The sequence below is a fragment of the Candidatus Omnitrophota bacterium genome, assembly GCA_028715415.1.
Classification (GTDB): Bacteria; Omnitrophota; Gorgyraeia; order Gygaellales; family Profunditerraquicolaceae; genus JAQURX01.
Map to the genome: position 1 here is coordinate 105,333 of JAQURX010000003.1, position 57,671 is coordinate 163,003.

At 37.1% G+C, this 57,671-nt stretch carries 60 protein-coding genes (2 of these 60 cut by a window edge); 57 read left to right on the forward strand and 3 right to left on the reverse strand.

Annotation, left to right across the window (positions count from 1 at the left end):
* The 33 genes from PHO70_01695 to PHO70_01855 form a co-directional block, all read left to right on the forward strand.
* Nucleotides 1–76: the end of a HypC/HybG/HupF family hydrogenase formation chaperone gene (locus tag PHO70_01695; protein ID MDD5431686.1), read on the forward strand. It extends 134 nt beyond the left edge of the window; only the last 76 of its 210 coding nucleotides appear in the window; its start codon lies beyond the left edge, outside the window; it ends in the stop codon at nt 74–76.
* Nucleotides 63–1,154 (forward strand): hydrogenase formation protein HypD, encoded by a 1,092-nt coding sequence (gene hypD / locus PHO70_01700; protein ID MDD5431687.1) that lies wholly within the window; start codon nt 63–65, stop codon nt 1,152–1,154. The genes PHO70_01695 and hypD overlap by 14 nt, the downstream gene beginning before the upstream one ends.
* A complete protein-coding gene (locus PHO70_01705; GenBank protein ID MDD5431688.1) occupies nt 1,132–3,510 on the forward strand; it encodes a DUF3857 domain-containing protein in 2,379 nt (792 codons plus the stop codon). The genes hypD and PHO70_01705 overlap by 23 nt, the downstream gene beginning before the upstream one ends.
* A gap of 2 nt (nt 3,511–3,512) precedes the next feature.
* Nucleotides 3,513–5,471, forward strand: a complete 1,959-nt coding sequence (locus PHO70_01710; GenBank protein MDD5431689.1) for a PilZ domain-containing protein — start codon at nt 3,513–3,515, stop codon at nt 5,469–5,471.
* A 49-nt stretch (nt 5,472–5,520) separates the two neighbouring features.
* Nucleotides 5,521–6,162 carry an endonuclease III domain-containing protein gene (locus tag PHO70_01715; protein ID MDD5431690.1) on the forward strand — a complete coding sequence of 214 codons (642 nt, stop codon included), beginning with the start codon at nt 5,521–5,523 and terminating at the stop codon, nt 6,160–6,162.
* Nucleotides 6,138–6,845 (forward strand): hypothetical protein, encoded by a 708-nt coding sequence (locus PHO70_01720; GenBank protein MDD5431691.1) that lies wholly within the window; start codon nt 6,138–6,140, stop codon nt 6,843–6,845. Before PHO70_01715 ends, PHO70_01720 begins: the two co-directional genes overlap by 25 nt.
* Nucleotides 6,846–6,848: 3 nt before the next feature.
* The gene (locus PHO70_01725) at nt 6,849–7,991 is read left to right on the forward strand and encodes a M20 family metallopeptidase (protein MDD5431692.1); all 1,143 of its coding nucleotides are present in this window, start codon (nt 6,849–6,851) and stop codon (nt 7,989–7,991) included.
* Nucleotides 7,992–8,008: 17 nt separating this feature from the next.
* Nucleotides 8,009–8,980 (forward strand): PAC2 family protein, encoded by a 972-nt coding sequence (locus tag PHO70_01730; GenBank protein ID MDD5431693.1) that lies wholly within the window; start codon nt 8,009–8,011, stop codon nt 8,978–8,980.
* On the forward strand, nt 8,980–9,606 hold the full coding sequence (locus PHO70_01735; GenBank protein MDD5431694.1) for an HAD family phosphatase: 627 nt from the start codon (nt 8,980–8,982) through the stop codon (nt 9,604–9,606). Before PHO70_01730 ends, PHO70_01735 begins: the two co-directional genes overlap by 1 nt.
* A complete protein-coding gene (hypE, locus tag PHO70_01740) occupies nt 9,603–10,613 on the forward strand; it encodes a hydrogenase expression/formation protein HypE (GenBank protein ID MDD5431695.1) in 1,011 nt (336 codons plus the stop codon). The genes PHO70_01735 and hypE overlap by 4 nt, the downstream gene beginning before the upstream one ends.
* 1 nt (nt 10,614) lies before the next feature.
* Nucleotides 10,615–11,352, forward strand: coding sequence for a UPF0280 family protein (locus PHO70_01745; GenBank protein MDD5431696.1), 738 nt, complete (start codon nt 10,615–10,617; stop codon nt 11,350–11,352).
* A gap of 205 nt (nt 11,353–11,557) precedes the next feature.
* Nucleotides 11,558–12,556: an ATP-grasp domain-containing protein gene (locus PHO70_01750; protein ID MDD5431697.1), complete on the forward strand. Its 999-nt coding sequence runs from the start codon at nt 11,558–11,560 to the stop codon at nt 12,554–12,556.
* Nucleotides 12,557–12,575: 19 nt separating this feature from the next.
* A complete protein-coding gene (locus PHO70_01755; GenBank protein ID MDD5431698.1) occupies nt 12,576–13,577 on the forward strand; it encodes an ATP-grasp domain-containing protein in 1,002 nt (333 codons plus the stop codon).
* Nucleotides 13,574–14,761 (forward strand): lysine 2,3-aminomutase, encoded by a 1,188-nt coding sequence (ablA, locus tag PHO70_01760; protein ID MDD5431699.1) that lies wholly within the window; start codon nt 13,574–13,576, stop codon nt 14,759–14,761. The genes PHO70_01755 and ablA overlap by 4 nt, the downstream gene beginning before the upstream one ends.
* 659 nt (nt 14,762–15,420) lie before the next feature.
* On the forward strand, nt 15,421–15,816 hold the full coding sequence (locus PHO70_01765) for a response regulator (protein MDD5431700.1): 396 nt from the start codon (nt 15,421–15,423) through the stop codon (nt 15,814–15,816).
* Between the two features lie 142 nt (nt 15,817–15,958).
* The gene (locus PHO70_01770) at nt 15,959–17,914 is read left to right on the forward strand and encodes an elongation factor G (GenBank protein MDD5431701.1); all 1,956 of its coding nucleotides are present in this window, start codon (nt 15,959–15,961) and stop codon (nt 17,912–17,914) included.
* A gap of 41 nt (nt 17,915–17,955) precedes the next feature.
* Complete coding sequence (locus PHO70_01775; GenBank protein MDD5431702.1) at nt 17,956–18,657, forward strand: DUF933 domain-containing protein; 702 nt, start codon at nt 17,956–17,958, stop codon at nt 18,655–18,657.
* A gap of 193 nt (nt 18,658–18,850) precedes the next feature.
* Nucleotides 18,851–20,407, forward strand: a complete 1,557-nt coding sequence (gene purH / locus PHO70_01780) for a bifunctional phosphoribosylaminoimidazolecarboxamide formyltransferase/IMP cyclohydrolase (GenBank protein ID MDD5431703.1) — start codon at nt 18,851–18,853, stop codon at nt 20,405–20,407.
* A gap of 14 nt (nt 20,408–20,421) precedes the next feature.
* Nucleotides 20,422–21,732 carry a bifunctional folylpolyglutamate synthase/dihydrofolate synthase gene (locus PHO70_01785; protein MDD5431704.1) on the forward strand — a complete coding sequence of 437 codons (1,311 nt, stop codon included), beginning with the start codon at nt 20,422–20,424 and terminating at the stop codon, nt 21,730–21,732.
* On the forward strand, nt 21,725–23,113 hold the full coding sequence (gene mnmE, locus PHO70_01790) for a tRNA uridine-5-carboxymethylaminomethyl(34) synthesis GTPase MnmE (protein ID MDD5431705.1): 1,389 nt from the start codon (nt 21,725–21,727) through the stop codon (nt 23,111–23,113). Before PHO70_01785 ends, mnmE begins: the two co-directional genes overlap by 8 nt.
* Before the next feature lie 95 nt (nt 23,114–23,208).
* Nucleotides 23,209–23,766, forward strand: a complete 558-nt coding sequence (gene folE / locus PHO70_01795) for a GTP cyclohydrolase I FolE (protein MDD5431706.1) — start codon at nt 23,209–23,211, stop codon at nt 23,764–23,766.
* The gene (locus tag PHO70_01800; GenBank protein ID MDD5431707.1) at nt 23,766–24,758 is read left to right on the forward strand and encodes an SGNH/GDSL hydrolase family protein; all 993 of its coding nucleotides are present in this window, start codon (nt 23,766–23,768) and stop codon (nt 24,756–24,758) included. The genes folE and PHO70_01800 overlap by 1 nt, the downstream gene beginning before the upstream one ends.
* Nucleotides 24,759–24,956: 198 nt before the next feature.
* Nucleotides 24,957–26,084: a PKD domain-containing protein gene (locus tag PHO70_01805; protein MDD5431708.1), complete on the forward strand. Its 1,128-nt coding sequence runs from the start codon at nt 24,957–24,959 to the stop codon at nt 26,082–26,084.
* 104 nt (nt 26,085–26,188) lie between these two features.
* Nucleotides 26,189–26,686 carry a PilZ domain-containing protein gene (locus PHO70_01810; GenBank protein ID MDD5431709.1) on the forward strand — a complete coding sequence of 166 codons (498 nt, stop codon included), beginning with the start codon at nt 26,189–26,191 and terminating at the stop codon, nt 26,684–26,686.
* Between the two features lie 59 nt (nt 26,687–26,745).
* Entirely contained in the window at nt 26,746–27,951 is a 1,206-nt protein-coding gene (locus PHO70_01815; protein MDD5431710.1) for a glycosyltransferase family 39 protein, read from the forward strand.
* On the forward strand, nt 27,948–28,820 hold the full coding sequence (locus PHO70_01820; GenBank protein MDD5431711.1) for a hypothetical protein: 873 nt from the start codon (nt 27,948–27,950) through the stop codon (nt 28,818–28,820). The genes PHO70_01815 and PHO70_01820 overlap by 4 nt, the downstream gene beginning before the upstream one ends.
* A 5-nt stretch (nt 28,821–28,825) precedes the next feature.
* Complete coding sequence (gene cbiM / locus PHO70_01825; protein ID MDD5431712.1) at nt 28,826–29,509, forward strand: cobalt transporter CbiM; 684 nt, start codon at nt 28,826–28,828, stop codon at nt 29,507–29,509.
* Nucleotides 29,509–29,841, forward strand: a complete 333-nt coding sequence (locus PHO70_01830; GenBank protein MDD5431713.1) for a PDGLE domain-containing protein — start codon at nt 29,509–29,511, stop codon at nt 29,839–29,841. Before cbiM ends, PHO70_01830 begins: the two co-directional genes overlap by 1 nt.
* A gap of 3 nt (nt 29,842–29,844) precedes the next feature.
* Nucleotides 29,845–30,684 carry a cobalt ECF transporter T component CbiQ gene (cbiQ, locus tag PHO70_01835; protein ID MDD5431714.1) on the forward strand — a complete coding sequence of 280 codons (840 nt, stop codon included), beginning with the start codon at nt 29,845–29,847 and terminating at the stop codon, nt 30,682–30,684.
* Nucleotides 30,660–31,472, forward strand: coding sequence for an ABC transporter ATP-binding protein (locus PHO70_01840; GenBank protein MDD5431715.1), 813 nt, complete (start codon nt 30,660–30,662; stop codon nt 31,470–31,472). The genes cbiQ and PHO70_01840 overlap by 25 nt, the downstream gene beginning before the upstream one ends.
* Nucleotides 31,473–31,652: 180 nt before the next feature.
* On the forward strand, nt 31,653–32,447 hold the full coding sequence (locus PHO70_01845; protein ID MDD5431716.1) for a hypothetical protein: 795 nt from the start codon (nt 31,653–31,655) through the stop codon (nt 32,445–32,447).
* Nucleotides 32,437–32,838: a prepilin-type N-terminal cleavage/methylation domain-containing protein gene (locus PHO70_01850; protein ID MDD5431717.1), complete on the forward strand. Its 402-nt coding sequence runs from the start codon at nt 32,437–32,439 to the stop codon at nt 32,836–32,838. The genes PHO70_01845 and PHO70_01850 overlap by 11 nt, the downstream gene beginning before the upstream one ends.
* The gene (locus tag PHO70_01855; protein ID MDD5431718.1) at nt 32,835–33,392 is read left to right on the forward strand and encodes a hypothetical protein; all 558 of its coding nucleotides are present in this window, start codon (nt 32,835–32,837) and stop codon (nt 33,390–33,392) included. The genes PHO70_01850 and PHO70_01855 overlap by 4 nt, the downstream gene beginning before the upstream one ends.
* On the opposite strand, the gene PHO70_01860 is transcribed toward PHO70_01855, so the two are convergent.
* On the reverse strand, nt 33,385–34,917 hold the full coding sequence (locus PHO70_01860) for a YifB family Mg chelatase-like AAA ATPase (GenBank protein ID MDD5431719.1): 1,533 nt from the start codon (nt 34,915–34,917) through the stop codon (nt 33,385–33,387). The two genes, PHO70_01855 and PHO70_01860, sit on opposite strands and share 8 nt — an antisense overlap.
* A gap of 255 nt (nt 34,918–35,172) precedes the next feature.
* Here PHO70_01860 and PHO70_01865 point away from each other — a divergent pair, with 255 nt between their 5' ends.
* The 23 genes from PHO70_01865 (at nt 35,173) to PHO70_01975 (ending at nt 55,809) form a co-directional block, all read left to right on the forward strand.
* Complete coding sequence (locus PHO70_01865; protein ID MDD5431720.1) at nt 35,173–35,766, forward strand: hypothetical protein; 594 nt, start codon at nt 35,173–35,175, stop codon at nt 35,764–35,766.
* Between the two features lie 2 nt (nt 35,767–35,768).
* Nucleotides 35,769–36,230: a divergent PAP2 family protein gene (locus PHO70_01870; GenBank protein MDD5431721.1), complete on the forward strand. Its 462-nt coding sequence runs from the start codon at nt 35,769–35,771 to the stop codon at nt 36,228–36,230.
* Between the two features lie 17 nt (nt 36,231–36,247).
* The gene (locus PHO70_01875) at nt 36,248–37,075 is read left to right on the forward strand and encodes a L,D-transpeptidase family protein (protein MDD5431722.1); all 828 of its coding nucleotides are present in this window, start codon (nt 36,248–36,250) and stop codon (nt 37,073–37,075) included.
* A gap of 14 nt (nt 37,076–37,089) precedes the next feature.
* Nucleotides 37,090–38,037, forward strand: a complete 948-nt coding sequence (locus tag PHO70_01880; protein ID MDD5431723.1) for an acetyl-CoA carboxylase carboxyltransferase subunit alpha — start codon at nt 37,090–37,092, stop codon at nt 38,035–38,037.
* Nucleotides 38,034–38,549: a PadR family transcriptional regulator gene (locus tag PHO70_01885; GenBank protein ID MDD5431724.1), complete on the forward strand. Its 516-nt coding sequence runs from the start codon at nt 38,034–38,036 to the stop codon at nt 38,547–38,549. The genes PHO70_01880 and PHO70_01885 overlap by 4 nt, the downstream gene beginning before the upstream one ends.
* Nucleotides 38,550–38,578: 29 nt before the next feature.
* Nucleotides 38,579–38,815, forward strand: a complete 237-nt coding sequence (locus PHO70_01890; GenBank protein MDD5431725.1) for a hypothetical protein — start codon at nt 38,579–38,581, stop codon at nt 38,813–38,815.
* A gap of 70 nt (nt 38,816–38,885) precedes the next feature.
* The gene (locus PHO70_01895; protein MDD5431726.1) at nt 38,886–40,577 is read left to right on the forward strand and encodes a glycosyltransferase family 39 protein; all 1,692 of its coding nucleotides are present in this window, start codon (nt 38,886–38,888) and stop codon (nt 40,575–40,577) included.
* The gene (locus tag PHO70_01900) at nt 40,567–41,781 is read left to right on the forward strand and encodes a beta-ketoacyl-[acyl-carrier-protein] synthase family protein (protein MDD5431727.1); all 1,215 of its coding nucleotides are present in this window, start codon (nt 40,567–40,569) and stop codon (nt 41,779–41,781) included. Before PHO70_01895 ends, PHO70_01900 begins: the two co-directional genes overlap by 11 nt.
* An 11-nt stretch (nt 41,782–41,792) precedes the next feature.
* Nucleotides 41,793–43,007, forward strand: coding sequence for a beta-ketoacyl-[acyl-carrier-protein] synthase family protein (locus tag PHO70_01905; GenBank protein MDD5431728.1), 1,215 nt, complete (start codon nt 41,793–41,795; stop codon nt 43,005–43,007).
* A gap of 56 nt (nt 43,008–43,063) precedes the next feature.
* Nucleotides 43,064–44,401, forward strand: a complete 1,338-nt coding sequence (locus tag PHO70_01910; protein MDD5431729.1) for a radical SAM protein — start codon at nt 43,064–43,066, stop codon at nt 44,399–44,401.
* Between the two features lie 42 nt (nt 44,402–44,443).
* The gene (locus PHO70_01915) at nt 44,444–44,746 is read left to right on the forward strand and encodes an acyl carrier protein (protein ID MDD5431730.1); all 303 of its coding nucleotides are present in this window, start codon (nt 44,444–44,446) and stop codon (nt 44,744–44,746) included.
* 8 nt (nt 44,747–44,754) lie between these two features.
* Nucleotides 44,755–46,182: an NAD(P)/FAD-dependent oxidoreductase gene (locus tag PHO70_01920; protein MDD5431731.1), complete on the forward strand. Its 1,428-nt coding sequence runs from the start codon at nt 44,755–44,757 to the stop codon at nt 46,180–46,182.
* Nucleotides 46,182–47,177 (forward strand): GNAT family N-acetyltransferase, encoded by a 996-nt coding sequence (locus tag PHO70_01925; GenBank protein ID MDD5431732.1) that lies wholly within the window; start codon nt 46,182–46,184, stop codon nt 47,175–47,177. The genes PHO70_01920 and PHO70_01925 overlap by 1 nt, the downstream gene beginning before the upstream one ends.
* Before the next feature lie 13 nt (nt 47,178–47,190).
* Nucleotides 47,191–47,367, forward strand: a complete 177-nt coding sequence (locus PHO70_01930; GenBank protein ID MDD5431733.1) for a hypothetical protein — start codon at nt 47,191–47,193, stop codon at nt 47,365–47,367.
* 190 nt (nt 47,368–47,557) lie between these two features.
* On the forward strand, nt 47,558–47,866 hold the full coding sequence (locus tag PHO70_01935) for a PqqD family protein (GenBank protein ID MDD5431734.1): 309 nt from the start codon (nt 47,558–47,560) through the stop codon (nt 47,864–47,866).
* A 2-nt stretch (nt 47,867–47,868) separates the two neighbouring features.
* On the forward strand, nt 47,869–48,138 hold the full coding sequence (locus tag PHO70_01940) for a PqqD family protein (GenBank protein ID MDD5431735.1): 270 nt from the start codon (nt 47,869–47,871) through the stop codon (nt 48,136–48,138).
* A gap of 40 nt (nt 48,139–48,178) precedes the next feature.
* Nucleotides 48,179–49,246: a radical SAM protein gene (locus PHO70_01945; GenBank protein ID MDD5431736.1), complete on the forward strand. Its 1,068-nt coding sequence runs from the start codon at nt 48,179–48,181 to the stop codon at nt 49,244–49,246.
* Nucleotides 49,247–49,249: 3 nt separating this feature from the next.
* The gene (locus PHO70_01950; GenBank protein MDD5431737.1) at nt 49,250–50,344 is read left to right on the forward strand and encodes a radical SAM protein; all 1,095 of its coding nucleotides are present in this window, start codon (nt 49,250–49,252) and stop codon (nt 50,342–50,344) included.
* Complete coding sequence (locus PHO70_01955; GenBank protein ID MDD5431738.1) at nt 50,341–51,186, forward strand: ChbG/HpnK family deacetylase; 846 nt, start codon at nt 50,341–50,343, stop codon at nt 51,184–51,186. The genes PHO70_01950 and PHO70_01955 overlap by 4 nt, the downstream gene beginning before the upstream one ends.
* Nucleotides 51,187–51,204: 18 nt before the next feature.
* Nucleotides 51,205–52,320, forward strand: a complete 1,116-nt coding sequence (locus tag PHO70_01960; GenBank protein ID MDD5431739.1) for a radical SAM protein — start codon at nt 51,205–51,207, stop codon at nt 52,318–52,320.
* Between the two features lie 2 nt (nt 52,321–52,322).
* Nucleotides 52,323–53,456 (forward strand): glycosyltransferase, encoded by a 1,134-nt coding sequence (locus tag PHO70_01965; GenBank protein ID MDD5431740.1) that lies wholly within the window; start codon nt 52,323–52,325, stop codon nt 53,454–53,456.
* Nucleotides 53,457–53,460: 4 nt separating this feature from the next.
* Complete coding sequence (locus PHO70_01970; protein ID MDD5431741.1) at nt 53,461–54,591, forward strand: glycosyltransferase family 2 protein; 1,131 nt, start codon at nt 53,461–53,463, stop codon at nt 54,589–54,591.
* Nucleotides 54,592–54,621: 30 nt separating this feature from the next.
* Entirely contained in the window at nt 54,622–55,809 is a 1,188-nt protein-coding gene (locus PHO70_01975; protein ID MDD5431742.1) for a glycosyltransferase family 4 protein, read from the forward strand.
* 2 nt (nt 55,810–55,811) lie between these two features.
* Here PHO70_01975 and PHO70_01980 read toward each other — a convergent pair whose 3' ends face one another.
* A complete protein-coding gene (locus tag PHO70_01980) occupies nt 55,812–56,750 on the reverse strand; it encodes a hypothetical protein (GenBank protein ID MDD5431743.1) in 939 nt (312 codons plus the stop codon).
* A complete protein-coding gene (locus tag PHO70_01985) occupies nt 56,737–57,015 on the reverse strand; it encodes a hypothetical protein (GenBank protein MDD5431744.1) in 279 nt (92 codons plus the stop codon). The genes PHO70_01980 and PHO70_01985 overlap by 14 nt, the downstream gene beginning before the upstream one ends.
* A 103-nt stretch (nt 57,016–57,118) precedes the next feature.
* Here PHO70_01985 and PHO70_01990 point away from each other — a divergent pair, with 103 nt between their 5' ends.
* Nucleotides 57,119–57,671: the beginning of an ABC transporter ATP-binding protein gene (locus PHO70_01990; protein ID MDD5431745.1), read on the forward strand. The gene runs 1,226 nt beyond the window's last position; the window shows 553 of its 1,779 coding nt (coding positions 1–553); the start codon lies at nt 57,119–57,121; its stop codon lies off the right edge, out of view.

The window sequence follows — 57,671 nt, forward strand, 5'->3', positions numbered from 1 at the left end:
TGCCGGTTTTGCAATTCAAAAAATTGATAAGGCTCGGGCAAAAGAAACGTTAAGGATTTTGTATGAAATACATTGATGAATACCGTAACAAAAAATTAGCAGGCGTTCTTTCCAAAAAGATAAAAGAGATAATGCCTCTTTCAGGGATAAGGTTGATGGAGGTTTGCGGCACGCATACTCATAATTTCTTCAGGTTCGGCCTGGATAAGATTTTGCCTCAGAGTTTAAAATTAATCTCCGGCCCCGGTTGCCCTGTTTGCGTCAGCCCGCAGGAATATATTGATAAAGCGCTGTCCCTGGTAAAGAATAAAGATGTAATCATTGCTACCTTTGGAGATATGATACGCATCCCCGGGACAAGCTCAACCCTTGAAAAAGAAAGGGCACGTTTCGGCAATGTCAGGGCAGTTTATTCTCCTTTAGACAGCCTGCAATTAGCCAAAAACAATCCGGATAAAAAAATAGTTTTCTTAGGCGTTGGTTTTGAAACTACTATCCCAACAATAGCTATCAGTATACTTTTGGCTAAAAAAGAAAAGTTAAAGAATATTTATTTTCTAAATTCATTAAAGCTTATCCCGCCCGCTTTGGATTTTCTTATGAAAGATAAATCGGTTGAGATTGATGGTTTCTTGTGCCCGGGGCATGTTTCTGCTATAATCGGAACTAACGCTTATGAGTTTATCCCCAGAAAGTATAAAATTGGCTGTTGTATTGCCGGTTTTGAGCCTTTGGATATTTTAGAAGGAATTTATCTTCTTGTGCAGCAGAAAGTAAGAAAAAAAGCAAAAGTTTTAAACCAATATTCCCGGGTAGTAACTTCCCTGGGTAATAAGCGCGCTCTCGGTATAATAAAAAGAGTTTTTACAATAAAAGATTCTTCCTGGCGCGGCTTAGGAATAATCCCCGGAAGCGGTTTAGAAGTCAGAAAAGAATTATCTTGTTTTGATGCGGATAAGCATTTTTCATTAAAGACTTGCATAGAGAAATCAGGGCATAAAAAAACAAGATGCAGATGCGGTGATGTACTTAAAGGGAAGATCCAGCCCGATGAGTGTAGATTGTTTAGAAGGCTTTGCACTCCGGAAAATCCTTATGGGCCATGCATGGTTAGTAACGAAGGAGCGTGTAATGCGTATTATAAATACCATTAGGCAGAGTTTGATTTTACTTATTGTATTTTTGTTTGTTTCCGGATGCGCTCAGAAGGCAGATGATTTAGAAAAAGCACAAGATGATATTCGTAAATCAGAGGCATATTATAACTCGGCGCTGGAACAGTATAAGAAGAAAATAAACTCTAACAAGGCGCCTGATAGCCTTTATCTTGAGTTAGGAAGGGTCTATTATTCTCATGGAGATTTTGAATCAGCACTTGCCCAACTAAAAAATTCCAAAGCCCAGGAAGCAAAAAAACTTATTGCTATTTCTTATTTCAGGCTGGGGAATTTCGTGGATGCGTTGGATGTTTTTAATCGTGAGGCTATAAGTGATAACGAATATATTTATTATCAAGGTTTAACATGTGAAAAATTAAACCTTTTTGAGCAGGCTGTTAATGTTTATCGCAAGATAAACGATGGGCCGTTCGCCTCTTTGGCAAAGAAGAGGATTGATCTAATTGAAAAGCAAGCCAATCTTACCAATATTAAGGAAGTAAGCCAAAGGATTTTTAATTTAATTAAAGAAAGCCCCGGCTTAAATGAATACCCTCAGGCAGGAGCCTTGGTTTTATTGGCAGATGAGTCAATTGAAGTGACACAGCAGAACACACAGGTTTCCCAGATGCATTACGCAGTAAAGATTCTAAATGAACGGGGAAAAGAGGATTATTCCGAGACCCAGATTGAGTATGATTCTACTTTTGAGAAAGTTGAATTAGAATACGCCAGGACTATTAAACCCGACGGGGTAATTACGGAAGTTGGCTCCCGCCATATCCGCGATGTGTCAAAATACCTGAACTTTCCGCTTTATAGCAATGCGCGAGTATACATTATTTCTTTTCCGGAAGTTGTTGAGGGAGCTGTCATTGAATATAAAGTAAAGATTTATCGCAACCAGTTGGTGAATAAAAAAGATTTTGTCCTCGCCTATTCTTTAAAAGCAAAAGACCCGATTATTAACGCAGCCTTTAATTTACGCATACCAAAAGAAAGAAAACTCAATATCAAGATTCTTAATGAAAAATACAATGATTCAGGAGCTAATTTAAACCCTTTAGTAACTGAAAAGGAAGGATTTAAGATATACGACTGGAATTTTAAGAGCCTTCCGCAGATTGTTCCGGAGTCAAATATGCCGCCAGCTGTGGAGATTAATCCTGCGTTACTTTTGTCTACGTTTGAAAGCTGGGATGAATTATATAAATGGTGGTGGTCTTTAGCAAAAGATAAGATTGTAGCCAACGATGAGATCAAATCAAAGGTTGCGGAGTTAATTAAAAACAAAACAACTCCTGAGGAAAAAATCCGAGCAATTTATAACTACTGCGCTCAAAAGGTCCGTTATGTGGCGGTTGAATATGGGCAGGCAGGTTTCGAACCGCATAAAGCCGAGGTTTGTTTCAGGAATAAGTATGGGGATTGCAAAGATAAAGCAATACTGCTTACCACGATGTTAAAACTTGCTGATATTTCCGCAAGCCCAGTTTTAATCGCTACCAAAGAGGATTATAATTTAAATGAAGATTTTCCTTCTATGTTATTTAACCATGCCATTGCTTGCGTTTTCTTAAATGATAAAATAATTTTTATGGATCCCACTGCTGAGACCTGCGCCTTCGGCGATTTGCCGCCATCGGACCAGGAGAGAAGAGTTATAATCTTTAAGGAAGATGGTTATAAGATAATTGAAACTCCTCTTTATTCCGGTGGGCATAACCTAAATAAACAGACTCTGAATATTAAGGTTAATGTTGATGAGTCAATTTCTGCGCAAAAAGAAATATTAGCCGAAGGGGTTTACGATCAATCCCAGCGCTACTGGTTATTGTATACCCAGCCGGAATTGATAGAGGCGACTTTAAAAGAAAAAATCCAGTCGGTTTCAATTGGTTCTAAATTATCCGGATATCAGATTAAGAATTTGGATGATTTGAATAAGCCCGTAGTATTAACTTATTCATTTTCCGGTCCGGAGTATTTTACTGAAGCAGGGCCTTTGAGGATTATGCCCCAATTGGCAAATTTAGACACGAGCTTGGTAGCAAAAGACAGCCGTAAATATGCGATTGACTTTGATTTTCTTGATACTAAAGAAACCTATTTGGAAGTTGCATTTCCTGCCAATTATGTGATAAAATATATGCCTGAGGGAGTTGTTGAAGATAGCCCCTGGCTAAGCTTAAATGTGAGCTATAGCCAAAAGGATAACAAGCTTTATTTTAAGCAAGTTGTTGAGTTGAAAAGAACCAAAATCTCTGTAGATGAATATCCGGATTTTAAGAAATTTTTTCAGAAGCTTGCGCTCCAAGTCAAACAGAGAATAGTGCTGGAGAGAAAGAAATAATAATGCCAGAAAAACCCAATGCTGCTTCCGGAATCGAACGCCGCCAATATATTCGTCTTGATACGGTTTTCCCTGTGCAATTCCGTCTTGAAAGCGCAGATAGAAGTAAGTTTATCTCCGGTTGGCTCCAGGGTTACACTAATAACATAAGCAAGGGCGGGATCTGTTTATCCGTAAACAATTTTGATCCCCAATGGGTTAAGCTTTTAAGGAATCGCGAAGCAAAATTATCGTTAGAAATTGAATTACCCGTTATAAAAAGGCCGGTGAATGCTCTGGCTAAAGTTGCATGGATGAGCGATGTCCCCGGAAGCCCTAATAAATATCAAATCGGCTTAAGTTATGAAGAGATAAACGCCAAGCAAAATAATAAGATTTTGCGTTATGCCCGGCTTAAGCAATTTTTTGTCCCTGTGTCATTGTCCTTGATTATTCTTTTAGGCCTCGGCTTGGCACTAAATAGCTATGTAAGCGCGAAATTAATTAACGGCAATAAAAGCTTAGTAGAACAATTGGTAAAGATCGTCCAGGAATCCAGCGTAGCCAAACAAAAAGTAAAAATCTTTAGCAAAGAGAGAGAAGATTTACAGACTAAGATTCAAGCCTTGGAATTACAGATTAAATCAGTTGAAGAAAAGGGTAAGCCTTCCGTCAATAGCCTTAAATTAGAAGACCTGATAAAAGTAAGAGAGACGCAGGATTTAAGCGAGCAAGTAGATAAATTGACCAAAGAAAAGAATGCATTGCTTGAACAATTGGTTTCTGTACAACATAAAGAAAATGATATTACAGAAGATCTTTTGCATCTTGATAAAAGAAAGGCAATCTTAGTGAAAGAGAACTTTGATAAAATGTATCAGTGGCTTAAAATCCATCAGAGCCTGCGCACGGGTTTAGTAGCGAGTTTTGAAGGAAGCAAAGATATCGCTAAATGGGCTTTTATTTATGACCAGTCGCTTGCCTCCCAGGCATTTACTTATTTTTCTGATTTTGCAAGGTGTAGGAAAAACCTTGACTTCTTTGCTAAGAAAGCCCAAAGAGAAAACGGATTATTCTACAATGCTTATTATGTAAATGACGGGCTACCTGCAGAATTCACGATTCATTGCGGGCCGAATATCTGGCTGGGAGTAGCCTTTCTTCAATATACGAAAAAATCAAATGATACAAGATACCTTTCTTTGGCAGAAGAAATTGCCTCAAAGATAATTGCCCTGCAAGCGCTTGATCCGGATGGTGGTATTCGCGGAGGGCCGAACACCCAGTGGTATTCTACGGAACATAACCTTGATGCATATGCTTTCTTTAATATGCTTTACAAGGTCACCAGTAAAGACATTTATCTTAAGGCAAGGGATAAGACGTTAAATTGGTTGGTAAAGAATACATATGATAAAGAGGATCTTCCTGTAAAACGCGGAAAAGGCGATTCTACTATCGCTACCGATACTTATGCCTGGTCTATTGCTGCAATCGGCCCTGATAAATTAATGGAAGCTGGAATGAACCCGGACAGGATTCTTGAATTTGCCGAGAAGAGTTGTTTGGTTACTGCGGATTATACCCGTCCGAATGGGCAAAAAGTACAGATAAAAGGATTTGATTTTGCGCCTGAAAAACATTTGGCCAGAGGAGGGGTTATTTCTTCGGAATGGACAGCACAGATGGTAATTTCTTTTAAAATAATGTCGGAATATTATTATAAAAAGTCTATGATTGCTAAGTCCCGGGCTTACGGATTAAAAGCAGACGAGTATTTGGTCGGCCTGACCAATATGATTATATCAAGCCCTTCTCCATCGGGGCAGGGGGAAGGCTGTTTGCCTTATGCAACAGAAGAATTTATTGATACCGGGCATGGTTGGATGACTCCGAGCGGGAAATATACAGGATCCGTTTCAGGGACTGCTTATACGCTTTTTGCCTATTATAATTATAATCCTCTGGAATTAAGGGAATAAGTTTTATCTCTTCGATTAATCTTAGGTTTAATACAATTTGGTTTTTAAATTGAAACAGAAGCTAAATTTAATATATAAGAAATTATACTCTTGTTTTGGCGCTCAGAATTGGTGGCCTGCTGAAAGCCCGTTTGAAGTAATTATCGGGGCCATCCTTACGCAAAATACTTCTTGGCAGAATGTCTCACGGGCTATAGAAAACCTTAAAAAAGAAAAAGTTTTGACTCCGCAGGGGATTAAAAAGATCTCCGAGAAGAAATTAGCCGCCTTAATCAGGCCGTCAGGCTATTACAATATTAAGTCAAAGCGGTTAAAAAATTTCTTGATATTTTTGTTTAAAAATTATAATGGAAGCATTGAAAGAATGTCTTTGGGCAAACCTAAGGATTTGCGTAAAGCGCTGCTTGGTGTAAATGGGATCGGCCCGGAAACAGCAGATTCAATCCTTCTTTATGCTTTGGGAAAACCAGTCTTTGTTGTTGATGCCTACACAAAGAGAATTCTCTCAAGGCATAAAATTATAGAAGAAAATGCTCCTTACCATCAGGTCCAGGATTTATTAATGAATAATTTGCACTGCGAGAAGAAGCTTTTTAATGAGTTTCACGCTTTATTAGTCAGGCTTGCAAAAGAGTATTGTCTTAAATCTAAGAGGAGGTGCAACGAATGCCCGTTGAAAGGATTAAATTAAATACAATTTTCTTCTTAAGCGCGTTGTTTGTGCTGACAATGCTTTGTTCTTCAGCCTATGCAGCTCCTTGTTACGGGACTAAGCTACCCGGGCGGAATAAATTCTTTGCTGAATTTGAGTCATACAGCCTTTTTAAAAGATATCAGGAGAATAATTTAGGAAAGCTTCGTTCTCAGCAGCAGTTTTACGGAATGTCTTATGGAGTTTTTAACTGGCTTTCTATAGATTTAAAAGCGGGCGCCGGGAATATTAAGCAACATCCCGTAGGAAGCGATGAAATAGATTACACAACCAGCTTTGCCGGAGGCTATGGTTTACGGGTTAAATTTTTAGACAAAAACAACTTTAGGTCTGTCTTAGGTTTTCAACATATAAGCGTTCATCCTAAAAGCACGCATATCGGAGATACAAAGCATCAGGCGATTTTAGATGATTGGCAATGGTCGTTATTGGGAAGTTATAGTTTTAAAAGGATCACTCCTTACTTGGGGACAAGATGGTCTAGGGTTGATTATATCCATAAAGTTAATGGTGACAGGAAACGTGTAATGTCGGATATGACAAAGGATATTGGGTTTATTTATGGTTTTGACCTTCCGCTTACTAATAAGATTTGGTTAAATATGGAAGGTTCAAGTTTTGATAGTGATGCACTGGCGGTAAGCATAAATTATAGTTTTTAACAAATGATAAATAAAACAGGCCTTATACAACTTACTCAGCGATTAATCAGGATAAAATCCGAGAATCCCAATGGAAATGAAGTTGAGATTGCCGGGTTTGTTGAAGAATACCTTAATAACTTAGGGTTGAAAACAAATATCTGTGAGTTTGAAAGAAACCGCCCGAATATTATTTCGGTTTTAGAAAACAAAAACTCTGAACATTCTTTGCTTATCACTCCGCATTTAGATACTGTCCCAGCGGGAAAAAATTGGACGCTTGACCCGTTTAAAGCCAAGATAAAAGATGGCCGGCTTTATGGCTTGGGGGCTACTGATTGTAAATGTAATTTGGCGATTAGCCTTGAGGTGATAAGGAGTATTATTGAAGACAAGAGAGCCTTAAATTATAATCTGATTTTTGCCGCAACTGCGGATGAAGAAAGCGGGTCTGTTTTGGGCTTGGAGCCTCTTTTAAAGAAAAAAATCCTTAGGGCTGATGCGGCTGTTGTCCTTGATGCTGATGATTTCCATATTGTCGTTGCACAAAAGGGCCTCATGCATCTTAAAATAAAGCTAAAAGGGAAAAAAGCCCACGGCGCTTATCCATGGTTAGGCGTAAATGCAATTGAGAAGATTGTTGATATAGCAGATAAATTGAGAGAATACAAATTTTGTGTTACCAAAAATAAATATTTACGCGCTCCCACAATAAATTTTGGGACAATAAAAGGTGGAGATAAAGTTAATGTGGTGGCTGATTCTTGTGAATTTGAATTAGACATACGTTTCTTGCCGGGAGAGTCTTCCTCAAGGGTGCTGCGCGATATAAAGGCACTTGTAAAGAAATACAATCCGAATTTTGAGATTGAAGTTGAAGGAATCCAGGAGCCATTTATAATAAATGAAAAACATTATCTTGTTTCGCAACTCTGTTCGGCGATGCGTAGTGCCGGAATCCGGCCTGCTCTTAAAGGTTCGGAGGGAGCGACAACCATTTCTTTTTTTGATGCACAGGATATCCCTTCAATAGCTACAGGTTTTGGTTCTTTGGGTTGTGCCCATATCGCCGATGAATACGTTAAGGTTGAGAATTTATACAAAGGTGCTTTAGTTTTAAAAGAGTTTTTGCTTAATTTCAAGTTTAACAAATCTAGTGCAACTTAAGAGAAAGTAGAGGATTTATGGAAGAGATTAAATTTAAAAAGAAGCCACGCCTTAAAAAGCCCTATATTATTACTGCCTGGCCCGGGATGGGAGAAGTTGCTTTTAAGGCAGCAAGTTATTTAATTGAAAAGTTAAAAGCAGAGGAGTTTGCATCAATTCCTTCCGAAAACTTTTTTTATCTAACGGGCAGTGTGATTCAAAACGGAGTTTTGGATATTCCGGAGCTTCCTCAAAGCAAGTTTTATTTTTGGAAGAATAAGGCAGGGAAGAATGACCTGATAATTTTCCTAAGCAATGCTCAGCCGGATTTGGTTAATGCCAAGGAGTATTCTAAGAAAATAGTCCAAGTTGCCAAAAGCTTTCATGCCGAAATGGTGGTTGGTTTTGCATCTATGCCTCAGGCAATTGATCACACACAGGAACCTACGGTTTGGTTTGCAGCAACGGACCCCGAATTAAGAGAGGCTTTGAAAAAATTTAACTTAAGCCTTCTTACTGAAGGCCAGATCAGCGGTATGAATGGTTTATTTTTAGGCCTTGCTAAAAAAGAAGGCTTAAAAGGCTTTTGCCTTTTAGGAGAAATACCTCTTTATACTATCCAGATCGAAAACCCTAAAGCTTCTCACGCTGTATTAAGTTCGCTTATTAAAATTTTAAATATAGAAATTGATGTAAGCGAGTTAGCTCAACAGGGCCACAATATGGAAGCGGAAATTAACAAGCTTTTGGATTATCTTAAACTTGGGACCGGAAACCAAATTGCCCCTATCGGAGAAGAGGAGATTGAGAAGATTAAGAAAACCTTAAGCCAGCTTACTAAGTTGCCTGTCTCGGTTAAAGATAGGATAGATAAGATGTTTGAAGAAGCTAAAAACGATATTTCCAGAGCCAATGAATTAAAGCTGGAATTAGACAAATGGAATGTTTATAAAGAATATGAGGATAAATTTCTTGATCTATTCAGGAAAAAGAAAGATAAAGATAATTAATGCGTAAGCCTTCCCAAGTAAAAGCAGTCCTTTTTGACTTAGGCAATGTTCTGGTTGATTTTGACCATACGATAGCCGCTAAAAGGATTTCCTGTTTTTGCGATAAGACGCCAAAAGAGATTTTTGACCTCTTTTTTGCCTCTCAAATTACGACTAAGTTTGAGGCTGGAAAGATTTCCTCTCTTGATTTTTTTAAGGAAGTAAAGAAAAGCCTTAATGCAAACATAAGCTACGAATCATTTGTGCCTATATGGAATGAGATTTTCTTCCTTAGTTTAAAAAACAGGCAGGTCTACTCTTTGGCAAATAAGTTAAGGGATAATTATTTGGTTGCGCTTTTATCCAATATCAACGTTTTGCACTACGAGTATTTAAAAAGCAAATTCCCGGTATTTAATGTTTTCCATAACGTATTTACTTCTTGTGAGCTAGGTTTTGTCAAGCCGGATGAAGAAATTTACAGGAAAGTTATTAAAGAATTAGGAGTAGGCGCGGAAGATATCTTTTATACGGATGATAGGATTGAATTAATTGAAAGTGCAAAGAAGATAGGTTTAAGAAGCTTTGTTTTTAAAGATGTTTTTCAGCTTAGGGCCGATCTTGAGAGCCAGGGTGTAAGTATATGATCAAGGAGAATAAAATTCTGCTTTCCCATGGTGCAGGCGGTAAATTAATGCACGGGCTTGTTAAAGATTTACTGCTTAAAAAATTGGGAAATCCGATTTTAAACGAGTTGACAGATAGCGCTTTGATAAAGTTTAAAGAAACAATTGCTTTTACTACTGATTCTTTTGTGGTTTATCCTTTAGAATTCTCCGGCGCAGATATAGGGAAGCTTTCGGTTTGCGGCACAATCAATGACCTGGTAATGCAGGGGGCTGAGCCAAAATATATCTCTTTAGCCCTGATTATTGAAGAAGGTTTTGATAAAGGTTTATTGGAAAAAATAATTAATTCTGTTTCTTTGGCTTGCCGTTTGTCAAAAGTAAGTGTTGCAGCTGGAGATTTAAAAGTTGTTGAAAAAGGGGCAGCAGATAAGATTTTTATTAATACCTCTGGGATAGGTTTGACAGTTAACAAAAAGCCTTTATCTTATAGAAATATTAAAGCAGGGGATAAGGTTATTTTAACCGGTAAGATCGCCCAACATGGCCTTGCGGTTTTGGCAAAAAGAAATGAATTAAATTTAGGTTTTAATATAAAAAGCGATTGTGCTTGTTTGAATGGTTTAATTATTCCTTTGCTTAAGAAGGATGATTCCATAAAGTTTATGCGTGATCCAACCCGGGGAGGGTTAGCCACAACCCTCAATGAAATCTCCCAACAGACCGGCAAGGGCATTGTTATTAATGAAAAGAATATAGCAATTGATAAAAAAGTAAAAGCAGCTTGTGAATTGCTTGGGATTGATCCTTTGTATGTTGCTAATGAAGGCCTGGCTGTGATTATCGCCGAAGATGGAACCCAAGAAAATATCGTAAGGCAATTAAAGAAGCATCCACTTGGGAAAAATGCTGCAGTAATCGGAGAAGTAGTAAATAATCCGAAGTCAAAAGTAGTATTAAACACCGTCTTAAATACAAAGCGGATTATTGATATGTTAAACGCCGAAGCGCTGCCAAGGATTTGTTAATATGAAAACCGATAGTTTTCAAAGAAGGTTTTACAGGGATTGGGTGAAGGCCAAGGATTTATATTTAACCAGGATTGCTGCCAAAGAAACAGATTTGTATATTCTTACCAACAAGCCTTTAGATAAGAATTATATAGAGCAAAGAATTTTTTCTTATCGCTGGGATATTGAAAAATATATAAGCAAAGACCATCGATTCCTGACAGCATTAAAACCTTTATCTGTGGAAATAAATGCCCCTGAGATTGTAAGGGATATGAGCAGGGAGGCGACAAAAGCCAATGTCGGGCCAATGGCATCAGTAGCCGGGGCTATCGCAGGCTTCTTAGGAAATGATTTATTAAAGAAGAAATATAAAGATGTTATTATTGAGAATGGAGGAGACATCTTTTTAAAAACAACCAAGGCCAGAAAAATCGGGATTTACGCTGGAAAGTCAAAATTATGGAATAGGTTGTCTATTAAAATAAACGCGAAAGACACTCCAATTAGCGTTTGTACTTCATCCGGGACTATAGGGCATTCTTTAAGTTTTGGTTGTGCCGATAGCGTAATTATTCTTTCAAAAAATTCCTCATTAGCTGATGCCGTGGCTACCGCAACTGCCAATATTGTGCAATCAAAGAACGATCTTCAAAAGGCTTTGGACTTTGCACGCAAGATAAAAGGCGTTATTGGGGTAGTAATTATCCTAAAAAATAACCTCGTAAGCTGGGGCAAGGTTGAATTTGTCAAATAGGCCCCTATTTTTTTCTTTCCTCGTCGGTAAAATTAAAATTAAAAAAACCTTTAAAAATTAAAAATTACTTGACATAGGCTGTATATTGTGATAAAAATTTACTATAAATACATTGTTAGTGATTTTATTTGGAGGGTAAATTAATAAAATTGGAAAACCAGGAAAAAGGTAAAGGCTCTTAAGGAAAAGGAAAGAGCCTTTTTTTATGAATTATATGAAAACTGTAGGTTTAACATACGATTTAAAATCAGATTACGAGTTTAAAGCAGGCGATCCGCCTGATGCTAATGCTGAATTTGACCATCCAACCACTATTGATGTTATCGCGGATGCGATAAGATCCAATGATTTTAAAGTAAAAAAGATTGGTAATGTCACAAACCTGCTTGAAAAGATAGAGAATCTTGGCGTTGACATTGTTTTTAATATCTCAGAAGGCTTAGAAGGCAGAAATAGGGAATCTCAGGTCCCGATAATATTAGAGATGGCCAATGTTCCATTTGTTGGGGCAGATGCTTTGACTCTGGGGTTGACTCTTGATAAAATTATGGCGAAAAAGATTTTTATCGCCGATAAAATCCCTACCCCAAAATTCTTCACTGTCAGCTCGGTTGAAGAATTAATCAATACCGATCACTGCAAATTTCCGTTAATCGTAAAGCCCAGGTTCGAAGGCTCTTCTAAGGGTTTAAGTGATAATTCCCGTGTTGAAAATAAAGAAGATCTTGCGAAACAAGTCAGCTACATAGTAAATACCTATAAACAGCCGGCTTTGGTTGAGGAGTTTATTTCCGGGCAGGAGTTTACGGTTGCCATTATCGGTAATGAGAATCCTGAAGCCCTGCCTGTCGTACAGATTAAGATAGACGGACGACTGAAATTGAATGATAAATTTTATACTTTTACGCGTATCCAGTCTGACAGGCTTGAGTATATATGCCCTGCAAAAATTTCCAGTGATTTAAGCAATAAAATAAAAGAACTCGCTATTAAGACTTATAAAGCTGTAGATTGCCGTGATTTTGGAAGAGTTGATTTTAGGGTTGATAATGAAGGCAACCCTTATGTTTTAGAGATAAATCCTTTACCGTCTTTGTCCACAGAAGATGTGTTTAAATTGGTGGCAGAGACTATCGGCATTACTTACGAAGAAATAATCGGAAGAATTTTAAAGGCTGCTTTAATCAGAAACAGCCTTAACTAATTATAAAAGGAGCCTCGGGGTGAAAATCGCCCTGACGTACAATCTTAAAAAGAAGGACGAATCAAAACCGGTGGATTATTTCTCGGAATTTGATTCTGAAGAAACTGTCAATGCTATTATCCAGGCTATGAAAAATAAAGGCCATAGCGTTGATGCGATTGACGTAGAATACCCGAAGTTATTTTCTTATTTTAGAAAAAACCGCGTTGACATGGTTTTTAATATAGCGGAAGGGACATGTGGTAAGTTCCGTGAATCAGAAGTCCCTGCGATATTGGATTATTTGGATATCCCCTACACCGGCTCTAATACTTTTTCTCTCGCCTTAGCTTTAAATAAAGCGCTTACCAAAAAAATCTTAAAAGCAGAAAATATTCCCACTCCTCATTTCCAAGTTTTCTCGAGGGGCAATGAGGAATTAGACCCTATCTTAAAATTTCCTTTGATAGTTAAACCTAATTGCGAAGGTTCTGCAAAAGGCATTAATAAATCCAATGTAGTAAGGACTAAAGAGGAATTATTAAACAAGACCAAAGAATTAATAAGAGACTATAAGCAGGAAGCTTTGGTTGAGGAGTTTATAGAAGGTAAAGAGCTAACCGTAGGTATCCTTGAAAATGGCAAAACCACGGTTTTGCCTATTTTAGAGATTGATTTTTCCAATTGCTCAAATAGTGGAGAGTTTTTTTATTCCTGGAGGATGAAAGAATATCAAGGGAACAAAGATTTGGGGTTAGTCCCTACTTTTCATTGCCCGGCGCGCCTTGATAAAGAAGTTGAGAATCGCGTAAGGGAAGTGGCTTTAAGGACCCATCGGGCTGTCGGTTGTTTTGATATATCACGCACAGATATACGTCTGAGCAAGGATAACATTCCTTATGTTTTAGAAATTAATCCTTTGCCCGGGCTTGATCCCAAAGAGTCTAATTTTCCAATTATGGCTTATGCCGCAGGATTAAAATTTGAAGACTTAATTGAGGCAATATTAAAAAGCGCCTCAGAAAGGAAAAGGCTTAATTGAGCAATACCGAAGCAGTAGAAAATCAAAAATTATTACAGGAAGCTGCCCCAGTAGTCCGTTCAGTTAAAAGGCCGCGTGATTATCAGCAAATAGGTTTATATAAAGATGTTAATCCCTTGGATTGGGAAGATTGGCATTGGCAATTAAAACATAGAATCCGCACAAAGGATGAATTAACCCAGATAATTAAACTTTCTCCTGAAGAAGAGAAAGGTATAGATAAAGCAAAGGGGAGATTGTCTATGGCAATCACTCCTTATTGGGGCACGCTTTTGGATCCCGAAGATCCAACTTGCCCAATTAGAAGGCAGGCAGTTCCGGTTATTGATGAATCTGTAGTTTCTCCTCATGAAATGACAGATCCTTGCGCGGAAGACAGGGATTCTCCGGCGCCTCATCTTGTGCACAGGTACCCGGATAGAGTTTTATTATTAGCAACTGATCACTGCGCTATGTATTGCAGGCATTGCACAAGAAGAAGGCTCGTGGGAGAAAATGGGCATCCGGATCATAATTCTCCAAACAGATTTGACGCGGCTATAGAATATATAAGGCAGAATCGCAAAATTAGGGATGTGCTTATTTCAGGAGGAGACCCTCTGATTTTAGAGGATGATGAATTAGAGGATTTAGTCCAGAAGATTCGTTCAATATCTCATGTGGAATTCTTAAGGATAGGAACGCGTGTTCCTGTAACTCTTCCTCAGCGTGTCACCGAAAAACTTGTTAACATGCTTAAAAAATATTCTCCTATCTGGATGAGTATACATTTTAACCATCCCAAAGAAATTACCAAGCGTTGCAAGATGGCCTGTGATATGCTTTCTGATGCCGGGATTCCCTTAGGAAGCCAGACAGTCCTTTTAAAAGGTATAAATGACCGGCCATATATTATGAAAAAACTTGTACACGAACTCTTGCAGATTAGGGTCAGGCCTTATTACATATATCAATGCGACCCTGTAAGAGGAACGCAGCATTTCCGCACACCGGTTGCAACCGGGATTAATATAATGGAGAAACTCCGCGGGCATACTTCAGGTTACGCAATTCCTACCTATGTTATTGACGGACCCGGTGGCGGAGGAAAGATTCCAATCGGGCCAAATTACATCCTTTCACAGGCAAAAGGCAAATACGTCTTGCGCAATTACAAAGGCAAGATATATACCTATCTAGAATAAAAAATACCAGTTTTCTTATTCTTCCTTCCAATTTTTATTTGTTCTGCAATAGAGAAAACTGATTTACTTCCGCGTCTGCCTTGTCTTCTGTTTTCTCGGGGACGCTTATTTTGCCCCTGCGAGGCAAAATTTCGCTCCCCTGCGGTGCCTCGCTCTGCCTACTTTCTATTTAGCTGGGCATCCGTGCCCGCTCGGCATCCTCGGAGGCCCCGATAAAACAAAAGCCAAGCCATCCGCTTAAACAGATTATCTATAGCTTTATGGTTTTTGCTGGAGGCACATTAGAAGATTTTTGGCACAGCTATAAACATTAGTGCGCAAGGATTTACGAGGAGCGAAGGACAGCTATAAAAGAACGCTAAGCCGTAGCGACGTGGTAAATCGCAGCGCACGGCAAAAATCTTCAGTGCCGGAAGCGAAAACCATAAAGCAAAGTTCGCTTTATGCTAGGACAAGACAGCCTCAAAAGAGTTAGTTCATCATCAGGAATTACTTGACTCTTTATTAAAAAGATTATAAACTAAATTCAAGATTGTTATCTTTAAAAAGGTATAGTTTTATGTCTGTAGCAATAAAACAAATAAGTATTTTCATAGTCAAAGCCCAAGATTTGCGTAGAAATACGTAGATGCTTGGGTTTATATTAATAAGGAGAAAATATGCTTAAGAAAAAAGTTCTCATTGTTGACGACGAAAAAGACTTTACAAAGATGACTAAGATTAACCTTGAAGCTACGGGGGAGTACGAAGTTTTCATTGAAAATATTTCCAATAAAGCCCTGGAAAAAGCTAAAGAAGTTAAGCCGGATATTATTTTATTAGACATCTTAATGCCTGATACTGATGGGTTTACTATTTTAAAAAGGCTTAAAAAAGATGAAAGCACTATTTCTATACCGGTTGTTATGCTTACTGCTGTATCCACTGAAGCTGCAAAAACCCAGGCAACAAGTTTATATGATGAAGGTTATATTGAGAAGCCAATAACGATTGAGGATTTAATAGCTAAGATTGAATCTGTCTTAAGAATACGCTGGGGTAGAGGTGTTAAATAAGGTAAGCTTAAGTTCATTTTGCTTGACCCCTAAGTTGCGCTGTAATATAATCTAACTACCGCTTTTTGAATGATAGCAATTTTGATCAATCCGTTTTTCTTTTAAATAATCCAAAGTCAATACCAGACAAAGGAGTAAAGAGATGGATATTCAGAATAAGCGCAATTTCATTCTATTGGGACACGCCCAATCAGGCAAAACCAGCCTCGCGGAAAGCATCCTTTACCTTTGCAAAGCAACCACTCGCAAAGGGACAATTTTAGAAGGTAACACGGTAAGCGACTATAGTTTTGATGAGATAGAGAGAAAAAGTTCAATTAACGCTGGTTTTCTCTATTGTGATTATAAAGGTGCAAGGTTTCAGATTGTGGATTCACCCGGATATGCGGATTTCGGCGGGGAAGTTATGTCTGGGGTGCGCGCAGTTGACAGTGGAATTATTGTTATTGACGGCGCAAGCGGGGTTGAAGTTGGCACTGAACGCTCTTGGCAGATTTTAGAAGAACAAAACCTTCCTTGCATGTTTTTTATTAACAAAGTGGATAAGGAAGGGATTGATATACATAAAGTTTTAACTCAGCTTAAAACTACGCTTTCAAAGAGTTGCGTAATAGTAAGTACTTTGGAAGATCCGGATTTAATGGAAGCTATTGCTGAAAGCGATGACAATCTTTTGACGAAATATCTGGAAACATTAAGATTGTCTCCGGATGAGTTAAAGAATGGCCTTAAACAGGCAGTAATCAAGCGGAAACTTTTTCCTGTAGTTGTGGGTTCTGCTTTAACTGATAAGGGCATTGCGGATTTATTGGATGATATCCTACAGTATATGCCGAATCCTTCTGAGAGGCCGCAGGTCTTAGTAAGCACTCCGGCAAAGCCTGATGAGAAAATTAATCTGGATTTAAAACAGAATGGCCCTTTTGCAGCTTTTGTCTTTAAATCAATTTCTGACCCTTATGTTGGGCAGTTAACGCTTTTGCGGGTTTTTTCCGGGAGCCTATCTTCAAATACCTCTTTTTATAACGTTAACAGGAAACTTAAGGAAAGAATAGGTTCAGTTTATATCTTGCAAGGAAAAGAACAAAGGCCGGTTGAGAGTGCTTCTTGTGGAGATATAGTGGCAATTGCTAAGCTTAAAGACACTTTGACAAATGATTCTCTTGCCGATGAGAAGCAGCAGGTATTATTTGATTCGGTTGTTTTTCCGGAACCCGCGATATCAGCTTCTGTAAAACCAAAATCACGGCAGGACGAAGATAAGATTTCTCAAGCATTGCATAAACTTACAGCTGAGGACCCGACATTTAAAGTTACGCACGACCCGCAGAGCAAGGAACTTATTATTTCCGGATCTGGCGACCAGCATCTTGCGGTTATGGTTAACCGTATTAAGAAGAGATTTAATGTTGAGGTTGAGTTAGGTACTCCCAAGGTTTCATACAAAGAAACAATTACAAGGCCTGCTAAGGTTCAGGGGAAGTTTAAGCGTCAAAGTGGCGGCCGAGGGCAATATGGAGATGTTTGGATTGAAATTCAGCCTTTGGAAAAAGGAAAAGGCTTTGAATTTGTAGACAAGATTTTTGGTGGCGCAATCCCGAGAAATTATGTGCCATCCGTAGAAAAAGGCGTGCGTCAGGCTTGTCTGGAAGGGGCTGTTGCAGGTTATCCGGTTGAGGACATCCGGGTTACTCTTGTTGACGGATCTTATCATGAAGTTGATTCTTCTGATATGGCTTTTCAGATTGCAGGTGCAATGGCTTTAAGAAAAGCCGTCCAGGAGGCAGGCCCTGTGCTCCTTGAGCCGGTAATGAATGTTGAAATAGTTATCCCGGAGGAATATCTGGGAACGGTTTCCGGGGATATTAATTCCCGCAGAGGCCACATGGCAGGTATGGAGGTTAGGGGGAACTCTCAGATTGTAAAAGCGACTATACCTCTTTCAGAGATGTTTACTTATGCAAATGATTTGCGTTCAATGACAGGCGGCAGAGGTATGTATACTATGAGGTTTTCTCATTACGCGGAAGTCCCGCATAAAATCGCCTCAAATATTATTGCCCAGTATCAGGCCACCAAAAAGCATCAAGAAGAATAAGCAGCTTATCGTAGTAACCAGTTTATAAAGGAAGGATAATAATGAAAATCAGTATTGTTTCAATTGCAGAAATTCCCTTAGGAAAGCGTAATATCAAAGACCATCGTTTAGATGAGGTTGATAAGATAACCAAGGCTAAGAAAAAAACATACATTCAGGTTGATTTAGTTGATGAAGATGCAGCTTTAGATGCTGATGCGATTCTAGTAGCAGCGGAATCACGCGCAGATTTAATTTTAAAGGATTTGGAATTTGTAGAAACTCGCCTTAGCCGTAATCCTCCAGCTGAAGAAAAAACAATACTTGAGAAATTCAAAAATAGTTTAGAAAAAGAGGAATTAGCATCAAATGTGGTTTTAAGCGAAGATGAAAAGAAAGTCATATCGGGTTATGGACTCTATACGATTAAACCGGTGGTTGCAGTAAAAAAGGAAGAGCTGGAAGATGTGGATGCCTTATTAGCCAGAGCACTTAAAGAGAGTAACTACATTAGTTTTTTTACCACTGGCGAGAAAGAGACCCGAGCATGGCTTATAAGAAAAGGAATAAGTGCCTGGGAAGCAGCCGGTGCAATACATTCTGATATCCAGAAGGGTTTTATCAGAGCAGAAATAATCAGTTTTGCGGATTTTATTTCTTGCGGCGGTGAGACAGGCGCCAAACAGGCAGGAAAGTTACGCCTTGAGCAAAAAGATTATGTAATGCAAGATACGGATTTAACAAACTTTCGTTTTAATAAGTAAACGAGGGCATAAGTTATGGAGCTATCTATTAAGGTAATTGCGACATAACTTATAAGCCCGAGTTTATCCCTGATATTTTTTAAATAAGGGTTGATTTCAAGACACCGTGGGTTCAAAAAATATCAGGGATAAACTGTAACCTTAACAATATTAAAGATTATTTTAGAGTTATTATTTAAGGAGAATTTGAAAAATGGTTAAGATTAAGCGCGCTTTGGTGAGTGTATCGGATAAAACAGGGCTTCTTGATTTCGTAAAGGAATTAAATAAATTTGGGATAGAAATTATTTCAACCGGAGGCACAGCAAGGCTTTTGCGCGAGAATAATATCCCGGTAAAAGAAGTCAGTGAATATACGGGTTTTCCGGAAATGCTTGATGGAAGAGTTAAAACATTGCATCCTAAGATTCATGCTGGATTACTTGCTCTTCGGGATAATAAAGAACATATGAAAACATTAGAGGAGCATAAAATTGGCCTTATTGATATGGTGGTAGTAAATCTTTATCCCTTTGAGAAGACAATACAAAAACCAAATGTGCAGATAGAAGAGGTTATTGAAAACATTGATATTGGCGGGCCTTCAATGTTGCGTTCAGCTGCAAAAAATCACCATTCTGTCGCAGTAATTTGTAATCCTGATAGGTATGGACAGGTGATAGAAGAATTGAAAAAAAACAAAGGTGCGATTTCCGAAGAATTAATGCGAGATTTAGGAATTGAAGTTTACGGTAGGACCAGTAAATACGACGCTGCGATCAATAGTTATTTAAGTAATTATTTTAAAGGCAAAAAAGAAGAGGGTGGTTTTGCTCAAGAAGTAAATTTTAGCTTTGAAAAGATCCAAGAACTCCGCTATGGAGAAAATCCACATCAAAAAGCCGCGTTCTATAAAGAAAAAGGAAAAACCAAGGGTTTAATTAATTTAAAACAGCTACAGGGTAAGGAATTATCTTTTAATAATATCCTGGATTTAAATGCAGCCTTTGAATTAGTGAAAGAATTTAGTAATCCTGCGGCAGTAATTGTTAAACATAATAATCCTTGCGGCGTTGCCGAAGATAAATCATTGGATAAGGCATATTTAGAGGCTTGGAAATGCGATACGCTTTCTGCTTTTGGTGGGATCGTCGCGTTAAACAGGAAAATGGACATTAAAACCGCTAAAGTAGTTGCAAAAAGCGGATTCTTAGAATGCATTATCGCCCCAGGTTTTGATAAAGATGCTTTAGATATATTCAAAGAGAAGAAGAATCTGCGCATAATTGAATTAGGAGACCTTGAGCCTATTTCTGAGCCGGATCTTAAACGGATAAGCGGAGGGTTTTTGCTGCAGGATAAAGATTTGGCCACGTTTGATTCAGCTAACCTCAAGGTGGTGACAAAAGTCAAACCTACGAAGAAAGAAATGGAAAGTTTGATTTTCGCCTGGAAAGTAGCAAAACATGTTAAATCAAACGCAATAATTTTAACCCGGGGAACAAAAACTGTTGGTATCGGGGCAGGCCAAATGTCGAGAGTTGATTCGGTATTTATCTCAACAAAAAAAGCAGGTAAGCTTGCTATCGGCTCGGTTATGGCTTCAGACGCATTCTTCCCGAAAGAAGACGCAATTCAATTAGCAGCTAAGTATAAGATAAAAGCTATTATTCAGCCCGGCGGATCGATTGCCGATGAAGCAATTATTAAAATGGCGGATAAATATAAAATCGCTATGGTAACAACCGGAATGCGGCACTTCCGCCACTAAAAGAGTTTTTTGTCATGTCCTTCCCGGAAACTATCAAATATCTGGAATCTTTTATCAATTACGAAAAGATTGCTGCTTATCCATATAAGGAATCTTTAAAATTAGAACGCATTAGAGAGTTCCTTAGCGCAATAGGCTCTCCGCAGAAAAGCTTAAAAGCAATCCATGTCGCAGGCAGTAAGGGCAAGGGCTCTACCTGTGCTTTTATTTCCTATATATTAAGAGAAGCAGGGTATAAGGTTGGGCTATATACTTCTCCGCATTTGTCGGATTTTAGAGAGAGGATTCGTATTTTAAGTTTCAAGTCGCAAGTTTCAGGTTTCAAGTGTTTTGAGGGGATGATTTCTAAGCTTGATCTCTCTCGTTTGGTTAGTAAGCTTAAGCCGGCAATTGAGGAATATAATAAAAGCTCGCAATATGGGCCACTTTCTTTTTTTGAGGTTTATACTGCAGTAGCCTTTGTCTATTTTAAGGAAAAGAAGGTAGATTTTGTAGTTCTGGAAACCGGTTTAGGAGGGAGATTGGATGCAACCAATGTTGTTGATCCTTTAGCCTGCGCTATCACTCCTATTAGTTATGAGCATACGCAGAAGCTGGGAAATACTTTAAGAGAAATTGCCTCGGAGAAAGCAGGAATAATTAAAAGTTTCAAGTTTCAAGTTTCAGGTTTCAAGTTGCCGGTTGTAACCGCTCCGCAGAAAGAAGAGGCGATGAAAGTAATCAGGAATAAATGCAAAGAAACAGGAGCAAAGCTTTTGGTGGCAGATAAAAGAATATTTGAGGAAGACCCGGATTTAAAAATAAATCTGTTGGGTGAACACCAGTTAATCAATGCTAGCGTTGCCGTCGGTGTTATTGAAGCTTTACGTGGTTATGGAATTAGTATCGGGGTTAATTCAATAAGAAGCGGCCTTTTTAATACTGTTTGGCCGGGTAGGTGTGAAGTAATTTCGAAAAACCCGCAGATTGTCCTTGATGGAGCGCAGAATATTGCGTCCGCAGGCGTACTGAAAGAAACAATAAAGAAGTATTTTAATTATAATAAATTAATTTTGGTTTTAGGCATTTCGAATGATAAAGATATAAAAGGTATTTGTAGCAAGCTTAATAGCTTGGCCGATAGGGTTATTGTAACAAAAGCCAATAATCCGCGCGCGGCAATGCCTATTGATTTGGCAAAGAATTTCTCAAACAAGAAAATATTATTATCAGATAGCGTTAAAGAAGCGGTAAAATTAGCTATAACCCAGGCAAAGAATAACGATTTAATTTTAATAACAGGTTCTTTGTTTGTGGTTGGAGAGGCGAGAGAGTTATATGCTTAATCAGGGGTTAAATGATACAATTGTTGCTATTGCTACCGGCTTAGGTGAAGCCGGTATTGGGATTGTGCGATTAAGCGGTAAAGAAGCGCTTAAAATTGCAGATAGTATTTTTTATTCTAAGAATGGAAAGAAGCCGTCTACTTTTAAGGCTTACACGATGCATTACGGGTGGATTGTTAAAGGTTCTTCTAACAATATACTCGATGAGGTTATTCTTACAGTTATGCGTGCGCCGAAGTCTTTTACTAAAGAAGATGTTGTTGAGATTAATTGCCATGGGGGGATAGTAGCTCTTAGAGCGGTGTTAGATTTGGTTTTAGAAAATGGGGCTCGTCTTGCCCAACCCGGAGAATTTACCAAACGGGCTTTTATAAACGGAAGAATTGATTTGGCGCAGGCAGAGGCAGTGTTGGATATTATTCGTGCCAAAACTGATAGTGCTTTAAAGATTGGTTCCGAGCAATTAAAAGGTAATTTGTCAAAAAAGATTAATGATCTAAGAGAAGAATTATTGGATGCGCTTACGATTTTAGAAGCGGATATTGATTTTCCCGAAGAAGAAAAAAATGCAATTAATTTAAAAGAAGTTTCCGAGAAGTTAATTCTTGTCAGTACTCATCTTATAGAAATCTTGGATAATTCTCGATGTGGGAAAGTGGCGCGTGAAGGTGTCCATGTAGTTATTTGCGGAAAGCCCAATGTAGGTAAATCATCGCTATTGAACGCTTTGTTAAAACAAGAGCGTTCCATAGTTACTCCGGTTGCCGGCACAACCCGCGATACAATTGAAGAGATCATTGATATTAGAGGAATCCCGGTAAGGATTGTAGATACAGCTGGAATTTTGGAACCGCGCGATTTAATTGAAAAAAAAGCAGTAGAACGCTCCAAACAACATATTAAATTAGCGGATTTAGTAATTATCCTTTTTGACGCGAGCAAGAAATTAACCAAAGAAGACAAAGCGGTGATGGAAAAGCTAAAGAATAAGCAGGTGATAGCAGTTATTAATAAAATTGATTTAAAGCAGGTTATTGATAAGGACAAAATAAGTAAAAGATTTCATTATTGTGTTGGAATATCCGCGAAGAAGGCAAAGAATTTAAATTTATTGGAAGATGCAATTGTAGATTTGGTTTATAAAGGTAAGGTGGTAAGCCCTGAATCAGTGTTAGTAAGCAATGCAAGGCATATAACAGAGTTAAGAGCCTCTCAGAAACTTATTGCACAGGCTCTTGATTCATTGGATAATAAAATGTCTCTTGAGTTTATTGCACATGATATCAAAGAAGCAATTTTACGTTTTGATTATATTCTTGGTAAAGGTTTTCAGGAAGAGTTATTGGATAAGATATTTAATGAGTTTTGTATCGGTAAATAGTCGTTCTAATAGTATGTACCCCGCCATATTTGATTGGCGGGTATGCCGCTTCTGCGGCAAATTAGGGCGGGCTGGTGCCCAGGGAGGTTAGATAAATGGATAAAAAGAAGATTGAGAAGGCGATTAAAGATATTCTGATTGCAATTGGAGACGACCCGAAAAGAAAGGATTTAATTGATACTCCCCGGCGTGTTGCCGAGATGTATGAAGAAATATTTTCAGGGATAAAATATGATCCTGAGAAAGAGCTGGAGGTGGTTTTAGACCAAAAGCACAATGAGATTATTCTTTTAAAAGGGATTTCGCTTTACAGCATTTGCGAGCACCATTTTCTTCCTTTTATAGGAAGAGCGCATGTTGCATATATCCCGAAAAACGGAAGAGTCACAGGCTTAAGTAAATTAGCGCGTGTCGTGGATACTCTGGCACGCAGGCCACAGGTGCAGGAGAGGCTTACTACGCAAATTGCAGAAATAATAATGAGGAAGCTTAAGCCTTTAGGAGTGATGGTGGTTATTGAAGCAGAACATCTTTGTATGTCAATGCGGGGCATAAGAAAGCCTGGCGCTCTTACTATTACTTCAGCGGTCAGGGGGATTTTTAAAGAAAATGAAAAAACCCGCTCTGAAACCCTCTCGCTTATACGTGGATAATGAAAAATAATAATAAAGTCAATATTCTAATTTCGGTTATTTCAATATTATTGGTATTCTCTCTTGCCGAAATAATCATGCGTTTTGCCTGGGAGATGGGAGGATGGGTTGACCGGCCGATTTACCGCAGAAGTTTTGATCCTTATGTGCGTTACGAGTTGGTCCCGGATACAAAGTCCGGGCATATCTCCATTAATTCAGAGGGATTTCGTGGCCCTGAGTATTCTGTCGTAAAACCGAAAAACACCTTTCGTATCTTGATGTTGGGAGATTCTGAAACCTTCTCATATCTATTGCCTTATTCTGATTCTTTAGCAGCACAATTAGAGAAACTCTTAAATCAAAAAACTAAGTCTAAGCGCTACGAAGTGCTTAATTTCGGCGTAGAAGGATATAATACGCTTCAAGAGTTGGAAATGCTCAAGAACAAAGGATTGAAATTTGACCCCGATTTGATTATCTTGAATTATGTTTTAAATGATCCGGAGCCGGGTGAATTTTTCTTTGATAAGTCTTTCCTTATGCGCCATAGCGCATTGGTGCGTTGGTTTAGTTTTCGTTTTAAGAAGAATGCAATAAAAAAGGAAAGAAAGAAATTAAATATTCAGACTACTGCCGACCACTATAATTATCTGCATCAACCTAAATATTTTATACATGTTAAAAATGCAATTTTAGAGATGGCTCAGATTGCTCAAAATCGCGGGATTAAATTGGCAGTAGTGATATTCCCCGATTCAAATGTTGAGATTAAGGGTTTCAAAGAAGATTATCCGTTTTTTCCCTTGCATGCTTTAGTAAAAAACATTAAAACCGACAACATTATAACTATTGATTTGATTGAAGAGTTTAACCGGCTTAATTTAACTCCAGAGCTTGTTTCTATTAATTTTAAGGAAAACGAAAGTCATAAAAATCCCAAAGCACTTGGAGTTTCGGCCGAATATATTTATAATGTTTTAAGTTTCAAGAAGATAATTAAGCAGGAATAATAGTTATTCTATCCCAAGTAGTTGTGTAAAATCTGTGTTCAGCGGGTGACGCCGAGACGGGGCAACCCCGCCGGCGCAGTGGGCGAGCACGGTGGGGTTGTCTCGGCGGCAGGACCCGCGAACCATTTTTTCATTGCAAATTAAGATTTCCAGTAGTATGATTACTGGTATTAACTTGTAATATAAATAAGGAGTTACGTGAAAAAGATAATTTTATTAATGTTTGCTGCATTTTTGCTCTCCGGATGCGCAACCTATAAATTCCAGAAAGGCCTTCCCCCACATGATAAGGGGTATGTTGCCTCCAGGGATGGTAAGGTTATCCTTGAGTATACTGTCGGTAAGGATGATTCTGTCCCGGATTTAACAATTGCCAAGCAGCGTTTTAAAAGAAGAAGGGTAACTGTAGAAGATTATTGCAAAAAAATTGGTTCTGTTGAAAATAGATTTAAGGAGATGTTTGTTGATTATCCGGTTATGATTTTTAAATTTATTACCGGTGTTTTCCGCCTGCCTTTCATTGCCGTATCAGAATATAAATATGAACATGATCCAGAATACAGGAAGAAAATCCAGGCTATTGAAGCTAAGAAAGATGTTGAGGAACGAGCCCGTATTAAAGAAATCAGAGATAAATTGAATGCATATATTAAGGAAGATTTAGCAAAAGAGCCGCCTTTAGCGGAAAAATTACCTGAGAAGGAAGTTTCAGCTCCGGCAGTTTTATCAGAACCTAAGCCTGAGGCTATCCCTGTTAGCGTCCCTGCACCTGAGCAAGTAGCTCAAGTTCAGCCTCAACAAGAGAAGGCAAAGGAGGATATTGCACAGGAGCCAGTTGTTGTGCAAAAAGAGGGCAAGGTATCCGAGGAGATAAAAGAAGAATTACCTGTGGAGCCTCAGAAGGAAGAAATTAAGGTTGACCAGTTGAAAGAAAAATCCACAGAAATAGATTTACAGATACAAGAACAAGAATCTTTAGTTAAACAGCCGGAAGTAAAAGAACCAGTTGAGGAGTCTCTCAAAGAGGCAGTTCCTAGTAAAAAGATTTCTACACAATCGCCGCATATAGTAATCTCTGCAAAGCCGAATAAAGGATTTTCTCCGTTAAGAGTGCATTTTTATGCTAAAGCTTATTCGCCAAAGGCAAAGATTGTTTCATATGAATGGGATTTTGGCGATGGGGATACATCTAAATTGCAGAATCCTTATAATACATTTATTAGTTCTAGCTATGGGTCAAAGCTTTATACTGTAACGGTTACTGTTTATGATAATAAGGGTGGGAGCGCTACTGCAAGTACGGTTATTGAAGTAAAGAATAAATAAAATTCTCTCCAAGCGTTGATTTTCCGACGGGAACAAATCACCAAATAATATTGACAAACCAATGTATTCTGATATAATTCTGCCTTTAGAGAAGGAGATTAATTATGGAAAAGTATTCATTCTTAAAAGATCCAAGAGCACTGGCGGAGATAAGAAAACATAAATGGATTGAGAGCCAAAAAGCAGGGCGGGAAATTGGTTTTGCTACAGCTGCCTGCGATTGGGTGGATAAATACGGGCAACCCTGGAAAGAAAATCATGTTAAAGAAGGTAAAAACTACAGCGCTTTTATAGAAAAAAGAAGGTTCCGTAGATTCCGGCTTGACTGCGACATAGAATTAAAAAATGACGCAGCTTCTTTGATGGCTCATCGTGTTGATATAAGTTATTTTGGAGTCTCTTGTATTACTTCTAATTATCTTAATGCCGGCAGTCGTCTTAATATACATTTAAGATTAAATTCCGATTCCAGTAATGAATTAAACTGTGGGGCGATAGTAGAAAGAGTGGCTTTCGTTGACCATGATAACTATGAATTATTCCTGAAGTTTGATGAAACCAGCCAGCAGCAAATAGAAAATAGCAAATTTTTTAGCAATTAACCTTACCCTTCTTTTAAAAAATATTAGGCATAATCTATCTAAAAGTTATATAATAGATTATGCCTAAAATCCTTAACTCTTTTAAAAAAAACCTTATCATACTAATATTGCTGTCGTTGTTTGTTAGGATTATTACCTTTGGCAGTGTTGAGCTCAATGGTTATGATGAGAGAGCGTACAATATCTTTATGCAAGCATTACATAAAGATGGGATCAGTGGAATCCGGGATCTCGTTAATTCCTATCCTTCAGATGAATTTCTATCTCAAGGCCCGCTGCCTTTCAGGATTTTGTTTTATCTCTTGGGTGCGTTAACTTGTAAGGTTTTTGGCCATTGTTCTTTATCCAATCTTGCAATTATTTCCTTTTTTTCCGGATTTGGAATAATTATTGCTGGATTTATTCTATTTAGGAAATGGTTTAGCCCGGGAGTGGCATTTCTTTCCGCATTACTTTTAATAACCTCTCCGCTTGCAATTGCGCTTTCCCGCCGTGCCCTCCAGGATTCTTTTTTTACTTTTATCGTTATTCTATCCATTTTGTTTTTTCATCGGTGCCTTTTTCGGGGGAAGAAAGCAGATTTTTATCTATTAGGCCTATTTGTCCTCTTAGGTTTGCTGACGAAGGAATCAATGATACTGCTTTATCCTTGTTTCGGATTAATAGCGATATATTATAGGGAAAACCTTTCTTCTAAACTTCTGGCTAAATTATTCATCTTTCTTATAATTTCACCAATTCTTTATTTACTTATTAGCGCTTGCCTCGCAGGGGGTTTTGATGTCTATTTTAAAACTTATTTACAATATTTATTTATGCAGAATAAAATTGCTTATGCAATCAAGTATCAATCCGGAGGTTTGCTTAGGTATATAATTGATTTTATGTTAGTTTCTCCATTTGTATTTTTGTTTTCTATCTTCGGTTTGGTAACTTTTTTGTTAAGCAGGATTGCAAAAAGCAAAGCTGATTCAGCGGTAATTTATCTTGCCGGTGGTTTTTTAGTTTTTAGTTTGTTACCAATAATGAATTTGAGGCTGGTTTTATTTTTGGATTTGTTTTTAAGGGCTTTTGTTATTTTAGGGGTAGTTTTTATTGCTAGAAAAATAAAGATAAGAAGATTTAGTTATACAGTTATCATTTTACTTTTGTTGTTCCTAATCTCTGCTGATATCAGCCAATATTTCCGCCTATTTATAAAATCAAATATCTACGATCCAGTTACCATAGAGCTAATGCGGGGAAACGGGCTTATTATGAAATGAAAAGAATAATTAAAAAATTTCTTAAGGCAAGCAAAGGCGCTTTAAAGAAAATAAATAGTCGGTTGCTTTGGGAATGGCGTTATTCGCTTCTTAGAAAACCAAAGACAAGAAAATGGCTTCCTCTTGATTGTGAGAAAATAATAAATGAACTAAAGGGCAATAGTTTTAATGTATTAGAATATGAGATAGATATAGATGATTTTAATAGATATAAAAACAGGGCTGAGTATCAAAATTATCCCGAATATCATTCTGGCGGAAAGAATATTGAAAAAATCCTTGAGCACTATTTAGCAGCAAAATTATTGGATTTATCTAAAGACGATGTACTTATTGATATCGCGAACAATAATTCTCCCGCACCGGAAATATATCAAAAATTATACGGTTGCAAAGCCTATCGGCAGGACCTGCAATTCCCTCGCGGGATTAAAGGCAACATAATCGGAGGGGATGCCAGTTGTATGCCGGTTAATGACGGATTTTGTACAAAAATGTCTCTGCACTGTTCTTTTGAACATTTTGAGCAAGATACCGATAGCCTGTTTATTAAAGAAGCGTCTAGAGTTTTAGCCAAAGGAGGAAAGGTTTGCATAGTGCCGCTTTACCTTTTTAATAAATACGTGATTGAAACAGACCTTGTTTTTTTGCCAAGAAAAGGATTTGTTTTTGAAAGTGATGCTGAGGTGTGTTGTGTAAAAGATTGGTTCTGCCGGCACGGCCGGTTTTATGATATAAATCATTTAATTGATAGAATAAAAAATAATCTAGGTGATTTTAAGTTAACAATCTATGTAGTCAAGAATGAAAAAGAAGTAAGCCCAACTTGCCACGTAAAGTTTATTGGGATTTTTGAGAAAGGAAATTAAGGATTATGCATATACCAGACGGATATTTGGGCCCTACGACTTGCGGGTTTTTTTACATTGTCATGTTGCCGATATGGGCACTTGCCTCAAAGATCGTTAAGAAAACATTGAAAGCCAGGCAAGTTCCATTACTTGCAATAGGGGCTGCATTTAGTTTTGTTATAATGATGTTTAATGTTCCAATCCCGGGTGGCACAACCGGGCATGCTGTGGGAGGAGTGCTTGTTGCAATATTGTTGGGGCCCTGGGCAGCATGTATTGCTATAACTGTTGCCTTGGTTATTCAGGCATTGTTATTTGGCGATGGGGGAATTACCGCTATTGGGGCCAATTGTTTTAACATGGGCTTTGTTCTGCCATTCTCCGGATACTATATCTATAAAGTAATTAGTTTTAATTCTTCGGTATATTCAGCCAGAAGAGTTATTGCTGCTGGCATCGCCGGTTACATAGCGCTTAATATTGCAGCTGGGTTAACTGGTTTTGAATTTGGTATTCAGCCATTGCTGCACAAAACTTTAAGCGGGAAAGCATTATATTGCCCTTACGGATTAAATGCTGCATTACCTGCCATGTTAGGGGAACATTTGTTGGTTTTTGGATGGGTTGAGGCAATAGTAACGGCTTTAGTGGTAAAATATTTACAGAAACAATCCCCTGAACTACTTGAAGAAAGGGAGGTGGCATAATGAAAATGATTACTAAATTCTGGATTGGTATTGGCGTATTGATTATTTTGTCTCCTCTTGGATTAATCCTTCCTGAATATTTTAAAGCAGGAAGCGCTTGGGGCGAGTGGGGTGCTGATGAAATACAGAAGTTGGTTGGATACGTGCCAAAGGGTTTAGAGAAATTATCAACTTTATGGAGTTCTCCTATTCCAGACTATGCTTTTAAAGGCTGGGAGGAAAAAGGACTGGGGAATTTAAGCTTATCATACATATTTTCTGCTATAATTGGGATATTAGCTGTTGTTTTAGTAGCCTTTCTTTTGGGAAAGTTCTTAAGTAGAAAAGATTAATTAATGAAGAAAAACAATTTTGTTGAGCGTTCTATTCTTGGTACTTTGTCTTTTTTGAAGGAATCTATTTTTGCTGATGAATATGCTTTGAAGAAGGGATTTCTACAGTCTTTAGACCCAAGGATAAAAACAATAATCTTTTTGATCTTCATTCTCCAGATACTTTTTACAGGAAATATATTTGTTCTGTTATACCTGTACGCGTTGTGTTTGTTATTAACATTTATTTCTAAGATTTCTTTAGGATTCTTTTTGAAGAGGACATGGGTATTTATTCCATTATTTTCGTTTTTTATTGCTATCCCAGCCATCTTTAGTATTTTTACTCCGGGAGAAGCGCTGGTTGTTTTTCAAATAGCTAATTTCAAATTTATCATTACCCGTCAAGGATTATCCTCGGCATCTTTGTTTGTAGCGCGGGTTATAACTTCGGTTTCCTTCGGCGTCCTTTTGAGTATTACCACCAAGCATTTTGAATTACTAAAGGTGTTGCGGATTTTTAGAATACCTCAGATTTTTGTAATGACTCTTGGGATGTGTTACCGCTACATTTATCTTTTTATTGAGGTAATCCAGAATACCTATTTAGGGATTAAAAGCAGGTGCGGAAATGTTTTTTCCGTGAAAAAAGGGCAGGGGATAGTGGCATGGAATATTGCAAGCCTATGGCAGCGTTCTTATGTCTTGCATCAAGATGTTTATGATGCTATGCTTTCCCGCGGATATACCGGAGAATCAAAGACGATGGATGAATTTCATGCGACATTTAAGGATTGGTTCTGGCTGGGGTTAACAATTTTAATTTTTGGTTTAAGCTTATGGCAAAATCATTATTTGAACTAAAAGAAATTTATTTTTCCTATCTTGGTAAAATCCCGGCGTTATGCGGGATTAATTTAAAAATAGAAGAGGGTTCTAAGGTCGCGGTTATCGGAGCTAATGGGACTGGCAAGCCCACACTTCTTACTATGCTTGATGCGTTGGCGTTTCCGGATAAAGGAAGCATAAAAGCTTTTGATAAAGAATTAACCGAAGAACTTTTTACCGATAATGAATTTTCGCGTTTTTTTAGAAGCAAGGTAGGATTTGTATTCCAGAATCCGGAAGTGCAATTGTTTTGCCCGACGGTTAAAGAAGATATTGCTTTTGGCCCGCTTCAACTGGGGGTTAGCCCGGAAGAGACAAAAAAGCGCCTTGAGGAAGTAGTATCTGAGCTTAGGATAGCGCATATATTAGGAAGGTCGCCTCATCAGCTTAGCATTGGAGAAAAAAGAAAAGTTGCTATTGCATCGGTATTGGCTGTTAAGCCGGATGTATTGCTTTTGGATGAACCAACAGCTGGCCTTGATCCGCAAACCACCCGCGATATTATTGATATTCTTGTTGATCAAAATAAGGCAGGAAAAACTATTCTGACAGCAACCCACGATATGCATATTATTGAAGAGATTGCTGATGTTGTGCATGTTTTTAGCACTGATAAAAAGATAGTCCGCAGCGCAAACCCTTCAGAGCTATTATCCGACCAGCTATTTCTAGAAACACACAATCTTGTGCATATCCATCGCCATCATCACAAAGAAGTCGTTCATACCCATTCTCACTTGCACAAAGACGAACACCACCATTAATTTATTTTTAAAATATTATAAGTTTATTTTAAATCAGTGCTTCCTGTCGCCGAGCTTTCCCGCCGTGCTCGCCCACTGCGCCCGGCGGGGTCCCCTTCTCGGCGTCACCCGCTGATTTTATAACGAATTTACACACACTTTTGTTTTGCTTGAGGATATTTTTTATGATAAAATAAGCCTATGCGGAAGAAGGGATTTGCCCTGATTGCTGTTATCATTTTGATTCTTTTTGTGGGTATGGCTATTTTAGGCTCAACCCAGTTTATTGGCAATCGTTTTAAAGGATTTGATACTTGGTTGAGGGTATCGCGTGCCCGTTATAATGCGCAGGCAGGGATATATTACGCTGTATATCAATATAGAAATAGCGGGACAACTTTTGCTTCAGGGACGACAGTTAATATAGATGCAAATAATTCCTTCCGTTTTACCAGCGTAGGAGGAGGTAGTAGTGGAGCAGCTTCTTCTCTTGTAATAAATGCCACTGCTTCTTCGACCGGCGGAACCGGGAATAGAGATCTTTTAGGTATTACTCTCCAGAATACTTCTGCAAGCCCAATCACAATTGCCTCAATGAACATAACTTGGAATAATACAAGATCGCTTAACCAAGTTGTAATTAATGGTGTTACGGTTTTTACTGGGACTGTTGTTTCTCCGGGAGGAAATGTAAATATAACCAATACTACAATTCCTGCAAGTACAACCCGTCCACTTACTCGTCTTCGCTTTTCAGGTAATATGACTGGTACAACCATTACTATTCAATGTGTTATGACTGACGCTACTTCTACAAGCGTTTGCACTGTCTTGCCTACACCCGTAACTACCTGTACTACTCCCGGAGGTAATCTTACCATTACTTCAACCGGCAAAACTGCTAACTCCGGATTATATAAAACTATTCAAGCGACTTATATCGCTTCAACCGGAAACATATCCGCTTATCAGGAGATAAATACAAGTGTTCCTTAATTTCATTAAAGCAAAACGTTCATTTACCTTTATTGAAATTATTATGGTGATAGTCATCTTGGGGATTATCTCTGCAGCAGTAGGCACTTTTGTAATTGAGCTGTCAATTGCTTCCGCAAGGTCTAGTGAATATACTACTGCCATGAACTTAGCCCGCATGGAAATGGAGGTGGTGAATAATCTTCCTTATGCTAGTATCACCAGCCTTACTACCAATAATTATAATGGTTATCTTTACACCGTAGTCAGGACGGTTTCTTTTGTTTTTGGCGATGCTCTTTCCGCAGAAAGCCTTAAACAAATTTTAATTCAGGTAAGAAAGTCTGGCTCAACGGATAATCTTGCCACACTCTACACTTATATCGCCAAGAATGTAACAGCAGGGCTATGAAGAAAAACAAAGGTTTTAGTACTATTGAGTTGGTTGTTATAATCTCTATCATCGGAATAATCGCCGCTGTTACCACTTCAATAATTATTTCTTCTCTACAAGGCTTGGTTTATACACCAAATAATCTTAATATGGATATGTTAGTGCAAGATGCGCTAGATAAGATTGTTGATGGAGATAATCTTGCAGGAGGATTGCGTTTTTGTAAGAATATCACTGCCTTTTCACCTAATTCTATAACTTTTACTGACCAAAATTCAAAAACTGTAATTATTACTTTGGATACCGGTACAAATAAACTTACACGCACCATAAATGCTGTTGCAGACAATACTTTTCTTTACTACCAAGGATCTTCTACTATAAAAATCACTACTGGAAGAAATGGCGCTTTGTTTCTTTATTATAATTCTTCTGAGGGAACCCCTGTTTCCGCAAGTGCTATTAGAAGAATCGCTATTAATTTAATCGCCTATACAGGAAGCGGCACATTCGTAAACTGGCAAGGTAAGGCAGAATATACTACTTCCGTCTGGACCCCCCGCTTTATATAAAGAAATCCCTATCTAGGCTTCTGTATTGAATTGCTTCTGAAAGATGGTCTTGTTTTATTTCTTCGCATCCAGCTAAATCCGCGATTGTCCGGCTCACCTTTAAAATCTTGTCATAAGCCCGCGCGCTAAAATTTAATTCAGACATCGCCATTTTAAGAAGCTCATTTTCATCCTTTCCTAACAAACAGAATTTTCTTACCAGTTTATGGCTCATCTGGGCGTTACACATAATACCTTCTCCTTGAAGCCTTTTTTCTTGAATTTCCCGAGCTTTGTTAATTCTTTCCTTAATCTGCATTGAGCTTTCAGCAGGTATGGCGCTAATCAATTCCTGATATTTTGCTGTCGGTACTTCTATATGGATATCAATTCTATCTAGCAGAGGCCCGGATATTTTAGAACGATAACTTGCAATTTGGGTTGTTGAGCATCTGCATGTAGATTTAAGATCGCTAAAATTCCCGCATTTGCAGGGGTTCATCGCTGCCACAAGCATAAAGGAAGCAGGGAAGGTTAAAGACTTTACTGCCCGCGCTATATTAATCGTTCCATCTTCCAGCGGTTGCCTTAAAGTTTCCAAGCAGTCGCGCCGAAATTCCGGAAGTTCATCTAAAAATAAAACACCTTGATGCGCAAGGCTGATTTCTCCCGGAGCAGGAATCGATCCGCCTCCGGAAAGGGCAACACCGGAAATGCTATGATGCGGCGAACGAAATGGCCTAATTGCCATTAATCCCAAAGCGCAAGGGAGAATTCCTTTAACAGAATGAATCTTTGTTACTTCAAGCGATTCTTTTAAGCTAAGATCCGGCATAATCGTAGGAATTCTTTTGGCTAGCATAGTTTTGCCGCTTCCCGGAGGGCCGATTAAAATGATATTGTGCCTGCCTGCAACTGCAACCTCAATTGCCCTTTTTGCCAAATATTGCCCTTTTACCTCTGAGAAATCAACTTGATAACATTTATTCTGATTTAAAAAGTCTTCCGGGTTAATTTTGTACGGCATAATTCCTTCCGGATCGCTTATAAGTTGAACAGCTTCCTTCAATGTCTTTATTGGATAAGCGTTAATTTCAGATACTACACTTGCTTCTTGAGCATTATATATTGGCAGGATTAAGTTATTTATTTTACTTCTTGCTGCCGCCATGCTTATAGGTAATAGTCCTTGAACCGGCCTTACATGGCCATCTAATGACAACTCACCGATAATATGGTATTTCCCAAGGCCTTCTTTGTTCAATTGATTGGTTGCCGCGAGAATCCCAATAGCTATTGCAAGATCAAATCTTGGCCCCTCTTTCTTTATATCAGAAGGAGCAAGGCTAATGGTAATCCTTTCGCTAGGCCAATCAAAGCCGGAATTCTTTATCGCCGCTTTTACTCGTTCCTTGCTCTCTTTAACCGCTACATCAGCAAGTCCAACGAAATTTACAGCCGGTAATCCTTGCCAGACATCCACTTCAATCTCAATTGGGTATGCGTCAATTCCCAATATTCCGAATGTGTTGATTTTAGATAACATTTTTCCTCCTTTTGCCCACAAGGGCACACCCGCGCAATACTTCCCGCGAGGGAACACTGGCGCAATTCCAATAAGCGCCAGGTGCTTATAAGCGCGGGGTATTGTACAGTAATCGTATACCGGCTGCCTGATAGACATGGGCTTACTACAATAGACGTAAAGATAGGCCAAATCTAACGCAAAATTTGCAAGAAAAACACTTGCTTTTTAATTGGCGTATTTATATAATATAACCTTAAGAAAGAGGTATCTAAAATGGAAAAAAATAAGCTAATAATTATAGTTTTGGTTATTGTAGCAGCACTAAGCATTCTTTTATATGTTTCTTCCTCTAGGGAGAGGATTGATCTGGCAAAACAGGTCAATCAGGTAACTGAGCAGTCAAAGGCTTTAGAAATTGAGAAGCAAAACCTCTTGCAGGAATTAGAGAAAGAGAAAGCCTTAGAACAAAAACTTTCTCAGGCAAATATCGGAATGAAGAATTATTTAAGAGCTAGCAATAAGAGAATAAGTAAGTTTTTTGTTGATTATGAAGAGGTAAAGGCAAGGTTTGAGCGTTTAGGCTCGCAGTTTTCTATTTTAAAAGCTGAACACTCAGCTCTTTTAGATAACCGGAACAAGATTGCAAAAGAGAATGAACAATTAAAAGCCAAAGTCGGATCTGTTTTTGCGCTTAAAGAAGCTATTCGGGAACTTAAAGTTCAGATGCATAAGGTTACAGTCCAGATCAAAGAGAAGGTTAATTTGGACAAGGTCATAGAAGGTAACCGCGGTTATTTGATAAAGCAAGGAAAGCCCACGACCCCGAGTAAGGTCAAGATAGAAGTTGTTCCCGCCTCAGAAAAATAATAATGAGAGAAATCTTTACACAATTTATTAATAATAAAATTCTGGCAATCACTATCTCAGGATGGTTAATTGCTCAAACCATAAAAGTTTTAATCGGGATTATCCGTTATAAACGATTTGATTTCCGTTGGTTTGTTGGCACCGGAGGTATGCCTTCAAGCCATGCCACAGGGGCTTCTTGTTTGGCTTTTGCTATTGGTTTTGAATATGGGTTTGATAGCGTATTTTTTGCCCTCGCTGCTTCGTTTGCGCTTGTTGTAATGTTTGATGCTCAAGGTGTGCGCCGTTCATCCGGAAAACAAGCGAGGATATTAAATAAAATTACTGAGGATATTTATTGGCAGGGTAAATTTGATGAGGGTAAATTACGTGAATTGATAGGGCATACCCCTGTTGAGGTTATTGTCGGGTTTTTATTAGGGATTGTCATTGTTTTGGCTCAGCGTGCTTTGTTTGGAGCTTAAGCTCAAGGAGGTTTTTTGTGAAGAATAAATTGATAGTTGCTGGATTGATTATTTTCTTTATTGTGGGAATTTTTGCTTTAGCGAGCGTTATTAAAAAGATAAGGGTTTGCCCCGTGCAAAATTCAGCAAGCGGAGTGTCTTTTTCCGCCTTGATGAGCCAGGCAAAAGAGTTTGAATCAAAAAATAATCTTTTGGAAGCCAAAAACTCATATCAAAAATTAGTAAACGAGTTTCCTTCTTCCGGAGATGTGATGAATTGGCAGAAAAAAGTTGAAGAGTTGAATATCAAATTATTGTTTTCTCCCGCCATAACTCCCAAGAGTATTTCTTATGTAATAAAGCCCGGGGATACGCTTGCTAAGATTGCCCGGGAATTTAATACCACAACTGATTTAATAATTAAAAGTAACAATCTCCCAGGAGACAGGATTTCTCCCGGTAAAAAGATTAAAGTTTGGAATGCGCCTTTTACCATATTCGTTGATAAATCGCAAAATTCTCTTATTTTAAAAACTAAGGATGAAGAAATTATTAAAACTTATACTGTTTCAACCGGGGCAAATAATTCAACACCTGTTGGAACTTTCAAGATTGTTGAAAAAATTGCAAATCCACCCTGGTTTAAACCTGGGGCAACCCAACCTATACCTGCAGGAAACCCCGAAAATATTTTAGGAACACGCTGGTTGGGACTGAGTATCCCAAGCTATGGGATTCATGGCACGGTAGATCCTCAGAGCTTAGGAAGACAAGTAACACAAGGTTGTGTACGTATGGCGAACCCGGAAGTAGAAGAGCTTTATATAATTGTTCCTAAAGGGACAGAAGTAACTATTGTTGATTGAGTGAGGATATAAAAGTGGCCGCTTTAGATTTTGAAAAACCTATTGTTGAGTTAGAGAAGAAAATCCAGGAGTTAAGGAATTTTGTCTCCGATAAGAAGATAGATCTTTCTTCCGAGGTGAAGCGTTTAGAAGATAAGTTAGAGCATTTAAAGAAAGATACCTATAGTAATTTAACTGCCTGGCAAAAAGTGCAATTAGCCCGCCATCCGCAAAGGCCCTACACTTTAGATTACATTAATATGTTTATGACGGATTTTATGGAACTTCATGGCGACAGGTTCTTTGCTGATGATAAAGCTTTGGTTTGCGGCTTGGCAAGAATAGATAATGAGCAGATTGTCGTGATGGGCCATCAGAAAGGAAGAGATACGAAAGAAAATCTTTGGCGAAATTTTGGTTGTGCGCATCCGGAAGGATACCGTAAAGCACTCAGGGTTATGCAATTAGCAGAACAATTTAATCTTCCTGTAGTCATTTTTATTGATACTCCCGGAGCTTATCCCGGCATAGGGGCAGAAGAGCGTGGGCAAGCTCAGGCAATAGCTTTAAATTTAAGAGACATGATGCAGGTAGGTGTTCCGATAATAGCAATTGTTATCGGAGAAGGCGGTTCCGGAGGAGCCTTGGGTATCGGGATTGCTGATAAGGTTTGTGTTTTAGAGAATGCCTATTATTCGGTTATTTCTCCCGAAGGATGCGCTGCGATATTATGGAAAGACGGCGCAAAGGCTCCAGCTGCGGCAGAAGTGCTTAAATTAACAGCCCAAGATTTGTTAAAATTAGGGGTTATTGACGAGGTGGTTCCGGAACCTTTAGGAGGAGCCCATCGCGATATCTCAAAAATGTCTGAGACCTTAAAGAAATCAATCGTTAATAATCTAAAACAACTTAAAGAATTTGAAAGAAATAAGTTATTGAAATCAAGATATGAGAAGTTCAGGGCCATGGGTGTTTTAGGATGATTGAACAAGAAATAACTTTATTAGGTTTATTAAAGGAAAGCCCTAAACACGGGTATGAGATAAAGAAGAAGATCAAAAGCCTTCTTTCTCTTTTTGGCGGGGCGGAGATAAAGTCAATCTATTATCCACTTACGATTCTGGAGAAAAGGGGCCTTGTTGTAAAAAGAGTTAATAAGCAGGGAAAGCGCCCAGCGCGTTTTGTTTATGAATTAACTCCAAAAGGCCACGCTCGTTTTGAGGAACTCTTAAATGAAAGTTTTCTTAATTTTAAACGTCCGCAATTTAGCCTCGACCTAAGTTTATATTTTTTACATTATATCAAACCGGAAATTGCCGGAAAGCGGCTTAAGGTCAGGATGCGTGTTTTAGAGAAATTAAGCATCGATTTAATCCGTACAATCAACCTGCTTAAAAGAAAAAAACAATTTTCTTCCGCTAATATTTTAGAGCATAACTTGCAAATGGTTGACAGTGAGATAAAGTTTCTTTCTAATCTTATAGCAACTCTTTGAAAGATTTGAAAATTACAAAGGAGCCGAAAATGAATTATTTAATATCGGTTTTAATCTTATCTGCTGTTATGCCTTTAATTTTAGGGGTTTTTTTAGTTGCTAAGCCTTCTTTGGCAATTGAGTTGCAAAGGCGTTTCTATGCGCTGATTAATTGGCGAATTGAGCCAATATCCATGAAGAAAGAAATCCGTAACACTCGCTTGATGGGCTTTCTTTTGTTTGTTGTGTTAATTGCTGCAGTATTGTTTCTGGCCTTCTCAAGATAATTATCATCTGGCTTTAGCTTGAGGCTTGAAACTTGTGCCTTGCGCCTATATTTTTTGAGTCTTTTAAAAAATGACGGGAATTCTTTTCTTTTTAATCTTCTTGCTGCAGATAACTGCTAATTTTGTATGGTTAAGCTATAACAAGCTTATTCCAGTATGCGATATTGCTACTGATTTTACAAGCACAATAAAATACCTCGAATTATTACAACATCCCACCATTAATATTTTCAAAGATATATCCCAAGTAGTTGCGAACGATTATTTCAGGCTACCGTTTGCAAAATTAGTTATATTGCCCTTTCTTTATTTTCTACCTAAGAATATGTTTGTAGCTACAGTGGTAATGGATTGCGTCTTTTGGCTTATTCTGCTTTTGTCTGTGTTCTATCTGGGCAAGCTCATAAAAGACGAGAAAACGGGATTATTAGCCTGTTTTATTGTTAGTATGTATCCGGGTTTATTCTCATTATCAAGGGTATATTTAGTAGATTTTCCTTTAGTTGCTATGGTAACTCTTTTTGTGTTTACACTGATCGGATTGCTTAATTCAAGCAAAAGCTACCTATTCGTTCTATTTGCAATAGGTTTTATTGGCGGCAATTTAACTAAATGCAATTTTTCTGTTTTTATTATCGGGGCTTTAATTTATTTTTTGTTTAAAATTAACTTCTCAGGCAGTAGCCCAGCTACTCATAAAATAAACCGGTTGCTATTTTTATCTTCTGTTTTCTTATTGATTTATTATTGTTCAGATCTTTCTGGTCATTTAACAATTTTACAATGGCAGGGATGGCGAGGGATTTTAGAAGGAGAGCCTTCTTTTACCCAGCTAAGTGGATGGGTATATTATATTAAAGCAATAATTTCCGATATTTCAATTTTTTATTCTTTTCTATTCCTTATCGGAGCTTTGTTTATTAACAAGATAAAGAAAGAGTTTAAATGGATCTTGATCTTATGGATTATTTCATCGTATGTTATTATGACAATCTTTAGGAATAAAGATTTAAGGTATATTATGCCGGTTTTACCAGCTTTAGCGTTAATTACTTCTTTTGGACTGCTTTCTATACCAAGATTAGCGATAAAAAGGGTGTTGATTTTTTTAGTGGTTATCTTTGGTTTAACCCAATTATATTTCTCTTCTTTCGGGAAAGTTTCTTTGCATCCGAGCAGGTTAATTGTGGATATTGAATCGTATGAATGGATAAACTGTATGGACAGGCGCCCTCCCGAGACTTGGAAAGTTGATAAAGTTCTTTCTGCGATTGAAGATGATTGGAAGAAATCAGGTGCTAAGGGTTGTCCTTTAGTAATGTCATGTTCTAACCATATTATTTACCAAACACACGCTTTGAAATATTTTACCTATATTTATAATAAGAAAATTAATTTTTTAGATATTCAATGTTTGGATTCCGGTTTTATTAAAAGATTTGGGAATGATTTGATAAAGCAATACGCTGTTTCAAAAGGGATATTTTTTGTGGACGGCAAAGAATCTTGTAAGGTAAGAGACATCTTATTTAAGAAAGAAATGAATATTCCATCATATTATCCCAAGGATATAAGTCAGGTAAGCTATTTAATATGCGATACCTCTAAAGTAGATCCGTTTCATTATATCACCGAAGGCCTTGATTTTATTCATAAGACAATTGAAGAAAATAAGAATAGCCTAGATTGTATTTTTAATGATGACCTGCCTGATGGGGAAAGAGTGTATTGCTATAAATTAATTAATTATTATGCAAAATAAAAGAATGGTTATAACTGGCTTAGGAGTAATTTCTCCGAGCGGTATAGGAAAGTCAGAATTTTTTAGCAATATTCTATCTGGAAAATCCGGGATTAAACCGATTACCTTATTTCAAGTTGCAGGCTTGCGTTCAAGCCTGGCAGGAGAAATTTACGATTTTGATGCAAAGGAAATATTGGGTGATGTTGGTTTGGTGGATTTGGATAGGGCTAATTTATTCTTAAGCTCCGCAGGAAAATTGGCTTTGGATGATGCGAAATTAACAATTAACGGATATAATACAAACAGAATCGGAGTTTCAGTGGGTTCAGCTTTTGGGAATTTACATAGTATCTCAAGATTTGACAGGGAGTCTTTAGTGGAAGGGGCGCAATACGTCAATCCATCAATCTTTCCTAATACAGTAGGAAATTCTGTTGCCAGCCGTTTAAATATTAGATTTGGGATAAAAGGGTTTAGCTCTTCATTGTCAACGGGTATAAGTTCTGCTTTAGATGCTTTAAATTATGGTTGTGATTTTGTAAAGTTAGATAAGGCTGATATTGTTTTGGTTGGCGGAGTGGAAAGCTTATCAGAAGAATTATTCCTGGGATTCAATAAATTAAATTATCTTGCGTCAAATGGCTTAAATTCAAAGGAAATGACTTGTCCTTTTGACAAGAGAAGAAACGGAATTATTTTGTCAGAAGGAGCAGCAGTCTTGGTTTTAGAAAATTTAAGTTCTGCTAAGGAACGCAAGGCTGATATTTATGCAGAAATTATAGAAATCGGCTCTTGTTTTGGCCGGGGAGAAGGAATTGCAGAAGCGATGCAATTAGCATTAACGAATTCCGGGTTTAACCCGAATAAAATAGATTGTATTTTTGCCAATGCTAATTCAACTAAAAACGCTGATATAGCGGAAACACTGGCGATAAAAAAAGTTTTCGGGGAAGCAGCTTATAAAATTCCAATTACTGCAATAAAATCCATGCTTGGAGAATCTCTGGGCGCCTCAGGTGCTTTTTCTTTGTCAGCAGCTATCGGTGCATTACGAAACGATTTAATCCCTCCTACTATTAATTATCAGGAGAAAGATGAAACCTGTGACCTTGATTATTGTTTAAATGAAGCCAGAAATAAAAAGCTTTCCAATATAATGGTTAATTCTTTTGACCCAAGAGGAACAAGCACATCGGTAATTATTAGAAAATTCGTAAATTAGAGGGTGTCGTTATGAGTGAAGATAGAAGGGTTGTAGTAACCGGGTTAGGTGTAGTTTCGTCCATTGGAACTGGTAAAGAGGAATTTTGGAATAATCTTTTACAAGGGGAATCCGGCATAGCCAAGGTTGAATCATTTGATACTACAGATCATTTTACTCATCTTGGCGGAGAGGTTAAAGGTTTTGCACCCGAAGAATTCATAGATAGAAGAAAAGTAAAACTGATGGGAAGGGCAACTCAATTCGCTTGCGCCGCAGCAAAATTAGCTTTTGAAGACGCTCGTCTTAAGTTAGATAAGCCTAGTAAAAATAGAATAGCTGTGTGTTTAGGGACAACGGGTGGCGAAGCTAAAGAAATTGAATCAATCAATGCTGTTTGGGTTAAGGATGGTTTGAACAAAGTTGATAAGCGTTCAATATCAAAATATCCAATGAATAATATTTCTTCTAATGTGGCAAGAGAATTAAAGGCAAAAGGGCCCAATCGCTTGTTTACCACTGCTTGTGCAGCGGGAAATTATGCTATTGGTTATGGTTTCGATCTTTTGAAGCTTGGTAAGGCAGATTTGGCAGTTGTCGGAGGCTCAGAAGCTTTTTCGTATATTTCATTTACTGGCTTTAACCAGCTTAGGATTACAGCTTCGGAAATGTGCCAGCCTTTTGACAAAAATAGAAAGGGTTTGCTGGTTGGAGAAGGTTCAGCTATATTGATACTGGAAACTTTAGATCAAGCTATTAAAAGAGGCGCGTATATTTATGCTGAAATTTTAGGTTATGGTTTAAGTTGTGATGCTTCTAATATGGTTAATCCGGATACAGCTGGTATGGTTCAAGGTATGAGGAGAGCTTTGGGGGCAGCGAAGATTTCAGCAGATGAGGTTGACTATGTCAGCGCACATGGCACCGGGACACGGAATAACGATAAAGCAGAATGCGCAGCTATAAAGTCAGTTTTTGATGATAGGAAATTAGCTGTTAGTTCTATAAAATCAATGTTGGGGCATACTATGGGGGCTTCTTCAGCAATTGAAGCAATAACTTGTTGCCTTGTAGTTGGTAAAGATATTATTCCTCCCACAATAAATTACAGGGCCAAAGACTCAGAATGTGATATTGATTGTGTGCCTAACAGAGCAAGAAAACAAAGAGTAAATATTGCAATAAATAATGCTTTTGCTTTTGGAGGGAATAATTCTTGTTTAGTCATTAAGAAATTTGTTAGTTGAGTTATAACGATAAAATTATTTTTTTCTTATGAGGCAACAAAGCCTTTTTAATTAATATGAGAATATTGTTAATTAATTTCAGGGATAGCAAGGATTGCTCTTCTGGTTTCAAGGTTTTGTTTCCCAATGGTTTGCTATATGTTGCCGCAGCTTTAGAAAAAACAGGCCATAATGTTTCAATTATTGATTTTCTGTATGAAGAAGAATTTTCATCATTAGATGAAGAGCTTTTAAGGGCAGATGCAGTTGGCGTCTCATTCTCAGGAAATATCAATCATAAATTTAATTCGGTTCTTAAGCACATAAAAACATTAAATCCTAACCTCCCTTGCATTACAGGAGGGGTTGCTGCTACGGAATTACCGGGTTTTTTTCTAAATATGGGTTTTGATTTTGTTGTGTTAGGGGAAGCAGAAGAAACAGCAGTTAAGTTATTAGCTAAATTGAAAGAAGGCAATTTTGACGAAGTTGAAAACATAGCTTTTACTAAAGAAGGGAAGATTACAATAAATAAAATAAAGCCGCCAGTAGAAGATTTAGATTCCCTGCCTTTTCCTGCGCGGCATCTTATCAATATGGCTTCTTATGATGAGTTAATAATAACGGTTAGTAGGGGCCAATGCCCTAAGGAATGCACTTTTTGTTTTCGCCGCCAGAATTATTATTCAGGTAATAGGCTTAGAGTGAGGTCATTTGTTAATATTTCCGATGAAATGTCAGAAATATATAAGTATTATCCAGATAAATATATTTGGATTACAGATGATAATTTTACAATGCTTAGTAACGAATGGTTTAAATCATTTGTTGCTGAGCTGAAAAAGAAGCATTTTTCCGGAAAATGGATTTGTTTTTCCAGAGTGGATTCTATTGATTATGAAAAACTCTCTATGATGAAAGATGCGGGTTGTGTTTCTTTGCTTTTTGGGGTTGAGAGCGGATCACAAAGAATATTAGACTTCTATAAAAAAGGAATAACAATAAAACAAATTAAGAATGCATTTAGAATGTGTAAAGACCTTGGTCTAAAAACTCATGCTTTTTTTATCGTTGGTTCACCCGGGGAGACGAAAAAAGATTTAAAGTTAAGCCTTAAACTGTTTTGGCAGATCAAACCAGATTCATATGAGGTATCTACATTGCTTCCTATGCCCGGTACGCCATTATATGATTACTGTTTTGAGAATAAGCTGTTAAAAGAAGAAATTGCTGATAGAGAAAGAGCCTATATATTTTATCTAGAAAATATCAAGCCCGGGTATTTTAAGCTGCTCGTAAAGCTTGCTCATCTGACAGAAGAAGATTTATATAATTTTAAGAATGAAATGAGTCGTATTTTCATGCAATTATCCAAAAAAACAGAAGGGAATGTCACAATAAGCAACCTTGTTTAGTTATTAAAAAATGTCAGTTCAGTTTATAATTGGGAGATAACTATGGGCAGAGATAAGCCGGATAATTTGGAAAATGAAATTAAAAAGATTATTGCAGATACCACGGGGATAAGCCGCTCGAATTTAGATGCAGATGCAGATTTATGGAAAGACTTCAGGATAGATTCTTTAAAAGCGCTTGAGGTTATTATAGTTTTAGAAAAACGCTATAAAATTAAAATTAGGGATGAAAACTTGCCAAAATTATCCAGCGTTAATAAGGCGGTTGAAATCGTAAGGCTCGCTTTGAAAAAGCAGTCAATAATTAGCAAGCTTTGGAGATTTTTGTTTTCTAAGGGTGAATAGGCTTTAAAATGAATGAAAAATACGACTATGATGCAGTAATTATTGGAGCCGGTATAAGCGGGCTTGTTTGCGGTTGTTATTTAGCAAAAGCCGGCTTAAAAACTTTAATAGTTGAGAAGAATTATAAGCCGGGAGGGTATTGTTGCTCTTATGTAAGGGATGGGTACTATTTTAAACCAGGAGTGCATGCTTTAGGTGCTTTGCGTCCGGGGGGGAGCCTTAATAAAATTCTTTCCGATTTAGGCGTACTAAGCGATCTTGTTTTGACAAGGCATGACCCATCTTATATTATTAAAACTCCAGAATTTGATTTTAATATTTATAACTCTATTGATTCTACCATTGATGAATTCTGCAGGTGTTTTCCAAGGGAAAAAGATAATATCCGGGCTTTTTTAAAATATATTGTTTCTGCTGAATTAAACTCGTTGCTAAAATTCAGAAGCTTGAATTTTGAGCAATTATTAAATAAATATTTTTTTGATAAAAGGCTTAAAACGGTTATTTCACTTTTTATCCTAGGTTTTTCGGGGTTACCTCCTTGGCAGGTTCCTTCAATAGTCGGCTGCTTTATTTTAAGAGATTTTGTTTTTGATGGAGGATATTGCCCCTCAAAAGGGATGCAGGATTTTCCTGATACATTATTAAGAAGGTTTAAAGAACTTAAAGGCGAAACAATTTTTTGCAAAAGAGCTACAAAAATAATTTGTGATGGCAAAAGGGCAGTTGGCATTACGTTGCAAGATGGCAGGGATATATTTTCAAAATATGTAATTTCTGCTTGTGATGCAAGGCAAACATTTATTGAATTCATACAAAATAAGCTTGATAAAGGTTTTGAAAATAAATTCAGAAAATATATTCCTTCTACATCGTTGTTTATAGTGCTCTTGGGATTGGATAAGCCTATTGGTTTATCGAGTTCAAATTACGGGTCAGAAATAATCTTGATTAATACCCTAGATATAAAGAAAATTTATTCAGCAATGCTTAGGTTCCAGAATAATTGTCTTCTCTCCTCTTTTCTTTCTTTACCCGGAGATTCGGTTCCCGATAAGATTTCAGTCCGTTTGGGCGTTAATACGATATACAGAGACCATGATTATTGGAAAAACGGAGGTGCTGAAAAACTGTCTTTTAGGATGATAAACATGGCAGAGAAAATTTTTCCGGGGTTGGGGAAAAGCATAAATTATAAATTCATCGCAACCCCAGTTACTTTTGAGGCTTGGACTGGTAATTATCAAGGTGCTGCTTATGGATGGGCTAGTATTTTTGACCAAATAGGCAATCCGGATATTTCACAAAGGGCACCAGTAGAAAACCTTTATTTAACCGGGCATTGGGTTAATAAAAGCAGCGGCATTAGTGCGGTTTCCGTTTGTGGATTTGATACCGCTAAAATGATTATTAAAAACATGGAGAGCCAAAAGTAATGGATAAAATAGATACCACTCTTTTTCGTAAGTACAATAATGGCGATGAGAAGCAGATTGTAGATTTATATAATCGTTGTTTTGTTTTAACAAGGCCAAGAATGCTTGATGATTGGTATTGGGAATTTAAGAATGGCTTAGATGGTAACGCGGTTATTTATGTAGCAGAGCTTGAAGGTTCAATAGTCGGGCATTTTTCCGGCGTACCATTTAAATTTAAGCTAGGCAATAATACTTTAACCGCTTACTATGCTTTGGATTTAATGGTTTCTCCCGAATGCCGCAGAAAAGGAATAGCTACCAGCATTTTAAAAACTTCGATTGGATCGGGAGTGTTAGAAAACAGCTTATCGTATGGAATGGCTAATGATATACATTTAAGCCTTGGAACACGCAAGTTTAATTATTTGACTTTGGGTTTCATTCCTAGGTTTATCAAAGATAATTCCGGATGGTTTTCCTTCAGCCGCATCAAAAATGTATTTAATATATACAGCAAAAAAAGGATTAAGATTACATCGATTGATTCATTTGATGAAGAAGCAAATGAGTTTTGGGCTAAAGTTTCTAAGAATTATTCGGCAGCAACTGTTAGGGATGCGGATTATTTAAATTGGAGATATGTCTCTAAGCCGTATAATAACTATAAGAAGTTTTTGATAAGAGAGAATGGAGAAATAGTTGGATACTTTGTTTTGGAATGCAAAACCGTTGTTGGATTAATTGTTGAAATACTGATAGATTGCCGTAAAGATGTTGTTAATGCGGCCTTAGATTTTATCGGGAATTTTTTTAAAGAAAAAGGCATTCAGCAGGTTGTTTACTATGGGCTTGATGAGCAGTTATGCCCGTGGCTTAAGAGTAACCGGTTCGTTGTTTCTGGAAACTCGGAGCTCCAGTTTGTTATCAAGAATACAAATTACTTTGAAGGTTTTAATATTGCATTAGACAAAAAGAACTGGCTGCTTTCCTATGGAGATATGGAATCTCTTTAAGAAAACAGGGCTAATGCAATTAATTCTTGACAAAATAACCAAGTTTGTATATATTAAATCCATGAATAAAGAAAATAAAGTAGCACAAAAGTCGGATAAGCAGCAAAAGGATAAGCCGGTTTATAAGAAGCCTTCTTTTGTAAAGCACGGAAATTTACGCTTTATAAATATTAACGTAGGTTTATCTTAATATTCTTTTCTCTGTTTCTTAAATATCGCCTATCTTAACTATAAAAAGGCAAGATAGGTGTTTTTTTGTCTCTAAACTCTATTCTTTTCTATCCCGCTGATCATTAAAGAACTCACCTTTTTAATCAATATGGCCTAAAAAGATATTGCTCGTGTTTTTGCCTTGTGGTAAGATAATCTAATAGATTTCTATGCCTATAAAGCCCAAACCCGATGATATATTAAGGCCTTCCAAAGACTTTCTTGGATTAGAGGTGGATGGAGTTTTTGTAATTGCCAGCCTTATCCATGGTAAAGAATATAAGCAAGATGAAGTATTTGAGTTAGACGATATAAGCAAGCGGATATGGCAATTGCTTGATGGGCGTAGGAGCTTAAAAGAGATAGCAGGTATGTTATCCTCAGATTTTGGAATATCTCATAATGAATTGCAGGAAGATATTTTAGAACTTACGGAAAAGTTTCTTGAAAAAGACTTGCTGATAAAAGCGATTGAATAAATATGCCTGTTCAATACAAAATTAAGACAGAAGATGTTAGTTATAAATTAGTTGAGAATGAGGTAATTGTCCTTAATCTAAAGACCGGTGAATATTACACTTTAGATGAAACTGGTTCATTTGTATGGCTATTATTGGAGCAAAAGACATCAATTGATGAAATAGCCGGTAAATTATCAAAAAAATATGGTATTGATAAAAAGGTTGCCTTTTCTGATACTAAGCTTCTGTTAAAGAATTTCATGAAAGAAAACCTCATATTTATTATATAAGTTTGTTTTGAAATCTCCGGCATCCAACATTTCATTGTAAATGATAAATTTATCCCTTCCTCCAGTTAGAGAAATCTTGAAACGGTTGATTAAAGAAAAAAGCGTTAAAAAGGCAGTTGGTTATGCTAATTTTATGCTTTCAAAGAAGCTGCCGTATTTCTTTTCGCCTCTTAGCATGAGAATTTCCATCACAAATAGGTGTAACCTTAATTGTTTGTTTTGTTCAAACCAATATACTAAAGACAAAAAAAAGGATATGAGTTTTGAGGAGTTTAAATATATTTTAGGCCAATTCCCATTCTTAGAAGAAGTAAATTTAACTAGTTTCGGGGAGAGTTTTTTAAATAAAGATTTTTTTCTGATGTTGGAATACCTTAAGAAAAGGCGGATAAGCGCATGGTGTATTGATAATTTTGACCTGTTGAATGAAAAAACAGCCCGAGATTTGGTTAATGTCGGGACTATTAAGAAAATCTATGCTTCCATTGACGGGGGTGACAAAGCTACTTTTGAAATGTTAAGAGGAGGCGCAAAATTTGAAGATGTTGTTGGCAATATAAAATTGCTGGAGCGCCAGAAATTAATTCTTAATAAGAAGTTTCCCGAGATAAAACTAATTTGCACTGTTTCCATGAAAAATATCCAAAATATGGGAAAAATAGTGGAATTAGCAAAGGAGCTTAACCTTAAAGAAGTTCTTTTCAGCCCTCTGCTCATAATGGATAATTATTCTCCGGGCTATGAAGAATTAATTAAGACTATGATGCCATCTATGGGCTTGTATCAAGAAGAGGGTAAGAAAGCGGTTCAGAAGGGTAGAGAGTTAGGGGTAAATGTTTGCATTACAGAGATAAAACGTTTTGCTACTGATTGCTATAAATGGCTTTGGAATGAAGTTGATATAGGTTATGATGGAGCTGTCTGGCCATGCTGCCGTATGGATTATGGAGGAGATGAAAAAAAGAATGTTCCTTATGGGAATATTTTTAAAGAGAGTTTTAGAAGAATTTGGCTTTCCGATAGATATAGATTAACCAGAGAGAAATTATCTAAAGGAGAGCTTGTGGAGGCATGCCGGTATAAAGGATTCTGTGAAGAAGGGGTTTGAGCTATGGTAAATGTTTTACTCCAACATCCAAGAGAAATCCTCAGACGGCTAATTAAAGAAAAGAATCTTAGGAAAACAATCGGGTTTATTAATTTCTTGCTTTCAAAAAGAATCCCCTTCCTATTTTCCCCGCTTTGCCTGCAAATCTCGTTAACCAACAGATGTAATTTGAAATGCTTAAGTTGTTCCAATAAGCATTTCAAAGGTGAAAGGTCTGATTTAAGCTACGATGATTTCAAATATATTATTGGCCAATTCCCTTTTCTTGAGCATGTTGATACCACAAGCTTCGGAGAGTGTTTTTTAAATAAAGACTTTTTTAAAATGTTGGAATATTTGAAGAAGAAAATGATTACGGTATCATTTGCCAATAATTTTACTCTTTTAGATAAAGAGATTGCTCAAAGGATTTTATCAGCTGGCAATATCACAACAATCGTTGCTTCAATTGATGCCCCAGATAAAGAAACTTTTGAGGCGTTAAGAGTTGGCGCAAAATTTGAGGAGGCCATAGAGAATATTAAGTATATTGTAGGTTTAAGGAATAAGCATAACAACAAGCTTCTGCATTTTAAAGTCAATTGTACTGTTTCAAGCAAGAATGTTTTAAGCATGGTTAAGATGGTTGAATTAACAAAGGATTTAGGTTTTGAAGGGATATTTTTCATGCCAGCGATTAGAATGGATGTTTTTCCCGGTACTTATCTAGATCTGTTAGATAGCATTAAGCCAGAAGCATCTGTTTTTGCTGAAGAAGGCGCAAAAGCGCTTAAAAGAGGGAGAGAGTTAAATTGTGATGTCATTGTCGGGAATGTAAGGCATCCGGCTTCTCTTTGTTATTCGCAAAGTTTGCTGTGGGATAAAATAATGATAGAGCTCGATGGTTCTGTTTGGCCCTGTTGTTTTATGAATTTAAATTATGTGCCTTCCGAAGGAAAGATTTCTGCTTTTGGGAATATCTTTAATGAAAGCTTTCGCTCTATTTGGCTTTCAAAGAGGTATAAAGATTTAAGGTTAAAGATGGCCCGAGGGGAATTAACAAAGGATTGTTATTTTAAAGGATTTTGCATAGCAGATGGAGAAAAAGCTTTAGCATGAAAGATACAAATAGGCTTTTAATTATTACCGCTGATGATTTTGGGATGTGTCCTTCAGTAAATAAGGCTATTAAAGAGGTTGTGGATTTTGGGTTAGTAAAGAATTGCGATTTGATTCCAGTTGCCCCTGCATTTAAAGACGCAGTCAATATTTGTAAAAACTATCCTCTCCTTGACATAGGCGTGCATATCACACTAACAAGCGAATTCCCCGCTCTTTCTTATCGCCCAATCTCAAATAGTAATAAAGTAAGTTCTTTAATTGATCCTAAAAGCGGCGCCTTTTTAAAAAATGTTAAATTATTTCAATCAAGAGCTAAACCCATTGAGGTATATAGGGAAGTAGTTGCCCAGATAGAATATATACTCTCTACCGGCATCAAGCCAACGCATTTAAGTTCGCATATCTTTGTGCTTAATTGTTTCGGGGCGGAATTATCTGCAATGATAAGGTTTAATAATATGATTATGGAGATTTCAAAAGAATATAAGTTGCCATTTAGGATGCCTTTAAGAATAGCGCATGCCGGAGTTTACAATGGGCTGGCTGAAATGTATAGAAAACAAGGATATTTAGTATTGGATGATTTAATTTCCGGATACAAGATTGATAAAAAAAGAAAGGAATCGTTTTACATGCGCGCCTTATCTGGGCTAAATGAAGGGATTACTGAACTCTTGGTGCATTGTGGTAATCCCGGCGCAGAATTAAAAAAGATTAATCCGCGCAGGTGGGCCTGTTATAATGAAGAAAAACGTATCTTCACAAGCCAATCTATGAAAGAGCATATAGAGAAAAACAGGATCAAGCTTATTAATTGGAGCGATTTAAAAATCCGCTAATTCTTTAAGGAATAACTAATGCCTTTAGAAATATTAACTATTGAGTATCTGGATAAATGTAATCTTAGCTGTGCGCATTGCGCAGTAAACGCATCTCCTAGTGGAGATAATAAACTAAGCCTTGAGGATGCTTTCTCTTGCATCCTGGCTGCCAGAGATCATGGAGTAAAGTGTATTTCTCTGGCAGGAGGAGAGCCATTTTTGGTTTTTGAAGAGTTATGTAATATTGCGCAATATTCCAATTCGTTAGGTTTAAAGTTCAATACTTTTACAAATGCTTTCTGGGCTAAAGATTTGGCTGAAACGAAGAAATTCTTAGAGCCATTGTATAGCAAAGGATTAAGTTCTTTGCATTTGAGCCTTGATTGTTTCCATTTAGAAGAGGGTATAGGCATCCAGAATTTAATTAATATTGCAAAAGTTGCAAAGAAGCTGGGGCTTAAACTAACGATAAATGTATTGCAGGTGGAACAAGGCAAAATCAGCTATTCTTATGTAAAGAAATTATTTAAAGGTTATGACATTATATTTGAATACGAATCAGTAATGCCGATGGGAAGGGCAGCGAAATTAAGAAATAGGTTAATTAAAGATAATCTTAAAAATTACTCCAGCGGGTGCCGTAGTTTTGGAAGCCCGATCATTTCTCCAAAAGGAGATGTGTTTGCTTGTGATGGAGCGTACCTTTTGGCTGGTCAAGGAAACCCTCTTAAAATTGGCAACATACACGAAACTCCGGTAAAACAGATTTTTTCTAAGTTTTGCGGCTTAACATTGGTAAATTTCATTGCTACTTTTGGCCCGAGTTCAATTTGTGAATTTGTAAACCCCCAGAATATCCCTGTTTATGGGGATAGCAAGCATACCTGTGATTTTTGTAATAGAATCTTGAATATTAAAGAAAATTCAGACGCAATTATTGAAAAGTTCAAGCTTCCCGATTCTGCTCTAAAAATTAAGCTGGAGTTAACCGAGATATGCTCAAAGAATGTTTATAGCCTGAGGACGCAAGAGTCTCCTTGGGATTGGAAGATTAAGAAGTTTTGCAGGGCGAAATTGCCTACTTTTTTGTCGATATGGAGATTTGCAAGAACAACTGCGGGAAAATTATCTCCCAGGACGATTAAGGATTAATAATGACGGATAGAAAATTTCCTTTAGTTTCTTTTTGCATGATTGTTAAAAATGAAGAAAAACTGCTTCCTCAATGTTTGGATTCGATAGAAGATTTGGCAGATGAGATTATCATAGTTGATAATGGTTCAAGTGACTCAACTTGCGAAATAGCAGAGCGTTTTGGCGCACGGATTATTCATAGCAATATTAAAGAAGACCTGGCAAGCCTTAGGAATATATATTTGAAGTTAGCTAAAGGGGAATGGATTTTAAGTTTGGACGCTGATGAGAGGATAAGCAGTAAAGATATCCCGAAGTTACAGAAAATGTTAAAGGATAAAAAAGTTAATGCCTATGGATTTATCTCCAGATTATATACAAATTCTTACGACCTGCTCAATGATTGGTTTCTTTGCAGAAAAGAATATCCTAAGGAAGAAAAATTCTCCGGTTGCCGAGGATATATTGATATGTATTGGGGCTACAGGTTGTTCCGTAATCATAAAGGGCTTTATTATGAGGGTTTCGGCCATGAGACGATAGACCGATGTATAGTTAAAAAAGGCGGTAAAGCCGTTGACACCGACATTTTAATCCATCATTTTAAAGAGCTTAAGCCCAAAAGGACAATTGAGAAAATAGCAAAGGCGTATTTTGAATTAGAGAAAAGAAAGAATGCAGAGGTTTTTAAAGACCATTATCGCTATTATTATAGGCTTGGAAGAGAGGCTCTCCTTGGAGCCAAAGATTTAGAAGCCTCTTTTAAGTATTTAAAAAAGTCTATCCAGCTTAAGCCATCATTTCCTTTTAGCTATTTTCTTCTAGGCCTTGCCTATAAAGAAAACAGGGATTACCGACAAGCAATTTTATCGCTTAAAGAGTCAATTAAATTAAAGAAAGATTATTTAGGCGGGCATTATCTTCTGGGTATTGTTTATGATGAAATGGATAAATATGAATTAGCTGAAAAAAAATTCAGGGAAGCTTTAGTAATAAACCGGGATCATCCTATTGTTTTAAATAGCTTGGGGGTTGTTTTGGTTAAACAGAATAAGATTAAAGAAGGGGTTAGGTTCTTCAAAAAAGCCCTGGTTATCGACCCGAGGCTAAAGACAGCAAAATCAAATTTAAGAAATTGTTTGCACTATGATTAAGAGAATGAAAAAAACCTCAATGTTTGAAATAATCATTGTTACTTATAACGCCTTGTCCAAGCTGAAACGTTGCTTGGAATCTGTGCAGAAATATACCAAGGATTTTGATTATCTTCTTACTATTGTAGATAACCACAGTACGGACGGCACTAAAGAGTATTTAGAAAGACTCAAAAAGATAAAGAAGGTGCAGATTATTAGAAAAGAACAGAATATAGGTTTTTGTAAGGCGGCAAATAGCGTTTTAAAGAAAAGTAGGGCAAAGTTTATAGTCTTACTTGATGATGATGTGGAGGTTACTAGGGAATGGCTTAAGAAGATGTATGAGCAGATTAAAAGCAATCAACGAGTGGGAATAGTTGGCTGTAAAGTTGTCCTCCCCGATAATCGGATAAATTCTGCTGAATTTAGAATTAATACGGTTGAGTTGGTAGGCGTAGGTGAAATAGATAGAGGGCAGCGTAATTACATAAGAGAGTGTGATTCCTTAATTGGCCCGTGCTGGTTGCTGCGCAGGGATGTTGTTAAAAAAGTAGGTTATTTTGACGAAAGATTTTTCCCTTGTGAATTTGAAGATGTAGATTATTGCTTAAGGGTAAGGCTTGCTGGGTATAAAATAGTTTACTGTGGAGAAGTTAAGATTGTTCATCACCATCTTCTAAGAAGGATAAAAACCAAATATATGTTTAACAATAAGAAAATGTTTTTTAAGAAGTGGAAAAATTTGTTATCAAATTTTCCGCTTAAAGACAGTCATCAGGTTGATAAACATATATCTAATGCTTTGTGTTTAATGAAGCATAATGAATTCCGAAGGTCGTTGGTTGAGTTAAAGAAAGCAGAGAAGATCGATAAAAGGTTCCAGGAGCCTTTATATAAAGGAATAGTTTTTGAGGGGCTTAAATTAGATACACATGCTATCCGGGAATTTAGAAAAGCAGTAAAACTAAATCCGGGTAATTTCTTAGCTTTATTGCGATTAGCTTTTTTGTATCGGAAAAAACGCTGTTTTAAAGATGCGAAGGTGTTTTCTAAGCAAAGCCTTGATTTAATTCCTAATGATCAAAGCAGCTTGGCGCATTTTATTAATGAAAGCAGGTTAGTTTCCCGAGTATGTAATACTCATTTATGCTAAAGAGAATCTTTAACCATATTTTACGAATCAATGGGCGAAAAATTAAATAAAATTCTTTTAGTCAGTTATTCTTATAAGCCGAGAATCGGGGGTTTGGAGTTATTTGTGGAGAATTTAGCCCAAAATCAACTCTTAAAAGGTATTGATGTAAAGATAATCACCTCAAGGTTTAAAAAAGATGAAAAAAAATCCGAGAGGATTTCAGGGTTAGTAGTGGAAAGGCTTATGCCGAATTTATTTTGGGGGGAGAATGGGCATTGGTTGAACAATATTCTTATCTTCCCATTACTGGCTGTTCATTTTAAGTCTGCTCTTAATATTTATAAATCAATTGCTAGATTTAAACCTCAAGTGATAACAATTTGCTATCCTACTCCACCTGCTATTTATTTTATTCTTTTCGGAAGATTGTTAAGAATTCCTATAGTTGTGGCTTTGCACGGAGAAATTGTTTTAAATGTCCCAACTGTGTGCATGGTTGAGAAGATTTTGTTCAAATTTATTTTAAGCAATGCCAACTATGTCACAGCTTGTTCAAAAAGCATCCTTGAAGAAGCCGCTAAGTTTGCCCCCAGATTAAAGAAGAGTTCTTCTTATATTTATAATGGTGTATCTTTAGGCGGTTCTTCCGGGCCCCCATTAACAAAAGAACGTATTCATAAGAATAATTATATCCTCAGTATTGCCAATCTATGGCCTTACAAAGGTATTGATATATTATTGATGGCAATGAAGAGAGTTTATGAAAAAGGGTACCAGAGCGATTTGATTGTTATAGGAGAGGGAGATCAGAGAGATAAGCTGGAAAAGATGATTAGTTTTTTACGGCTTGAAGGAAAGGTTTTCTTAAAGGGCAAGGTAGATAATGAAAATGAAAAAAATAATTTTCTGAATAATTGTGAGTTTTTTGTCTTGCCATCGCGAGTTGAGCCTTTTGGGATTGTTAACCTTGAAGCTATGGCAGCAGGAAAGGCCATAGTAGGCACAAGGTCAGGAGGGATCCCGGAGATTGTAAAGGATGGTATAAACGGGATATTGGTTGACCCGTTTAATGATATAGCGCTTTCCGAAGGGATTATGCGGCTTTTAGATGATTGCGATTTAAGTTTAAAAATGGGATTGCGCGGGAAAGAAATTGCCCAAGATAAAGCTTTTTCCTGGGGTAGTGTTACTGAGCAATATATAGAAGTACAGAAGAAGGTATTGATAAGAGAATAGCCTTAAGGCGCGAGGTTTTTTATTATTGCAGCTGCTTCATCAATTTTATCAAGGCTGTATGATAAGTAATATGATTTGGTGTCCTCGGCAAGTTTTGCTAATACCTGGATTTGTTTTTGCCGGATAGCAATGTTTTTTTCAAAAGACAAAGAGCAATCTTTATCCATACAAAGCAAAGAAAAAGCAGTTTCGCTATTCATAGGTTTAAGGGTTACTTTTCCCGCCTTATCTTTCGAAACCGGGAATATGATGATTTTAGGTTTACAGCTTTGCACGTAGCAACTGGGGAAATATTTTATTATATCAAATGATATTTTTTCTTGCTTACCGATATTGCTTTTCTTTAATGATTTTAGAAAAGGGAATAATTTAATGGAATTTTCTTCCAATCCAATCTTTAAAGGAAAGGCAAAAAGCTCCCCTTTGTCATAAATAACAAATTCATCGGAAAGAAAACCAAGCCCATTTTCTGCTAATTTTACAGCCATAGTGCTTTTCCCGGATTTAAAATGCCCGCATATAAGAATTCCGGAATTATTTTTGACTAAAGCAGCAGCGTGAATCAGGAAAACGTTCTTGTATTTCAAGATATGGCGTAAGGGATGCAGTATTAAAAGATCAAAGATAGCTTCGTTTGACAGAGTGGAAGGAATAAGGAATTTCCCTTTTATAAGGTTTGAGTTTGGATAAGCCCGGACATCAATATTCTTCAACCAGCAATCTAGTATTAAATCTTTCTCTTTTGTGTTGAATCCGTCTGATCTGTTGAAAGGCAAGGCATTTGTTTCTTCTAATTCAAAATTAATAGTAGTGAGATTTTTAGTTTTGTATAATTTATTTGTTAAATTCAATTGCTCTGTAGCCAACTTTGCTATAAAATGGCTATTAGTGTTAATGCAGATATTAAATTTGTGTAAGGCAAAGTTCTTAATGTATTTCATCAATGATGTTTTCTTTTTTTAGGTTTTTAATCAATTCTCTAAATTCAATGCTTATTTTATCTTTATGTTTTGGGTATCTGTTGTAAAGTGTATTAAGTATTTTATTCTGGCTAAAATTCAACGTGAGCATTTTCCAGATTTTTAGGCTTATTCCATTTAATTCAAAAATACTAATCTCCGGGGTAGTTAATTTGAAAAGCAGGTTTTTCTTGTTGATGCATCCCCAGATAACCTTATAGAGGTCTATCCTGTATTTTTTATCCATTTTGTTATTTATTTCTTTAAAAGCCATGATAGAATTATATTATAGAAAACCAATAATTGGAAGTATTAAAGGGTTTTATACATTTGCTAACATAAGGGAATAAATGGAAAGTTTGATTATCAAAATAAAAAAATCTGTTAAAGAAGTCGGTTTAAGCCTTAAATTGTTAGGCAAATTTAAGAAATATATCTTTCGCTATTGGAAACAGCAGTTGTTAATGTTTGTTTTGTCAATTATTTTTGTAATCTTTGAGCTAATCAACCCCTATCTTCTTGGAAGGGAGGTTCTTGATAAAGGTATTTTATCAAAAAACACAAAGGCTTTCCTCATGTTTTCTCTTATTGGAGCGCTGATTTATATTGTTAATATGGTGCTTTCCAGTATCCATAGGTATGTAAAGAATTATATTATAAGAAGGATACATTTGGATTTGTCAAAAGACGTTTTGAAGTGTGTGAACGAGTTTTCTTTGGCGACTTTGCAAGATAGGGCTACCGGAGAACACCTTTTTAGAAGTACGCAGGATGTGTCAGCGGTTTCCAATGTTATAAATGATGTTTTGCATAATTTGTTCCTTTCCGTTTTTAAGATAATCCTTATCGCTTCTATTATAATCTTTATTAAATGGGAAATAGTTGCCTTTATGTTTGCTTATC

Coding starts and splice junctions, on each gene's coding strand:
- PHO70_01810 (MDD5431709.1), top strand. CDS start 26,189: ATGGAAAAGTATTCATTCTTAAAAGATCCAAGAGCACTGGCGGAGATA.
- PHO70_01840 (MDD5431715.1), top strand. CDS start 30,660: ATGGCAAAATCATTATTTGAACTAAAAGAAATTTATTTTTCCTATCTT.
- PHO70_01965 (MDD5431740.1), top strand. CDS start 52,323: ATGACGGATAGAAAATTTCCTTTAGTTTCTTTTTGCATGATTGTTAAA.
- cbiQ (MDD5431714.1), top strand. CDS start 29,845: ATGAAGAAAAACAATTTTGTTGAGCGTTCTATTCTTGGTACTTTGTCT.
- PHO70_01720 (MDD5431691.1), top strand. CDS start 6,138: ATGCCCGTTGAAAGGATTAAATTAAATACAATTTTCTTCTTAAGCGCG.
- PHO70_01915 (MDD5431730.1), top strand. CDS start 44,444: ATGGGCAGAGATAAGCCGGATAATTTGGAAAATGAAATTAAAAAGATT.
- PHO70_01985 (MDD5431744.1), bottom strand. CDS start 57,015: ATGGATAAAAAATACAGGATAGACCTCTATAAGGTTATCTGGGGATGC.
- PHO70_01900 (MDD5431727.1), top strand. CDS start 40,567: ATGCAAAATAAAAGAATGGTTATAACTGGCTTAGGAGTAATTTCTCCG.
- PHO70_01750 (MDD5431697.1), top strand. CDS start 11,558: ATGAATTATATGAAAACTGTAGGTTTAACATACGATTTAAAATCAGAT.
- PHO70_01745 (MDD5431696.1), top strand. CDS start 10,615: ATGAAAACCGATAGTTTTCAAAGAAGGTTTTACAGGGATTGGGTGAAG.
- PHO70_01885 (MDD5431724.1), top strand. CDS start 38,034: ATGATTGAACAAGAAATAACTTTATTAGGTTTATTAAAGGAAAGCCCT.
- PHO70_01920 (MDD5431731.1), top strand. CDS start 44,755: ATGAATGAAAAATACGACTATGATGCAGTAATTATTGGAGCCGGTATA.
- PHO70_01935 (MDD5431734.1), top strand. CDS start 47,558: ATGCCTATAAAGCCCAAACCCGATGATATATTAAGGCCTTCCAAAGAC.
- PHO70_01905 (MDD5431728.1), top strand. CDS start 41,793: ATGAGTGAAGATAGAAGGGTTGTAGTAACCGGGTTAGGTGTAGTTTCG.
- PHO70_01710 (MDD5431689.1), top strand. CDS start 3,513: ATGCCAGAAAAACCCAATGCTGCTTCCGGAATCGAACGCCGCCAATAT.
- PHO70_01975 (MDD5431742.1), top strand. CDS start 54,622: ATGGGCGAAAAATTAAATAAAATTCTTTTAGTCAGTTATTCTTATAAG.
- PHO70_01960 (MDD5431739.1), top strand. CDS start 51,205: ATGCCTTTAGAAATATTAACTATTGAGTATCTGGATAAATGTAATCTT.
- PHO70_01895 (MDD5431726.1), top strand. CDS start 38,886: ATGACGGGAATTCTTTTCTTTTTAATCTTCTTGCTGCAGATAACTGCT.
- PHO70_01955 (MDD5431738.1), top strand. CDS start 50,341: ATGAAAGATACAAATAGGCTTTTAATTATTACCGCTGATGATTTTGGG.
- PHO70_01855 (MDD5431718.1), top strand. CDS start 32,835: ATGAAGAAAAACAAAGGTTTTAGTACTATTGAGTTGGTTGTTATAATC.
- PHO70_01820 (MDD5431711.1), top strand. CDS start 27,948: ATGAAAAGAATAATTAAAAAATTTCTTAAGGCAAGCAAAGGCGCTTTA.
- folE (MDD5431706.1), top strand. CDS start 23,209: ATGGATAAAAAGAAGATTGAGAAGGCGATTAAAGATATTCTGATTGCA.
- cbiM (MDD5431712.1), top strand. CDS start 28,826: ATGCATATACCAGACGGATATTTGGGCCCTACGACTTGCGGGTTTTTT.
- PHO70_01785 (MDD5431704.1), top strand. CDS start 20,422: ATGTCCTTCCCGGAAACTATCAAATATCTGGAATCTTTTATCAATTAC.
- PHO70_01765 (MDD5431700.1), top strand. CDS start 15,421: ATGCTTAAGAAAAAAGTTCTCATTGTTGACGACGAAAAAGACTTTACA.
- purH (MDD5431703.1), top strand. CDS start 18,851: ATGGTTAAGATTAAGCGCGCTTTGGTGAGTGTATCGGATAAAACAGGG.
- PHO70_01770 (MDD5431701.1), top strand. CDS start 15,959: ATGGATATTCAGAATAAGCGCAATTTCATTCTATTGGGACACGCCCAA.
- PHO70_01945 (MDD5431736.1), top strand. CDS start 48,179: ATGATAAATTTATCCCTTCCTCCAGTTAGAGAAATCTTGAAACGGTTG.
- PHO70_01950 (MDD5431737.1), top strand. CDS start 49,250: ATGGTAAATGTTTTACTCCAACATCCAAGAGAAATCCTCAGACGGCTA.
- PHO70_01775 (MDD5431702.1), top strand. CDS start 17,956: ATGAAAATCAGTATTGTTTCAATTGCAGAAATTCCCTTAGGAAAGCGT.
- mnmE (MDD5431705.1), top strand. CDS start 21,725: ATGCTTAATCAGGGGTTAAATGATACAATTGTTGCTATTGCTACCGGC.
- PHO70_01890 (MDD5431725.1), top strand. CDS start 38,579: ATGAATTATTTAATATCGGTTTTAATCTTATCTGCTGTTATGCCTTTA.
- PHO70_01865 (MDD5431720.1), top strand. CDS start 35,173: ATGGAAAAAAATAAGCTAATAATTATAGTTTTGGTTATTGTAGCAGCA.
- PHO70_01930 (MDD5431733.1), top strand. CDS start 47,191: ATGCAATTAATTCTTGACAAAATAACCAAGTTTGTATATATTAAATCC.
- PHO70_01980 (MDD5431743.1), bottom strand. CDS start 56,750: ATGAAATACATTAAGAACTTTGCCTTACACAAATTTAATATCTGCATT.
- PHO70_01845 (MDD5431716.1), top strand. CDS start 31,653: ATGCGGAAGAAGGGATTTGCCCTGATTGCTGTTATCATTTTGATTCTT.
- PHO70_01735 (MDD5431694.1), top strand. CDS start 8,980: ATGCGTAAGCCTTCCCAAGTAAAAGCAGTCCTTTTTGACTTAGGCAAT.
- hypD (MDD5431687.1), top strand. CDS start 63: ATGAAATACATTGATGAATACCGTAACAAAAAATTAGCAGGCGTTCTT.
- PHO70_01830 (MDD5431713.1), top strand. CDS start 29,509: ATGAAAATGATTACTAAATTCTGGATTGGTATTGGCGTATTGATTATT.
- PHO70_01870 (MDD5431721.1), top strand. CDS start 35,769: ATGAGAGAAATCTTTACACAATTTATTAATAATAAAATTCTGGCAATC.
- PHO70_01730 (MDD5431693.1), top strand. CDS start 8,009: ATGGAAGAGATTAAATTTAAAAAGAAGCCACGCCTTAAAAAGCCCTAT.
- PHO70_01970 (MDD5431741.1), top strand. CDS start 53,461: ATGAAAAAAACCTCAATGTTTGAAATAATCATTGTTACTTATAACGCC.
- PHO70_01910 (MDD5431729.1), top strand. CDS start 43,064: ATGAGAATATTGTTAATTAATTTCAGGGATAGCAAGGATTGCTCTTCT.
- hypE (MDD5431695.1), top strand. CDS start 9,603: ATGATCAAGGAGAATAAAATTCTGCTTTCCCATGGTGCAGGCGGTAAA.
- PHO70_01705 (MDD5431688.1), top strand. CDS start 1,132: ATGCGTATTATAAATACCATTAGGCAGAGTTTGATTTTACTTATTGTA.
- PHO70_01800 (MDD5431707.1), top strand. CDS start 23,766: ATGAAAAATAATAATAAAGTCAATATTCTAATTTCGGTTATTTCAATA.
- PHO70_01925 (MDD5431732.1), top strand. CDS start 46,182: ATGGATAAAATAGATACCACTCTTTTTCGTAAGTACAATAATGGCGAT.
- PHO70_01860 (MDD5431719.1), bottom strand. CDS start 34,917: ATGTTATCTAAAATCAACACATTCGGAATATTGGGAATTGACGCATAC.
- PHO70_01940 (MDD5431735.1), top strand. CDS start 47,869: ATGCCTGTTCAATACAAAATTAAGACAGAAGATGTTAGTTATAAATTA.
- PHO70_01815 (MDD5431710.1), top strand. CDS start 26,746: ATGCCTAAAATCCTTAACTCTTTTAAAAAAAACCTTATCATACTAATA.
- PHO70_01725 (MDD5431692.1), top strand. CDS start 6,849: ATGATAAATAAAACAGGCCTTATACAACTTACTCAGCGATTAATCAGG.